At 31.2% G+C, this 57,671-nt stretch carries 49 protein-coding genes (1 of these 49 running past the window's edge); 16 read left to right on the forward strand and 33 right to left on the reverse strand.

Going from position 1 to position 57,671, the window contains the following annotated elements:
• Window positions 1–167 precede the first annotated feature (167 nt).
• From Q0842_RS07010 to Q0842_RS07020, 3 genes are all read left to right on the forward strand, one after another.
• Entirely contained in the window at window positions 168–818 is a 651-nt protein-coding gene (locus tag Q0842_RS07010; RefSeq protein ID WP_298496025.1) for a DUF2306 domain-containing protein, read from the forward strand.
• 147 nt (window positions 819–965) lie between these two features.
• Complete coding sequence (locus Q0842_RS07015) at window positions 966–1,427, forward strand: hypothetical protein (RefSeq protein ID WP_298496028.1); 462 nt, start codon at window positions 966–968, stop codon at window positions 1,425–1,427.
• 14 nt (window positions 1,428–1,441) lie between these two features.
• Window positions 1,442–2,011: a hypothetical protein gene (locus Q0842_RS07020; protein ID WP_298496029.1), complete on the forward strand. Its 570-nt coding sequence runs from the start codon at window positions 1,442–1,444 to the stop codon at window positions 2,009–2,011.
• Between the two features lie 441 nt (window positions 2,012–2,452).
• On the opposite strand, the gene Q0842_RS07025 is transcribed toward Q0842_RS07020, so the two are convergent.
• Both Q0842_RS07025 and pdxH read right to left on the reverse strand, forming a co-directional pair.
• A complete protein-coding gene (locus tag Q0842_RS07025; RefSeq protein WP_298496032.1) occupies window positions 2,453–2,950 on the reverse strand; it encodes a CAP domain-containing protein in 498 nt (165 codons plus the stop codon).
• 166 nt (window positions 2,951–3,116) lie between these two features.
• A complete protein-coding gene (gene pdxH, locus Q0842_RS07030) occupies window positions 3,117–3,764 on the reverse strand; it encodes a pyridoxamine 5'-phosphate oxidase (RefSeq protein ID WP_298496035.1) in 648 nt (215 codons plus the stop codon).
• Between the two features lie 75 nt (window positions 3,765–3,839).
• On the opposite strand from pdxH, the gene Q0842_RS07035 reads away from it, so the two are divergent.
• Entirely contained in the window at window positions 3,840–4,250 is a 411-nt protein-coding gene (locus Q0842_RS07035) for a hypothetical protein (RefSeq protein ID WP_298496039.1), read from the forward strand.
• On the opposite strand, the gene Q0842_RS07040 is transcribed toward Q0842_RS07035, so the two are convergent.
• The 6 genes from Q0842_RS07040 to rpsA all read right to left on the reverse strand — a co-directional run bounded on the left by Q0842_RS07040 (window position 4,247) and on the right by rpsA (window position 9,430).
• Window positions 4,247–5,152 (reverse strand): ribonuclease Z, encoded by a 906-nt coding sequence (locus Q0842_RS07040; protein ID WP_298496041.1) that lies wholly within the window; start codon window positions 5,150–5,152, stop codon window positions 4,247–4,249. The genes Q0842_RS07035 and Q0842_RS07040 overlap by 4 nt on opposite strands.
• A 4-nt stretch (window positions 5,153–5,156) precedes the next feature.
• Window positions 5,157–5,624 (reverse strand): DUF3291 domain-containing protein, encoded by a 468-nt coding sequence (locus Q0842_RS07045; protein ID WP_298496043.1) that lies wholly within the window; start codon window positions 5,622–5,624, stop codon window positions 5,157–5,159.
• A 1-nt stretch (window position 5,625) separates the two neighbouring features.
• A complete protein-coding gene (locus tag Q0842_RS07050) occupies window positions 5,626–5,958 on the reverse strand; it encodes a ribonuclease Z (RefSeq protein WP_298496045.1) in 333 nt (110 codons plus the stop codon).
• A gap of 3 nt (window positions 5,959–5,961) precedes the next feature.
• Window positions 5,962–6,891 (reverse strand): aspartate carbamoyltransferase catalytic subunit, encoded by a 930-nt coding sequence (locus Q0842_RS07055; protein WP_298496048.1) that lies wholly within the window; start codon window positions 6,889–6,891, stop codon window positions 5,962–5,964.
• 8 nt (window positions 6,892–6,899) lie between these two features.
• Window positions 6,900–7,439, reverse strand: a complete 540-nt coding sequence (gene pyrR, locus Q0842_RS07060) for a bifunctional pyr operon transcriptional regulator/uracil phosphoribosyltransferase PyrR (protein ID WP_298496050.1) — start codon at window positions 7,437–7,439, stop codon at window positions 6,900–6,902.
• Between the two features lie 158 nt (window positions 7,440–7,597).
• A complete protein-coding gene (gene rpsA, locus Q0842_RS07065; RefSeq protein ID WP_298496053.1) occupies window positions 7,598–9,430 on the reverse strand; it encodes a 30S ribosomal protein S1 in 1,833 nt (610 codons plus the stop codon).
• 331 nt (window positions 9,431–9,761) lie between these two features.
• Here rpsA and Q0842_RS07070 point away from each other — a divergent pair, with 331 nt between their 5' ends.
• Window positions 9,762–10,139, forward strand: coding sequence for a LysM peptidoglycan-binding domain-containing protein (locus tag Q0842_RS07070; protein ID WP_298496055.1), 378 nt, complete (start codon window positions 9,762–9,764; stop codon window positions 10,137–10,139).
• A gap of 89 nt (window positions 10,140–10,228) precedes the next feature.
• Here the strand turns inward: Q0842_RS07070 and cmk are convergent, their stop codons facing one another.
• The 5 genes from cmk to Q0842_RS07095 form a co-directional block, all read right to left on the reverse strand.
• On the reverse strand, window positions 10,229–10,924 hold the full coding sequence (gene cmk / locus Q0842_RS07075) for a (d)CMP kinase (RefSeq protein ID WP_298496057.1): 696 nt from the start codon (window positions 10,922–10,924) through the stop codon (window positions 10,229–10,231).
• Between the two features lie 101 nt (window positions 10,925–11,025).
• Entirely contained in the window at window positions 11,026–12,045 is a 1,020-nt protein-coding gene (porQ, locus tag Q0842_RS07080; RefSeq protein ID WP_298496061.1) for a type IX secretion system protein PorQ, read from the reverse strand.
• A 74-nt stretch (window positions 12,046–12,119) separates the two neighbouring features.
• The gene (locus tag Q0842_RS07085) at window positions 12,120–12,644 is read right to left on the reverse strand and encodes a LysM peptidoglycan-binding domain-containing protein (protein ID WP_298496063.1); all 525 of its coding nucleotides are present in this window, start codon (window positions 12,642–12,644) and stop codon (window positions 12,120–12,122) included.
• Complete coding sequence (gene lon / locus Q0842_RS07090; protein ID WP_298496065.1) at window positions 12,628–15,078, reverse strand: endopeptidase La; 2,451 nt, start codon at window positions 15,076–15,078, stop codon at window positions 12,628–12,630. Before lon ends, Q0842_RS07085 begins: the two co-directional genes overlap by 17 nt.
• Window positions 15,079–15,237: 159 nt before the next feature.
• Window positions 15,238–15,888, reverse strand: coding sequence for a rhomboid family intramembrane serine protease (locus tag Q0842_RS07095; RefSeq protein WP_298496067.1), 651 nt, complete (start codon window positions 15,886–15,888; stop codon window positions 15,238–15,240).
• 106 nt (window positions 15,889–15,994) lie between these two features.
• Here Q0842_RS07095 and Q0842_RS07100 point away from each other — a divergent pair, with 106 nt between their 5' ends.
• Window positions 15,995–16,879 carry a lysophospholipid acyltransferase family protein gene (locus Q0842_RS07100; protein ID WP_298496069.1) on the forward strand — a complete coding sequence of 295 codons (885 nt, stop codon included), beginning with the start codon at window positions 15,995–15,997 and terminating at the stop codon, window positions 16,877–16,879.
• A gap of 206 nt (window positions 16,880–17,085) precedes the next feature.
• Here the strand turns inward: Q0842_RS07100 and aroC are convergent, their stop codons facing one another.
• Window positions 17,086–18,147 carry a chorismate synthase gene (aroC, locus tag Q0842_RS07105; protein WP_298496071.1) on the reverse strand — a complete coding sequence of 354 codons (1,062 nt, stop codon included), beginning with the start codon at window positions 18,145–18,147 and terminating at the stop codon, window positions 17,086–17,088.
• Between the two features lie 188 nt (window positions 18,148–18,335).
• Here aroC and Q0842_RS07110 point away from each other — a divergent pair, with 188 nt between their 5' ends.
• Window positions 18,336–19,196, forward strand: a complete 861-nt coding sequence (locus tag Q0842_RS07110) for a UDP-2,3-diacylglucosamine diphosphatase (protein WP_298496073.1) — start codon at window positions 18,336–18,338, stop codon at window positions 19,194–19,196.
• 47 nt (window positions 19,197–19,243) lie between these two features.
• Here the strand turns inward: Q0842_RS07110 and Q0842_RS07115 are convergent, their stop codons facing one another.
• Window positions 19,244–22,153, reverse strand: coding sequence for an FAD-binding and (Fe-S)-binding domain-containing protein (locus Q0842_RS07115; protein WP_298496075.1), 2,910 nt, complete (start codon window positions 22,151–22,153; stop codon window positions 19,244–19,246).
• A 134-nt stretch (window positions 22,154–22,287) separates the two neighbouring features.
• Between Q0842_RS07115 and Q0842_RS07120 the strand changes: the two genes are divergently transcribed.
• Entirely contained in the window at window positions 22,288–22,779 is a 492-nt protein-coding gene (locus Q0842_RS07120) for a hypothetical protein (RefSeq protein ID WP_298496077.1), read from the forward strand.
• A 234-nt stretch (window positions 22,780–23,013) separates the two neighbouring features.
• Window positions 23,014–24,729 carry an FAD/NAD(P)-binding protein gene (locus Q0842_RS07125; protein ID WP_298496079.1) on the forward strand — a complete coding sequence of 572 codons (1,716 nt, stop codon included), beginning with the start codon at window positions 23,014–23,016 and terminating at the stop codon, window positions 24,727–24,729.
• Window positions 24,730–24,731: 2 nt separating this feature from the next.
• Here the strand turns inward: Q0842_RS07125 and Q0842_RS07130 are convergent, their stop codons facing one another.
• Both Q0842_RS07130 and Q0842_RS07135 read right to left on the reverse strand, forming a co-directional pair.
• Window positions 24,732–25,505 carry a TIGR03915 family putative DNA repair protein gene (locus Q0842_RS07130; RefSeq protein ID WP_298496081.1) on the reverse strand — a complete coding sequence of 258 codons (774 nt, stop codon included), beginning with the start codon at window positions 25,503–25,505 and terminating at the stop codon, window positions 24,732–24,734.
• Between the two features lies 1 nt (window position 25,506).
• Window positions 25,507–26,769, reverse strand: a complete 1,263-nt coding sequence (locus Q0842_RS07135; protein ID WP_298496083.1) for a putative DNA modification/repair radical SAM protein — start codon at window positions 26,767–26,769, stop codon at window positions 25,507–25,509.
• A 236-nt stretch (window positions 26,770–27,005) separates the two neighbouring features.
• Between Q0842_RS07135 and Q0842_RS07140 the strand changes: the two genes are divergently transcribed.
• Complete coding sequence (locus Q0842_RS07140; RefSeq protein ID WP_298496322.1) at window positions 27,006–27,569, forward strand: hypothetical protein; 564 nt, start codon at window positions 27,006–27,008, stop codon at window positions 27,567–27,569.
• Here the strand turns inward: Q0842_RS07140 and Q0842_RS07145 are convergent.
• The 9 genes from Q0842_RS07145 to Q0842_RS07185 form a co-directional block, all read right to left on the reverse strand.
• Entirely contained in the window at window positions 27,566–29,092 is a 1,527-nt protein-coding gene (locus tag Q0842_RS07145; protein WP_298496086.1) for a GH3 auxin-responsive promoter family protein, read from the reverse strand. The genes Q0842_RS07140 and Q0842_RS07145 overlap by 4 nt on opposite strands.
• Before the next feature lie 80 nt (window positions 29,093–29,172).
• A complete protein-coding gene (bshA, locus tag Q0842_RS07150) occupies window positions 29,173–30,309 on the reverse strand; it encodes an N-acetyl-alpha-D-glucosaminyl L-malate synthase BshA (RefSeq protein ID WP_298496089.1) in 1,137 nt (378 codons plus the stop codon).
• Between the two features lie 88 nt (window positions 30,310–30,397).
• Window positions 30,398–33,316, reverse strand: coding sequence for a glycoside hydrolase family 3 N-terminal domain-containing protein (locus Q0842_RS07155; protein WP_298496091.1), 2,919 nt, complete (start codon window positions 33,314–33,316; stop codon window positions 30,398–30,400).
• A 125-nt stretch (window positions 33,317–33,441) separates the two neighbouring features.
• Window positions 33,442–33,927 (reverse strand): ABC transporter ATPase, encoded by a 486-nt coding sequence (locus tag Q0842_RS07160; RefSeq protein WP_298496093.1) that lies wholly within the window; start codon window positions 33,925–33,927, stop codon window positions 33,442–33,444.
• A gap of 45 nt (window positions 33,928–33,972) precedes the next feature.
• Entirely contained in the window at window positions 33,973–34,764 is a 792-nt protein-coding gene (locus Q0842_RS07165; RefSeq protein ID WP_298496096.1) for a (Fe-S)-binding protein, read from the reverse strand.
• A gap of 169 nt (window positions 34,765–34,933) precedes the next feature.
• A complete protein-coding gene (locus Q0842_RS07170) occupies window positions 34,934–35,587 on the reverse strand; it encodes a hypothetical protein (protein WP_298496098.1) in 654 nt (217 codons plus the stop codon).
• Window positions 35,588–35,590: 3 nt separating this feature from the next.
• Window positions 35,591–36,904 carry a (Fe-S)-binding protein gene (locus tag Q0842_RS07175; RefSeq protein WP_298496101.1) on the reverse strand — a complete coding sequence of 438 codons (1,314 nt, stop codon included), beginning with the start codon at window positions 36,902–36,904 and terminating at the stop codon, window positions 35,591–35,593.
• Between the two features lie 14 nt (window positions 36,905–36,918).
• On the reverse strand, window positions 36,919–37,875 hold the full coding sequence (locus tag Q0842_RS07180; protein WP_298496104.1) for an MlaD family protein: 957 nt from the start codon (window positions 37,873–37,875) through the stop codon (window positions 36,919–36,921).
• 53 nt (window positions 37,876–37,928) lie between these two features.
• On the reverse strand, window positions 37,929–39,020 hold the full coding sequence (locus tag Q0842_RS07185) for an N-acetylmuramoyl-L-alanine amidase (RefSeq protein WP_298496107.1): 1,092 nt from the start codon (window positions 39,018–39,020) through the stop codon (window positions 37,929–37,931).
• Between the two features lie 176 nt (window positions 39,021–39,196).
• Here Q0842_RS07185 and Q0842_RS07190 point away from each other — a divergent pair, with 176 nt between their 5' ends.
• The gene (locus Q0842_RS07190; protein WP_298496109.1) at window positions 39,197–41,947 is read left to right on the forward strand and encodes a putative LPS assembly protein LptD; all 2,751 of its coding nucleotides are present in this window, start codon (window positions 39,197–39,199) and stop codon (window positions 41,945–41,947) included.
• Window positions 41,948–41,951: 4 nt separating this feature from the next.
• Window positions 41,952–42,332, forward strand: a complete 381-nt coding sequence (locus Q0842_RS07195; RefSeq protein ID WP_298496112.1) for a RidA family protein — start codon at window positions 41,952–41,954, stop codon at window positions 42,330–42,332.
• Between the two features lie 6 nt (window positions 42,333–42,338).
• Here the strand turns inward: Q0842_RS07195 and Q0842_RS07200 are convergent, their stop codons facing one another.
• On the reverse strand, window positions 42,339–43,727 hold the full coding sequence (locus Q0842_RS07200) for a response regulator (RefSeq protein WP_298496114.1): 1,389 nt from the start codon (window positions 43,725–43,727) through the stop codon (window positions 42,339–42,341).
• Between the two features lie 168 nt (window positions 43,728–43,895).
• Here Q0842_RS07200 and Q0842_RS07205 point away from each other — a divergent pair, with 168 nt between their 5' ends.
• From Q0842_RS07205 to Q0842_RS07220, 4 genes are all read left to right on the forward strand, one after another.
• Window positions 43,896–44,936, forward strand: coding sequence for a GMP reductase (locus Q0842_RS07205; protein WP_298496117.1), 1,041 nt, complete (start codon window positions 43,896–43,898; stop codon window positions 44,934–44,936).
• Window positions 44,937–45,134: 198 nt separating this feature from the next.
• Window positions 45,135–48,461, forward strand: a complete 3,327-nt coding sequence (locus tag Q0842_RS07210; protein ID WP_298496120.1) for a DUF2126 domain-containing protein — start codon at window positions 45,135–45,137, stop codon at window positions 48,459–48,461.
• Window positions 48,462–48,719: 258 nt separating this feature from the next.
• On the forward strand, window positions 48,720–51,281 hold the full coding sequence (locus tag Q0842_RS07215; RefSeq protein ID WP_298496123.1) for a circularly permuted type 2 ATP-grasp protein: 2,562 nt from the start codon (window positions 48,720–48,722) through the stop codon (window positions 51,279–51,281).
• Window position 51,282: 1 nt separating this feature from the next.
• Window positions 51,283–52,173: a transglutaminase family protein gene (locus Q0842_RS07220; RefSeq protein ID WP_298496126.1), complete on the forward strand. Its 891-nt coding sequence runs from the start codon at window positions 51,283–51,285 to the stop codon at window positions 52,171–52,173.
• Between the two features lie 27 nt (window positions 52,174–52,200).
• Here Q0842_RS07220 and Q0842_RS07225 read toward each other — a convergent pair whose 3' ends face one another.
• From Q0842_RS07225 to Q0842_RS07250, 6 genes are all read right to left on the reverse strand, one after another.
• The gene (locus Q0842_RS07225) at window positions 52,201–52,722 is read right to left on the reverse strand and encodes a hypothetical protein (protein WP_298496130.1); all 522 of its coding nucleotides are present in this window, start codon (window positions 52,720–52,722) and stop codon (window positions 52,201–52,203) included.
• Window positions 52,723–52,850: 128 nt separating this feature from the next.
• Complete coding sequence (locus tag Q0842_RS07230; protein WP_298496133.1) at window positions 52,851–53,663, reverse strand: alpha/beta hydrolase-fold protein; 813 nt, start codon at window positions 53,661–53,663, stop codon at window positions 52,851–52,853.
• Between the two features lie 13 nt (window positions 53,664–53,676).
• A complete protein-coding gene (locus Q0842_RS07235) occupies window positions 53,677–54,498 on the reverse strand; it encodes a VOC family protein (RefSeq protein ID WP_298496136.1) in 822 nt (273 codons plus the stop codon).
• Window positions 54,499–54,935: 437 nt separating this feature from the next.
• Entirely contained in the window at window positions 54,936–56,321 is a 1,386-nt protein-coding gene (locus Q0842_RS07240) for a T9SS type A sorting domain-containing protein (RefSeq protein WP_298496139.1), read from the reverse strand.
• A gap of 299 nt (window positions 56,322–56,620) precedes the next feature.
• Window positions 56,621–57,277 carry a response regulator gene (locus Q0842_RS07245; protein WP_298496141.1) on the reverse strand — a complete coding sequence of 219 codons (657 nt, stop codon included), beginning with the start codon at window positions 57,275–57,277 and terminating at the stop codon, window positions 56,621–56,623.
• Window positions 57,261–57,671, reverse strand: partial view of a sensor histidine kinase gene (locus Q0842_RS07250; protein ID WP_298496144.1) — the 3' portion only. The gene runs 282 nt beyond the window's last position; only the last 411 of its 693 coding nucleotides appear in the window; its start codon lies beyond the right edge, outside the window; its stop codon occupies window positions 57,261–57,263. Before Q0842_RS07250 ends, Q0842_RS07245 begins: the two co-directional genes overlap by 17 nt.

Raw genomic sequence — 57,671 nt, forward strand, 5'->3', positions numbered from 1 at the left:
ACACCGAATATGGTATATTTAAAAACAGCATAAATCAATTATTAACCCGTAGCCATATTTCAGGACTAGACATTTGCAACTCATCGCTGAAAAACAACAATTCAGTAAATAAAAATAAACTGAATGAATTTATTGTCTGAATTTTGAGTCGTTAAATACAACTGAAAATGGAAAAAACGATACAAATATTAATATATATTCACGCAGCATTTGGCGGTTTTGCTTTGCTTGCAGGTTTGGTTTCAATAATTGCCAAAAAAGGAAAAAATATTCACAGAAAATCTGGACTGATTTTTTTCTACTCTATGATATTATCTGGAATAATAGCTATGATAGTTGCAGTTTTGCCGAATCACGAAAGTCCATTTTTATTCGCAGTCGGAATTTTTAGTCTATATTTTGTTTTAACAGGAAATAGAGCTTTGAATTTTAAAAGAAAAAATCCTGATTTAAAAATTGACAAATTAATATCTATTATTATGATTATAACCGGAATTTTAATGATTTCATTGCCAATAATACTAACAAAAAGTATAAATATAATTCTTGTTGTTTTTGCTATAGTTGGAATAATATTTTCTGTAAGAGATTTAATATTATTTAAAAATCCTGAACGATTGAGAAAAGGTTGGTTAAAATTACATTTAGGAAAAATGATAGGAGGTTACATTTCAGCAACAACTGCATTTGTAGTAGTGAATGATTTTTTTCCAAGCTTTTATGGTTGGTTTATTCCTGGAATTGTTGGAGGATTTATAATAACATATTGGATGAGAAAAATGAATAAAAAAACAAAAACAGTTGCCAACACAGTATAATATTAATTGCTGGTTTTAGCCAATTTACGAAAGTCCTCTCGGACTTTCTATCTGTGATTTATTTGCTAACTTTAGTGCTTAAAACACACAACTAATCTTATTATACAAACACGTTGGCAAACATTTGACAAAAAGCGAAATACGAATTTGAAAGTAAAAATATTTAGCATTTTAATTTTGGCTCTGATTTTGACTTTCTCATGCGGAAAGAAAAAGTTGGAAACCAATAAATGGGCTGAAACTGACCTGAATTGCGGAAAAGCTGAAATAACAAAAATTATTGGAAACAATGAATATTTTGGTGGTGGAAAAGATCTTACAGTTAAATGCAAAGTGAAATTTGAGAACTTGGAATTTGAATCGGAATTAGTAATTGACGTTTCTCTGATTGGAGAAGCCTATAGTCCTTTCAAAGTCGGAGATATTGTGGTTGCTAAATTTTTAAAAACTGACCAACAAAAAACAGTTGAAATGTATTTACTCGAATCCATTGACAACCGAACTGGTTACAAATGGGAATCGATTTACACTCTGGAAGAGGCTTGCAATGGAAATTGGCCAAAAGGCTCTGAACAACAAAAAGTATTTTCAGCGAAAGGAAAAATATAACTGAATAAAAAAAAATGAATCGATTTATAAAAATTCTAGAGGAAAACATTTCAGGGAAAAAAGTATTGAGCCTTTTTATACTTACAAATGTTGTTTACCTATTTATGTTATTTGTTACTATTCCGAAAACAATGGGATTCTCAAACGGAATGAAATTGTTGGATATGTTGCCTACCGGATATAATCAAGAGTATGTAAATAAATTATTTAGGGCTCTTGGAGAGAATGGTCGTAAAATTTATTTAACTAATCAAATTCCCGTAGATATGATCTACCCACTACTTTTTGGGCTTACCTATTCATTGTTATTAGCGTTTTTTCTCAAAAAATTAAAAAAACTTAAATCCCCTTTTATCTATCTATGCCTTTTACCACTAATTGCTGGAATAGCGGATTATCTAGAAAATATTGGGATTATTGCCATGTTGAATAGTTATCCAGACTTAACAGAGACTATAGTTATTGTAACCAATACTTTCTCGGTTATAAAAAGTACTTCTACCAGTATCTTTTTTATTGCCCTGATTGTAATCTTAATAATACTTGGAATTAGACCGAGAAAAATTAATAAAGGAATTAACTAAATCAACAGAATTTACTTACCCTTGGTTAATGGATACTGAAAAGTAAGTACTTTGTACAACACCGTATAAAATTAATTGCTTGTTCTCACCTACTAACAAAAATCCTCATGGATTTTCTTTATAGTTGTAGATAACTCAGGTTTATTTTCGGCTGGAAATAAAATTGAATCTTAGAAAAGCTTATGATACAAAATAAATTGTTTTGTTATTGAAGAGCAGATAAGAAGATTAACGAACCTTATTTATTTTTTGTTGAAGGGTGAACATTTAAAAGCATTCAGAATTAGAAATAGGTACACGTAAACGCATAAAAAAGTTTCTGGGTATTTTTCCTAACCAAAATATACAAATAAGTATTTTACAATCGTTATTAAATACAGCTTTAAATTTATATAGAAATGGTATTATAGCAACAAGTTTGTAATAAAACTGTAATTGCTATTATTTTTTAATAAAGATATTGGTATAATACCATCTACCTTCTGTATTTTTTTCTGCAGATATATCGAAGTTTGAATAATCACCTTCTAAATTTTCTTTATGCGCTTCACTTCTAATCCAAGCCTTTACAACTGCACTTGCCGAGCTGTAACCATAAGCTACATTTTCGGTAACTTTTTTAGCGCCTGCTTTAGATTTTAAATACTCACTTCGTGTAAAAAAGTTATGATGTGAAACTTCATCGTTATCAACCATATAATCTGTGTGACTGTGCGCAACAGATTTTACTATTGGCATTTCTGCTAAAGGGTTTAAGCCTAATGATAGTCTATGATTATTTATTAGCTCTAGAATTTCTACTTCAATGGTTTTTGCTTCTGGAGTAGTAAGACTTAATTCTATAGATTCTGCTTTGTCATCTATGTTATCTGTAGTACAGGAAGATAACGTACAAATAACAAACAATGCCATTAAAGGCAGTTTGGTTAATAACTTCATAGGTTAAGTTAATTTAGATTTGGAAGTGTAAATTTAACCGGTAACCTTAAAGTATTTGTTAATGAATTGTTAAAATCGTTAAAGAACATGTATTTCATCGATTTTATATGTTTTTAATCGGTGAAATGCAATAATTTTATTTTAAATAGTGTTTTTCAACGGTTTTTTAGGGAGATAATCGATTTATCTGCCAGTTGTAATCTTCTTGAAGTTTATAACGAATACGATCATGTAATCTATTTGGGCGTCCTTGCCAAAATTCCATTTCTACAGGTTTTACTATATAGCCACCCCAATACAAAGGCCTTGGAATTTCTTTACCTTGATATTCTTGTTCTAAATTAAAAAGTTTAGTTTCTAAGAATTCTCTGTTTTCAACAATATCACTTTGGTTAGAAGCTATAGCGCCTAATTGGCTACCACGTGGTCTAGATTCAAAATAACCATCGCTTAAATTCTCTGCTATTTTTTCAGCTTTACCTTTAATTATAATTTGCCTTTCTGCACCATGCCAAAAAAAAGATAAACACACATTTGGATTTGCTTCAATAGCTTTACCTTTTTCACTATTATAATTAGTATAAAAAATAAAACCCTCGTAAGTATATTTTTTTAGCAGTACTACCCTATTTTTTGGGTAACCATCTAATCCTATTGTAGAAATTGTCATAGCATTAGTTTCATCTTCCACAAAATGATTATCAACCTCATAAAACCATTTTTGAAATAATTCAAGAGGGTTTTCGGGTACTTTTTCTAAAAGTAACTCCCCTTTCTCATAAGACTTTCTATAGTTGCTTAAATCCTTTTCCATTACAACAAAATAACAAAAATTATTTTTCTTAGATCGATATATACTTCTTAAATTCGCATCCCCTAAAAAACTAATATGAAATTTGAAAATACTACTTATTTTAAAACACATAGCACTAAAATAGAAAAGCCATATGGTAATTTTTATTTGTTAGACTCATTTTTTATTTCTGAAATACATGAAGGTGTTCATTTTAGCTGGCAAATGATAAAAGAGACTATGGATGAAATTGTTTCTTATTATGAAAAAGATGTGAAGCTGGGTTACATTTCTAACAGAATTAATTCGTATTCAATGAATCCTGAAAGTTGGAATAAAGTTGATGAAACTTATGGTGTTATTGTAGCTGGTGCAGTTGTAACTTATAACAAAATGACTTATATGAATGCAACACTAGAAAAACGCTTCTATAAGAAAAGTATAAAAAGATGTACTACTTTAAATGAAGCTATAAATTGGATTTTGAATTTAAAAGAATTAAATTAAAATTCAAAAGTTTTACCATCTTCAGCTAATTCAACATTTTTAAAGATTTCTTTAGCTTCGGTTTTAAAGCCATCTAAGCTGCCATATCGTGTAGAGTAATGACCAAGTATCAAGGTGTTTACATTTGCTTGTTTTGCTATGCTTGCAGCCTCTTGTGCAGTAGAATGTTTGGTTTTTACGGCTAAATGTGCATGTTGTTCTAAAAAGGTTGATTCGTGGTATAAAACATCTGTATTTTTAATTAATGGAACAATGTCTTCTTTGTACATGGTATCACTACAAAAAGCATAACTTTTTGGTTTGGCTCCAGGTTTAGTGACACTTTCATTTTTAATTATAATACCATCTTCATTTTCAACATCAAAACCCTGTGCCAGTTTTCTGTAATAAGCAACATTAATATGGGCATCCTCAACAGCATGTATTTTTAATTTTCGTAGACCTTCTTTTTCTTTAAATAAATAACCGTTAGTATATATTCTATGATTTAAAGGGATAGTATGTACTTCAACTTTTTCGTCTTCATAAATTAATTCTGATTTTTTTGAAGTTAATTCATGAAAATATAAATTGTAATTAGTCCAAGAGTCTGCTAACTTCATTTGGAGTATAACAATTTCTTTAATTCCTTTTGGCCCATAAATATGTAAATCTGTTTCTCTTGTTAGCAATCTAAATGTAGATATTAAACCCACTAAACCAAAAAAATGATCGCCATGTAAATGTGAAATAAAAATGTGTTTAATACGATTAAACTTAATTTTATGTTTACGTAATTGTACTTGTGTTCCCTCTCCACAATCAATTAAAAACATATGATTGTTTATTTCTAATACCTGAGATGTGGTATTGTTTAAAGTTCTTGGTGTTGCACTATAACAGCCTAAAATAGAAAGTTTCATATTATTAAAGCTGTTTGTAATTTAAAGCATCTTTAAATGTAAATTTACTTTTAAATGAAAATGCATATGGTGTATCACCATGTTTATTTAAATAATCTAAACGATCTTTAGCATCTTGAAATGTTGGTTCATAGCCTACTGGTACATACCAAAAAGCCATGTGAATCATTTTCATTTTACTAAACCATTCTTTTTTTCGTTTAAAAACGTCTATATGTCCAGATTTATAAGTGTAATTAAAAAGGGTTTCTAAAGTTTCCCAAACAGACATATTAATTATAAAAGTATCATCTTGAAATACAATTGCAGCTTCATCTTTATCCTCATCTTTTAATCGCCAAATAAAACCTTCAGCTTTATCTGCAATAGCGTTAATTTTATCAAGATTATCAATAAAATCTTTCATAATTGGATCGTCCATTGGCGCCAATCTTTTAGCAATATTTACTTGTGCAAGATGATAATTTGTCATTTTAAAGCCCTAAATCACGTTCCATTACTTCCATTTCAATAATATCGTGGGCCTCTTGAATTGATGGAACTACAACAAGTTGGTCTGGAACAATATCTAAATCAATTTTACTTGAAACTATAACAAAAGAATGTTTTGATGCTTTATGTGTATTTGAAATTTGTAAAAACTCTACAATTTCAGTTTGTGTTATAGCACTTAAGCCAGTTAAAGCTACTATTATATTATTGTTTTTATATTTTGGGTATAAAGCCTGTAATTTTTTTACAAGTTCTATAACAGATACCTTTTCTTGAGTAATTATAGTTGTATTTTCGTTTTGATCAATAATCATAATCTATTGCTTTATTTTTGATGCTAGTAAATATATAACTGCCATTCTTACTGCAACTCCATTTTGTACTTGGTCTAATATAATAGATTGTTTTGAATCTGCAACATCACTAGTAATTTCTACACCTCTATTTATTGGTCCGGGATGCATAATAGTAATTTCTTTATCTAAAGAATCTAGTAAATTTTTGTTAACTCCAAACTGTTGTGTGTATTCTCTTGTTGATGGGAAATAACTAATATCCATACGTTCGTTTTGCACACGAAGCATGTTTGCTACATCACACCAATTCAATGCTTTGCGTAAATTTGTTTCAACTTTTACTCCAAGTTCATTAATGTATTTTGGAATTAATGTTTTTGGCCCACAAACCATAACTTCTGCGCCTTGTAATTGCAAAGCGAATATATTGGATAAGGCTACTCTACTGTGTAAAATATCGCCAACAATTACCACTTTTTTTCCTTTTACATCTCCTAACTTTTCTCTAATAGAATATGAATCTAATAGTGCTTGTGTAGGATGCTCATGCGCGCCATCGCCAGCATTAATAATACTTGCGTTAACATGTTTAGATAAAAACACACCTGCTCCTGGGTTAGGGTGACGCATTACAACCATATCTACTTTCATAGATAAAATGTTATTTACTGTATCTATTAATGTTTCTCCTTTTTTTACAGAAGATTGCGCAGATGAAAAATTTATAACATCGGCAGATAAACGTTTTTCTGCAAGCTCAAAAGATAGTTTTGTTCTGGTAGAATTTTCAAAAAATAAATTGGCAATAGTAATATCTCTAAGCGATGGTACCTTTTTAATAGGTCTATTAATCACTTCTTTAAAATGATCGGCAGTTTCAAAAATAAGTTGTATATCTTTTTCTTGAAGATATTTAATTCCTAATAAGTGATTTACACTTAATTCGCTCATTGCTTTATTTATTTTTCTATTAAATAAACCGAATCTTCATTATCGCGCTCTTTCCAGTTTACTTTTACTTTTTCATTATTTATAACATCTACTTGTCTGCCTCTATAATTAGGTTGAATTGGTAAATGTCTGCTAAAACGTCTGTCAATTAAAGTTAAAAGCTCTATTTCATTAGGTCTTCCAAAAGATTGTATAGCTGTTAAAGCAGCTCTAATACTACGACCTGTATATAAAACATCATCAATAAAAACAATGTCTTTATCTTCAACTAAAAAATTGATCTTAGTTTTGTTAGCTTCTAAAGGTTTGTCACTTCTACGAAAATCATCTCTAAAGAATGTAATATCTAAATGGCCAACTTTAATGTCTTTAACCTTATAGTCATCAGTTAATATTTTTGCTAATCTATCTGCTAGAAACACACCGCGTGGTTGCAAACCAATAAGAACTGTATTTGAGAAATCGTTATGTTTTTCAATAAGTTGACAAGCCAATCGGTGAAGAATGATGTTTACCTCTTTTTCGTTAAGTAAAACTTTTTGACTCATATACTATCCAAACGTATTTGGAGAACAAAGGTAATGGAAAATTTTAGAAGTAAAAGAATTAAAATAAGTCCATGATGAAATAATTTTTAAATTAAATATCTTAATATAAAAAAAGCCCCCAATATATTGGAGGCTTATTTTATTTAGAAAAGAAAAAATTATTTTTTTCCGTCCATTTTATCTTTAAGAGCTTGTAAAGCATCATTAGCATCACCTAAAGTTGGTTTTGCTTCGGCAGCTTGAGAAGCTTGCTTTTTAACAGCAGCTTTTACGTTAGCCATTTCTTCAGCTTTAAAAATTGCAGTATGCGAAGCTACTACTCTTTTAAACTCTTTGTTAAATTCAATAATTTTGAATTCTGTTTCTTCACCTTTCTTAAGTTTAGAACCATCTTCTTTTTCAAGATGACGAGACGGTACAAAAGCAACGATATCTTCGTTAAACTCTATTGTAGCACCTTTATCAACTATTTCAGAGATAGCAGCTTTATGAACTGTACCTAAAGCGAATTCAGTTTCATATTTATCCCAAGGGTTATCAGTTGTTTGTTTATGACCTAAACTTAATTTACGTCCTTCAACGTCTAATTCAAGTACAACAACATCTAACTTATCACCTACAGCACAGAACTCAGATGGATGCTTAATTTTCTTAGTCCAAGATAAATCAGAGATATAAATTAATCCGTCAATTCCTTCTTCTAATTCAACAAAAACACCAAAGTTTGTAAAGTTACGTACTATACCTGTGTGCTTAGAACCTAATGGGTATTTAGTAGTAATATCAGTCCATGGATCTGGAGTTAATTGCTTAATACCAAGAGACATTTTACGATCTTCTCTATCTAAAGTTAAGATTACTGCATCAACTTCATCACCAACAGTAACGAAATCTTGAGCAGAACGTAAATGTGTAGACCAAGACATTTCAGAAACGTGAATTAATCCTTCAACACCATCAGCAACTTCAATAAATGCACCGTAATCTGCGATTACAACAACTTTACCTTTTACTTTATCACCAACTTTCACCTCTTCTGCAAGAGCTTCCCATGGGTGTTTAGATAATTGTTTAAGACCTAATTGGATTCTAGATTTGTTTTCGTCAAAATCAAGAATTACAACATTTAATTTTTGATCTAACTCAACAATCTCATTTGGATGGTTAATTCTAGACCAAGATAAATCTGTAATGTGAACTAATCCGTCAACACCACCAAGATCAATAAATACACCGTAAGAAGTAATATTCTTAACAATACCTTCTAATACTTGACCTTTTTCTAATTGACCAATAATTTCTTTCTTTTGTTCTTCAATATCAGCCTCAATAAGTGCTTTGTGAGAAACTACTACGTTTTTGAATTCGTGGTTGATTTTCACAACTTTAAATTCCATAGTTTTATTTACGTACTGGTCGTAATCTCTAATTGGTTTAACATCAATTTGAGAACCTGGTAAGAATGCTTCTATTCCAAAAACATCTACAATCATACCACCTTTAGTTCTGCATTTAACAAAACCATTAACGATTTCACCAGTTTCGTGTGCTTTATTTACACGATCCCATGCTTTAATTACACGAGCTTTTCTGTGAGATAATACTAATTGTCCTGTTGCATCTTCACGCACATCAATTAATACTTCTACTTTGTCTCCTACTTTTAAATCTGGGTTGTAACGAAATTCGTTTAAAGAAATTACACCTTCAGATTTTGCATTGATATCAATAATAGCATCTCTATCAGAAATGTGTACTACGGTACCTTCAACAACTTCATCATCTAATGTGTCAACGAAATTTTCAGCTACTAATTTTTCAAATTCCTTTAATTGTAAATCATCAACTTCATCAATACCTTCTTGGTAATTGTGCCAGTTGAATTCTTTTAAGAATTTTTCAGGGTTTGCTTTTGCTTCAGATACTACTGGAGCTTCTACTGCTGGAGCATCTGTTGCTTCAACTTCAGCTTGTTTTGCTTTTTCAGCCATTTAAGATAATTATGTAATGTCTTGACTATTTAGTGTTGACATTACGATTTGTATTCTGCTATGCTTCAGGGAATTTAAGCGATTAACACGCAGAAGTGTTATTTTAATTTTAGTTTTTATCCTTTTATTTTCCCATTGTTTCGCTAAAAGGAGTGCAAAAATACATAATATTGACATAAATACCTAGAAATGAGAAAATAAAATGATTGTGACTTTTGTATGGGATTGTGTCTTATATTTAAGAACGATATCTTAATTAATATTTAATAAAAAAATTAGATTAATTTAGTATATTGTTATCAACAACTAATTACTATAAAACATAAAAATCATGGTTAAAGCAAAGTATCAAGAAGTATTAAATTTAGGAGAAACATTGAACATTAAAGATGGAAATGTAACAGAAGAAAATGGCGTTCTAAAGGTTAAAGGAACTGCTAATACGCAATATGAAAAGAACTTACTTTGGGATAAAATTAAAGAAATAGGTGGAGATAATCCATCTGATATTATGGCAAACATAACTGTTGCTGATGAAAGCGTTTTTGCTAGACATACTGTAAAAAGTGGTGAAACTTTAGGTAAAATTGCTAAGCAATATTATGGTAACGCTTCTAAATATCAGGCTATTTTTAAGGCTAATTCTGATATTTTAAAGAATCCTGATGTAATTCATCCAGATCAAGAATTGATTATTCCTAATTTATAAGAACTCACAATTATTTAATTAAAAAACGAACCTTTAAAAATTAAAGGTTCGTTTTTTTTATTATAACATTTAAGTTTTATAAGATGAAGTTATTCTAAATCTTCTATTGTCATTTTAGCTAATTGAAATATTTTATTGAATTGCTCATCTAATGTCATATTAGAATTATCTATTTCAATAGCATCTTTAGCCTTTAATAATGGAGAATCTTCTCGATTTGTGTCTATATAATCACGCTCTTGAACATTCTTTAACACATCTTCATACGCTACTTTATCACCTCGTTCAATTAATTCCTGATAGCGACGTTCGGCTCTAGTTTCAGCTGATGCTGTCATGAATAATTTAAGTTCAGCATCTGGAAAAACAACAGTACCAATATCTCTTCCATCCATAACAACCCCTTTATCCTGTCCCATTTTTTGTTGTTGTTCAACTAATTTTTGGCGAACTTCTGATATTTCTGCCACCTTACTTACAAAACTAGAAACTTCTAAAGTTCTTATTTTTTTTTCAATATTAATGTCATTTAAATAAACCTCTGCAAAGCCCAAAACTTCGTTAAACTTAAAACTGATGTTTATATTTGGTAACTGGTAAATTAATGCTTCAGAATTAAAATCTTTTTTACTAATTAATCCGTTTTGCATGGTGTAATATGTAACGGCTCTGTACATGGCACCAGTATCAACATAAACATAGCCTAATGCTTTTGCTAGTTGTTTAGCAACAGTACTTTTTCCTGTTGATGAAAACCCATCTATAGCTATGGTAATTTTATTCATATTTTAATTTGAAGTTACGAAAATACTTAAAGTGTGCTAAAGTGGAAAACTAATCTGTTTAATATAAAATTAAAATGTTTCTTTGAAGTTAATTAATTGATTTATTGCAAATCAATTTGTAGCCCAAAAAAGTTAGAATTTGCTGCACTAGTATATTTTGCATGCGTATAACTAAATCGCATTTTATTCATTTTTACAGATATACCAGCAGACAATCCTGAGAAATTTCGTTGGTCAATAATTCTTAATTCTTCTCCTCTTCTAAAATTATAACCCAAACGAATATTGAAGCCGCCTTCTGGAAAAATTTCTGCACCAACAATAGTATGTCTAATCACTTGACCTATAAATCCAATTTTTTCTGAAGACTGATTTCCTGATAAATCACTAATTGATCTTGCAGGATTTGGTCTTGAAATGGGCCATTCTTGAAGATTCTCTAAAGTAATATGCCAGCGAATTGGTACATTTTCTAGACGTTGAGACATACCAAATGCTACTTCAAAAGGTAAACGTTCTTTTAAATCGGCATAGGTTGTAATTTGAGTACCTAAATTCCTAACTACTAATGCAGCATTAAAATTTAAATAATCATTTATATAAACAAAGCCTAAATCTATAGCAGCACCAACAGAATTATATTGCTCTAGTTTTGACGTAATTAATTTAGCATTAGCACCAAAATAAAAATCTGAATATCCTATTTGGGTGGCATACCCAAAAGACAATGCAGCTTCATTACCTGTAAAAGTTCCTGTTGAGTTACCTGCTTCATCATAACCATCAAAAGAACCATAATTAATATACGTAATGCCTGTATGAAATGTTTGTGTTCGCCTATCAACGGTGTATGCATATGAGGCTGTTCCATAGCCAATACCTCCTAAATAACTTGTATAATTTACCGCTAATTGATTATCCATTTCTACATTTATTGTAGCCGGGTTGAAAATTGCTTGTGTAACATCGTAATCTACATTGGTTAAAACTTTACCTCCTAAAGCTGCCTGACGAGGTGATGATACTAAATTAAGAAATTGATATGTAGTTTCCCCACCAACTTGAGCTATTGAGAGAGATGTTATTGAGAAACAAAAAAATGTAATAATTTTTCTTAGCATATTTACGTTACAAAGTAAATGAATCTATACTAAAACGGTAGTATGCATCTTTTATTTTTTTGAAATAATTAATTCTATTTAAGATATAGTTTTTGCCCAATTGATAAGTTATTAGACTTTAATCCATTTAGTCGCTTTATATCCGTAACATTTACACCTGTTTTTTTAGAGATGTAATAAAGTGTATGGCCTTTAGCTACTACCCAAATGTCTTCTGATTTGTTTATTTTTTCATCTTCAAAGTTTCTAACTCGAAGCTTCTGCCCTACACTTACTAATGTTGTTTTTAAATTATTAGCGTCTTTGATTTTTTTTAAAGTAAGGCCATATTGTTCAGCTATGTTTAATAAGTTCTCACCTGATTGCACAGTATGATAATTTAATCGCTCTAAAGAAAAATCTTCGTTTGTTCTTCTTGCATTTACAATAGAGTCTTTACCATCAGATCCTTTAAAAATAAACTCACCTGTTGCAACATTAAGTCTTGCTTGTTTTCCATTTAAAAGAACATCCTTATAAATAGTTCTAGATTGTGCTTCCAAATTAAAAACACAAGCTAGAACTACTAAAAAAAATAAATTTTTATAATTTTTTCGCATTTTGTACTTTTTGTTTCGTGATTGCTATATCAATAACATCGCTCATATCTGTTACGTAATGAAAGGTTAAACCTTTTAAATACTCAGGTTTAATTTCTTCAATATCTCGTCTATTATCCTCACACAATAATATTTCTTTGATACGAGCACGTTTTGCTGCTAATATTTTTTCTTTAATGCCACCTACAGGTAAAACTTTACCACGAAGAGTGATTTCACCTGTCATAGCTAAACTTTTTTTAACTTTTCTTTGAGTAAACAAAGATACTAAAGAAGTTAACATGGTAACACCTGCACTTGGGCCATCTTTTGGTGTTGCACCTTCTGGTACGTGAATATGCACATTGTATTTATCGAAAATACTAGTATCAATACCAAAACTATCAGCGTTTGATTTAATAAACTCCATAGCTATAGTGGCAGATTCTTTCATTACTTTACCTAAGTTTCCGGTAATAGTCATAGTACCTTTTCCTTTAGATAATATGGATTCTATAAACAAAATATCACCACCAACACGTGTCCAAGCTAAACCAGTAACTACTCCAGCAACATTATTATTCTCGTATTTATCACGTTCTAATTTTGGACCGCCCAACACTTCAATAATATCTTCGTTTGATACTTTTATATTGTAATCTTCCTCCATAGCAATATTCTTTGCTGCATATCGCACCATTTTTGCTACCTGTTTTTCTAAACCACGAACACCAGATTCACGTGTATAACCTTCAACTATTTTTTCTAATTGGGGTTTACCTATTTTTAAATGTTTATCTGTTAAACCGTGTTCTTTTAATTGTTTTGGTAATAAATGACGCTTTGCTATTTCAACCTTCTCTTCAATAGTATACCCCGTAACATTAATAATTTCCATTCTATCAAGTAGCGCTGGTTGAATTGTTGATAAGCTATTTGAAGTTGCAATGAACATAACCTTTGAAAGGTCGTAACCCATTTCTAAAAAGTTATCATAAAACTCACTATTTTGTTCTGGATCTAAAACTTCTAACATGGCTGATGATGGATCACCTTGATGTGAATTTGAAAGCTTATCTATTTCATCTAAAACAAAAACAGGGTTAGAAGTTCCTGCTTTTTTTAAACTTTGTATAATACGTCCTGGCATAGCACCTATATAGGTTTTTCTATGTCCACGTATTTCAGCTTCATCTCTTAATCCGCCAAGAGAAATTCTCACATATTCTCTTCCTAAAGCTTCAGCAATCGATTTACCCAAAGATGTTTTACCAACACCTGGAGGGCCATAAAGACATAAAATTGGAGATTTCATATCATTACGGAGTTTTAAAACTGCTAAATATTCTATAATTCTTCGTTTTACATCTTCTAAACCAAAATGATCTCGATCTAAAATTTTCATAGCACGTTTAAGATCGAATTTATCTTCGCTAAATTCATTCCATGGTAAATCTAAAAACAGCTCTAAATAATTTCTTTGTATAGAATACTCCGCAACTTGAGGATTCATTCGTTGCATTTTAGCAATTTCTTTCTCAAAGTGTTTGGCTACTTTTTCATCCCAAAGCTTTTCACTAGCTTTAGCTTTCATTTCATCAATTTCTTGATCATGATTCACACCACCCAATTCTTCTTGAATAGTTTTCATTTGTTGATGCAAGAAATACTCACGTTGCTGCTGGCTCATATCCATTTGAACTTTAGATTGGATATCATTCTTAAGTTCTAATTTTTGAAACTCAACATTCATATACTTTAGGGTTGCTAAAGCACGCTTTTTAAGATCATCAATTTCTAATAATTGTTGTTTTTCATCTACAGTAAGATTCATGTTAGAAGACACAAAATTTACTAAAAATGAATTACTTTCAATATTTTTTATAGCAAAAGAAGCTTCACTCGGAATATTTGGACTTTCCTTTATAATTTCTAAAGCTAAATCTTTTATAGAATCTATAATTGCTGTAAACTCTTTATTTTTTTGAGCAGGTTTAGCTTCTGGGATGTCTCTTATTGTAGCATTCATGTAAGGTTCTTCAGTAAGTACCTCTGCAACTTTAAAACGTTTTTTACCTTGAATAATAACTGTTACGTTTCCATCTGGCATTTTTAAAACACGTAAAATTCTAGCTACAGTACCTGTTTCATGAATATCTTTTGCACCTGGTTTTTCAACAGATTCGTCTTTTTGAGCAACAACACCAATTACTTTACCGCCTTTATTAGCATCATTTATTAACTTAATTGATGCATCTCGTCCAGCTGTTATTGGTATAACAACACCTGGAAACAATACCGTATTTCTTAATGATAAAATTGGTAGTGTTTCTGGTAATTCTTCGTTATTTATAGCTTCTTCGTCCTCTGGTGTCATTAATGGAATTAACTCTGAATTTTCATCAAATTCCTGTAATGACAAACTGTCTAGGGTTGTAAATTTAGATTTTTTCATATATATTTTTAAGTCAATCTGTCATTAAAACAAAATTGAATCTTTTTAATGTTTTATATTGTAAACTATAAAATGCTGTATATAAGATACTTAATTAAAATTCATTACATACAACATGGTTATAAATTCAATAGCTATGCCATTTATTAAATTTAAAGTTTAAATCTTACCGAGTTTCTTTAAAGCAAATAAAAGAATGATAGGTATAGCTAATAAAACAATCATTAATACATTAGTTTCAAACAACCAAGGAGATAAAATTAAAGTAATTAAATAACCTCCTACTGCCCCACCAAAGTGTGCATCGTGCCCAATGTTTCCCACTCTATTTTTCATTCCATAAATTGAATATAACAAATAACCAATACCAAAAATATAAGCTGGAATTGGGATAGGTATAAAAAACAAATACAAATTCATGCCAGGTTGTAAAAGTATGGCCGAATAAATTATACCACTAACAGCACCGCTTGCTCCTACTGCACTATAATGATATTCTGTTTTATGAAAATAGAGAGATAATAAACTACCAACTAAAAGGCTTCCAAAATACACTAGTAAAAATTGTAATGGACTTAATAATGTAATTACAACATCTGCAAAAAAGTATAGGGATAACATATTAAATAATAAATGTTGAGTATCTGCATGCAAAAAACCACAGCTAAACATTCGTATTTTTTCACCACGTTGAACTCCACCTACTTGAAACTTATATTTTTCAAAAAAACTATAATCACTAAACCCTTTATATGAAATGATGACATTTGCTGCTATAATGATAATTGTTACAAGATCTAATTTACCCATATGATATAAACATTTATAATCTAATTAATATGTATTTCTTCTATTAAAGCTAAATTTTGATTAAAAAAATCATGTACTTTTGCCGTTACAAATCTAAAACTAATTCATGCAATTTCTAATATATATTCTGGTTTATCCTCTTTTATGGATAATTTCCATGTTACCCTTTAAATTGCTTTATCTTTTTTCTGATGGTTTATACCTTTTGCTATTTCATATTATTGGCTACAGAAAAAAAGTAGTTACTGCTAATTTAAAACTTGTTTTTCCAGAAAAAACCAATAATGAAATTAACCAAATTAGAAAAAAATTCTATAAGCATTTATGTGATATGTTTTTAGAGATGATTAAAACAATGTCTATTTCTAAGGAATCACTAGGAAAAAGATTTAAACTTACAAACCCTGAAGAAATATTACGTTTAGAGTCTTTAAACAAAAGTGTTTTATTAATGTATGGGCACTATGCTAGCTGGGAATGGTCTTTAGAAATTCAAAACCATGTTAATTTTAAAGGGTTTGGTGTTTATAAAAAATTAGCAAATAAATATTTTGATAAATTAGTAAGAGATATACGTTCTAAATTTAAAACAACTTTAATTAGTACAAAAGAAACTATTAGTATTATAAACCAAAACGAAGCCAACGGTGTAAAGAGTATTATTGCTTTTTTAAGCGACCAGTCTCCTAGAAAAACTAAAGATGTGTATTGGGGGCATTTTATGGGTAAAGAAGTACCTTGTTTTACGGGTGCCGAAAGATTAGCAAAAAGATTAGATTTAACTACTGCATATTTAAAAGTTACTAAAGTTAAGCGTGGGTTTTATGAAGCCGAATTTATAACCTTAGCCGAAGATGCCTCGTTACACAAAGATTATGAATTAACAGATATGTTTTTGCGCGAGGTTGAAAAACAAATTTATAATGCACCTGAGTATTATTTCTGGACACATAAACGTTGGAAACATATGGATAAGAAACCCAAAGAATAAATTCCAAAAACACATTTAAAGACCGAGTTAAGCACCTACTCTAACAGAAGGTTTAGCCCCGATTGAAACGGCATCCTTTTTTGTGCTTTAAAATAAATCTGAAATTAACTTAAAAATTAGATTTTCACACTATACTTGATGAGATACTGAATCTAGTTAAGCACAATAAAGATATAGTGTAAAGCGGGAAATAGCTTCTAAAACAATTAACTATACAGTTTGTTTATTAAATGGAAATCGGCTAAAACTAGTGCTGCCATAGCTTCTACAATAGGCACCGCTCTTGGCACTACACAAGGATCGTGACGCCCTTTACCTTGCATCTCGACAGTGTTACCAGCTTTATCGATGGTTTCGTACTTCTGAATTAGCGTTGCAACAGGTTTAAAAGCGACATTAAAATAGATATCCATGCCGTTGCTTATACCGCCTTGAACACCTCCTGAATAGTTGGTTTTTGTTGAGCCATCGTTATTGAAAGCATCGTTATGGTCGCTACCATACATGGTGCTGCCATGAAAACCACTACCATACTCAAAACCTTTTACGGCGTTTATAGACAACATGGCTTTACCTAATTGGGCGTGTAATTTATCGAACACTGGTTCGCCTAATCCTACTGGTACATTTTTAATTATACAGCTTACAATACCACCAACGGTATCGCCTTTGGCTCGAACTTCTTTAATATAGGTTTCCATTTTTGCCGCCATATCTTGGTCTGGGCAACGTACAATATTAGATTCTATTTGTGTAAGATCTATGTCGTTATATGGTGTATCTAATTTCATGGTACCAACGCCAGAAACGTAAGCTTTAATTTCGATACCTTTTAGCATTTGCTTTGCAATGGCTCCGGCTACAACACGACATGCAGTTTCGCGCGCAGAACTACGTCCGCCACCACGATAGTCGCGTACGCCGTACTTTTTATCGTAAGTATAATCGGCATGACTTGGTCTGTAACTATCCTTAATATGCGAGTAATCGTGAGATTTTTGATTGGTGTTTTCTATAACAAAACCAATAGAAGTTCCTGTGGTTACGCCCTCAAAAATCCCCGAATGAAATTTTACAGTATCTGGTTCTTTACGTTGCGTAACGATAGCAGATTGCCCTGGTTTTCTTCGATTTAATTCGTTTTGAATTTCATCTAAATCTAACTCAATTCCGGATGGACATCCATCAATAACACCACCTAAAGCAGGTCCGTGAGATTCTCCATAAGTTGTTAAATTAAATAGTTTTCCGAAGGAATTACCAGCCATAATTTCAATTTTTGGCTAAGTTAAATCTATTCTTATAAATACGAAAATGAAATCGTATTTAGCTTCACCATTTTTTGTAGGCAAATGCGTAACAATTAATTAACAATCAACTGACATATAATTAATTATAGCGTAATGATTACATAATACAAAAAGTTGTTATTTGTATTGTACCAAAAACACCCGACTTGAAAATTAAAAGAAAAGTAGAAATTGCCGTAATATCCGATGTGCATTTAGGCACCTACGGCTGTCATGCCAAGCATTTATTAACCTATTTAAACAGTATTGAGCCTAAAAAACTGGTGCTTAATGGCGATATTATAGACATTTGGCAATTTAGTAAGCGTTATTTTCCTAAATCGCACATGAAAGTTATTAAGAAACTAATGACTATGGCTTCCAATGGCGTAGAGGTTATTTACATAACTGGAAACCACGACGAAATGCTAAGAAAATTTAGCGGCACCACTATTGGAAACATCTCTATTGTAGATAAGGTGGTTTTAGAACTCGATGGACAAAAAGCTTGGTTTTTTCATGGCGATGTGTTCGATATTTCTGTGCAAAATGCCAAATGGTTGGCTAAACTAGGTGGTTATGGTTATGATTTGCTTACGCTTTTAAACCGAGGTGTAAATTGGTATTTAGACAAACGCGGTAAAGAACGTTATTCGCTATCTAAACGGGTTAAAAATGGTGTTAAAGGCGCGGTAAAATATATAAATGATTACGAAAAAGTCATTTCTGAACTGGCCATTGAAAACGAATACGATTATGTTATTTGCGGGCATATACACCAACCAAAAATGCAATATTTTGAGAATAAACATGGTAAAACCATGTATTTAAACTCTGGCGATTGGGTAGAAAATTTTACAGCTCTAGAATACCAATTTAAACGTTGGAAAATCTATAATTTTAATAAAGATAAACTAGCACCTTTTGTTGTTTTAGATGAAGATGATGACTTGCAAATGAAAGACTTAATTGCTGCCATAACCATTGTAGATCAGGCCGAAAAAAAGAAAAAAGTTAAAAAGCAATAAAAAATTTGAGTTAAACTGAATACTGCAACTGAGACTGATTACTGCAACTAAACAAGCGCTTCTCTTAAAATCGTTATTGGATGCTTAGCCTCACGATTGGTTCCATCCTTAATTTGATGCCTACAACTGGTTCCGTTTGCCGAAATTAAAACAGAATCTTCAGCCTTTCTAACTGCCGGAAACAAGGTTTGCTCACCTACTTGCATACTTACCTCATAATGTTCTTTTTCGTAACCAAAACTGCCTGCCATACCACAACAGCCACTTGGTATAATGGTCACTTTATAATTTGTTGGTAAATTTAATACCGCAAAACTCGATAACTGGTTACTCATAGCCTTTTGGTGACAATGCCCGTGGAACTTAATGGTTTTAGCCGCTAAGGTAAATTGCTCTGGCCTTATGTTGCCTAATTCGATTTCTTTTTGAATAAATTCTTCTATTAAAAATGTGTATTGCGATAGCGCTTTCGCGGAAGTAGTATCGTCTGCTAATTTTAAATACTCGTCTTTAAAGGTGTATATTGCTGAAGGTTCAATACCTATAAGTGGCGTTTCTTCTGAAACTTTATCTTTAAAAAGAGCAACGTTTTTATTAGCATGTTCTTTAGCTTCTTCTAGCAAGCCTTTTGATAAAAAGGAACGACCAGATTCGGCATTATCAATAATTTCAACATTATAATTTAAGGCCTTTAAAAGCTCTAATGCATCCTGTCCAATGGTAGCGTCAAGCCTATTAGTAAACTCATCATTAAACAAATACACCGTTTTTATATAACTATTAGGTTCACTTGTTTTTTTGAAGCTATCGTAGTAAGTACTTAAATTAGGTTTTGATAGTAAAGGCAAACTTCTTTCTTTAGCAATGCCAAAAGCACTCTTTAATAATAACGAGGTGAAATTATTAGAAAACATAAAATTTGAAAGCCCCGTAGTTTTACTTCCTAATTGGTTTAGTCTATTATTAAAAGCAAACAATTTAGTGCGCAAAGACACGCCATTTTCTTTTTGGTATTGGTATTGAAATTCCGCTTTTAAAGCTGCTACATTAACACTACTTGGGCATTCGCTAGAACAGGCTTTACAGCTAAGGCATAAATCGAAAACCTCCTTTAATTCCTCATGATTAAACTTATTAGATTTCTCCGAGTTGGTTAAAAACTCGCGTAACGCATTGGCTCTTGCTCGGGTAGTATCTTTTTCGTTTCTAGTGGCTCTGTAACTTGGGCACATGGTACCGCCAAACTCTGGTAATTTTCTGCAATCGCCAGAACCATTACATTTTTCTGCCTCCCTTAAAATACCTAAAGAACTAGAAAAATCTAGAAAGGTATCTAATCCGGGTTCTTCCCTATTTGGTTTATATCTTAAAGATTCATCCATTGGTAAAGCATCAATAATTTTACCAGGATTAAATATATTATAGGCATCGAAAGCCGTTTTTACGCGTTTTAAAATGTTATAATTTGCTTCACCTATCATTAATGGAATAAACTCCGAACGCACAATACCGTCACCATGCTCGCCACTCATAGAACCGTTAAACGATTTTACTAAATAGGCGACGTCGGTGGTTATTTTTCTAAACAAATCAACATCGTCAGCCTTCTTTAAATTTAAAATAGGACGCAAATGTAACTCGCCAGCTCCTGCATGCGCATAATAAATAGCATCTTGCTTATAGCCTTTCATGAGCTTTGAAAACTCCGCAATATATTTCGATAAATCTGGTAAAGCTACGGCAGTATCTTCAATACATGCCGCCGATTTTTTATCGCCAATAATATTACCCAATAAACCTAAACCTGCACTACGTAAATTATTTGCTTTACTAATGTCCTGCCCAATAAGTTTTGGATTAGCATAACTTAAACCCGTATCGATAATTGTTTTTTCAAGCTTATTAGCTAATAGCTTAACGGCTTCTGGAGTTTCCGCACGAACCTCGCACATTAAAATAGCTTTAGGATCTCCTACTATAAACTGTCTGTTTTCTTGCTGTGTTTTATTGTGTTTTGTGCAATCTAAAATGGTTTTATCCATCATTTCGCAGGTGTACAAATCATGTTGCATAACAGGTTGTACAGCATCCAAACAACTCTCAATGCTATCAAAGTGTGCCGCCACAATAATAGCCTCAGTTGGTGGTAATTTATCTAGTTTTAAGGTTATTTGTGTGGTAAATGCCAATGTGCCTTCACTTCCAGAAAGCAGTTTACACATATTAAAATTTTGTGGAGCGTCCGTAAACACTGCAGATTTTATTAGTTCATCAATGGCATAACCGGTATTTCTTCGGTGTATTTCTGGTTTTGGAAAATGTTTATAAATACCAGCTCTAACCTCTTCCGATTTTAATTCGTTATAAATTGTTTTATAAATTTCGCCTTCTAAGGTTTCTAACTTAGTTTTATCATGAAACGCTTCTTGAGATAATTCATTAAAAACAACTTCGCTACCATCGCTTAAAATGGTATGCATTTCTATAACCTTATCTCGTGTAACGCCATATTGTATAGAGGTTGTGCCAGAGGAGTTATTACCAACCATACCTCCTATCATACATCTATTAGAGGTTGATGTATTAGGACCAAAAAACAAACCATAAGGTTTTAAGTAATTGTTTAAAGCATCTCTAACCACGCCTGGTTGCACGGTTACCGTTTGCGCTTCTTCATTAAGCTTAATAATTTTTGTGAAGTATTTTGAGACATCGACCACAATGCCATCTCCTACGCATTGTCCTGCTAACGATGTTCCCGCAGTTCTAGGAATTAATGATGTTTTGTTAGCCTTGGCAAATTTTATTAAGGTCTTTAAATCGTCTTCATTTTTAGGGTAAGCTACGGCTAATGGCAGTTTTCTATAAACTGAAGCATCAGTAGCATATATGGATTTTATTAAATTATCATGGTAAAGTTCTCCACTTAGTACTGATTTTAGGGTATTTAAATGCATTGAGCTAAAAAATATATGATATGCGTAAATATAAACACAAAAATGGCGTTATTTTTGTTATGTAATAAATTTTTAAATATGGTCTTATAATAAGCTAGACCATAAAAATAATATCAATCTTAAAACTTTAATTTATGAAAAAATTATTTTTATTATTAGTTACAGTAATTGGTTTTGCATTTTCATCTAATGCACAAGACATTTCAGAAAATGCTATTGGTCTTCGATTAGGAGATAGTGATGGCTTAGGAGCAGAAGTAACTTATCAACGTGCTTTAGGAGACAATAACCGTTTAGAAATTGACTTAGGTTGGAGAGATGGTAAAAACTACAATGGATTTAAGCTGGCAGGTTTATATCAATGGGTTTGGAGTTTAGAAGGTGATTTTAACTGGTACGCCGGTGTTGGTGGTGGTGTTGGATCTTTTGGTTTTGACAATCCAGGAGGAAAAGACATTACCGATACGTTTATTTTTGCTGCTGGAGATATTGGTATTGAATATAATTTTGATATACCTTTATTATTATCTTTAGATTTTAGACCAGAAATTGGTTTTGGTGATGACCTTTATAATAATAATGATTTAGATTTTGATATCGCACTTAGTATTCGTTATCAATTTTAATTTAATTTAATCTTATATGAAAAAAGCATCCATCTTTGGGTGCTTTTTTTGTTTATCTACTTATCGTTTTTAAAAAATTCTATTCCTGTATGATGGCTTTTCTAACTGGCAGCAGTATTACAATACTTTTAAATCTTTAAGGGTTTGTATTAACTTGTATTAGCTGCAGAAATTTAACATTAATAAATAACATCATAAATGCCACTTTTTATTTATCTTAACTAAAAAAAAGGAATGAAAAACTTTGCTATTATTGGAATTGGTCCTAGAGGATTATATGCTTTAGAAATGCTCTTAATTAATTTAAATAAGGCAAACAAAAAACTAAACATCACGATTTTTGAACCTACGGAGCACGAAGGTGCTGGCCCTGTTTGGGATATAAATCAAGCTGAAAGTAATTGGGTAAACATTCATGAACGCGCTTTAGATGGTTTAAAAGCAAGACCTTCCTTAATTTTCGATTCAAAACAAATTAGCAGTTTCCCCGCTTATCATGACTGGTCAGAGTTTAATCAAACCCAAAAAGATCCCGATACTTTTCCGTCTAGAAAAAAAATAGGACAGTATTTGCATGAGCGCTACCTTGCTTTGGAAACCGTTTTAAAAACATCGAAGTTTTTCAAAAAAGTAAATAAAGAAGTTACTGCTCTAGATTATCAGGACAATTTAATAAAGCTATCCGTCAACGAAAACCAAACCTACGTTTTTGATGCCATTTTAATTACTATAGGCCATCAACCCACCGAGCTTTCTGATGAGATGAAACAATGGAAACACTTTGCTGAAACTGAAAAAGACAACATTCAGTTTTATGAAAATCCGTATTCCGTTTGCAAATTTGAAGACCTAAAAAATCAGAAAACAAACACCATAAACATAAGAGGTTTTGGATTGGCGATGATTGATGTTATGCGCGCTTTAACAATTAATGAATTTGGATATTTTAAGGTAATTGATACGCATACTTTAAAAACCGAATACGTTCAGCTAAAACCACAAAACTTAAACCTTGTTCCTTTCTCTTTGGATGGAAAACCAATGGCTCCAAAACCATTAAACCAAGCTATTGACGATTGGTATAAACCAAATAACGAAGCACTAAGCGCTTTTAAAAACGAAATTGAATTAGCCTCGAAAAAGGAAATTACTAATGATACTCAATTTCTAATAGATGCTATATCCAAAATAGCTTCGCACATCTACTTATCTCTACAAAATAGAGCGCTACCACATAATTTAAATGATAAAGCGCTTAAACTTATAATTTCAAATTGGTTACAGGATAACAATTATAAGCACAAGCTTATCCAAAAGACAAATATGTCTACTTACAAACTTATAGAGCGCTATATACAAATGGGTTTAGGAAAAATCCCCGTGAGTTTAGATTATTGTGTGGGTCAAGTTTGGCGCCATTGCCAACCTACTTTATATGCCTCACTTTCACATTCCCGGTTAGATAATGAGGTTATTGAAGATATTATAAAACTCGATGACCGCAGTAAGCGTTACTCCTACGGACCTCCAATTGAAAGTATGCAGCAAATGCTTGCCTTAGCCGATGCTAACATTTTAGTATTTGATTTTGTAGACAACCCTGACATTGAAACGACTAACAAGGGATGGAAATTAACAAATAAAGAGGGTGACACCGTATCAACCAATATTATGATTAATAGTGTTTTAGATGCGCCTCAGCTATTAAAAGTAAATGCACCATTAGTGACTAGTTTACTTAAGAATGATTTAATACAACCTATACACACGAAATTGGGTATAGACACCTTAGAAAACGGCCAAGTAATTAGCACGATTAAAGACCAAAATTTGCCCATTTTTATTTTAGGACGCTTATGTAAAGGCAGCGTTATTGGTGTAGATGCCATATTAGAATGTTTTGGTAAACGTATTGAGGATTGGGCAGATGCCTTTACAAAACAGATTTAATTTTAATTAGGCTGCTTTTCGCTTAAATATTTCCAATAGCGTTTGGGAACATGTCTAATATGAAGATTCATGTTTTTTCTAGATTCTATATTTGTACTTTTGAAATAATGCTGCCATAGCTTTTGAAACTCAAATTCTTCATCCGAAAAATATTCTGCAGAAGTTTTCGTTGGATCGAAATCATCTGAAAAATTTAAATTAATAATTTCAACTTTTTGCAAATCATAATACAAGCCATAGTGCCTTTTTAAATCGTAAATAATCCATTTTTGATCGGCATATCTACTTTTAAAATGTTTAGAAATTAGTGGTAACACGTTAAAATCAGGTTCTATATTTGCAAAATAAATTTGATCTTTTGTCAATTTAAACCTTACAAATGCTTCCATTCTGTGTTTTTCTCTTCCTACCATTTTTGATATTTGAGATACTTTTAACACCGTAGGATTCGCATAATCTTTGTCTATAGGCACAGCGCTTTTAAAAGCATACTTTATAAAATCGAGTAATAATACTTCAATATCTTCTTTTTCACTTAAAAACGCGTAGTACACTTTAAAACTAGAAGCTTTGGATAGTTTAGTCTTTAGGCCTATCCAAACCCTATCGGCTTTATTAGTATCGGTAATAATTGTTTCAGAATCTGAAAAAAGTAGATTTTGTACCGCCGTTTCTTTTTGAATAGCAACATCCTCTAATTTATATTCATAAACGTTAAATACGCAGGTTAAAAACCCGTCGAAAGTACCATCGTAAATTAAATTAGAAGCCCTCATGTTAACCAAATAAATTTAGTTGGTTACTCAATGTTTTGGTGTATTTACTTGTAGAATTTTGTAAAATAAAGTTCTTAATTTGCGACGCTGTTAAATCTCTTCTTTCAAAATCGTTTGAATCGCAAATCATAAAATATCTAGCTCTGTTTAAAGCCACTCCTATCTTCTTGAGATGTTCCCAATTAAGCTTTCTATAACGTCTTGCATAAATAATTTTAGAAACCGATTTCATTCCTAAACCAGGAATTCTAGCAAGCATACGTTTATCAGCTTTATTCACATCTACCGGAAAACAATGTAAATTTCTTAAGGCCCAACTTAACTTTGGGTCTATATCTAAATCTAAATGTTGATGGTTTGCATTTAATATCTCATTAACATCAAAACCATAAAATCGCATTAACCAATCTGTTTGATATAGTCTATTTTCTCGAAGCATAGGCACTTCGGTTCCTATTTGTGGTAATCGGCTATCGTAACTAATAGGAACATAACCTGAGTAATAGACACGTTTTAAATTATAGTTTTTATAAAAATGATTTGAAGTTTGCATAATTTGAAAATCATTCTCGCCACTAGCACCAATTATCATTTGTGTGCTTTGTCCTGCTGGAGCGTATTTTGGGGTGCTTCTAATAATTTTCTTTTCGGCCTTATACTGTATAATTTCATTTTTAACCTTTACCATAGGTTTAATAAAATCGTCGTGATTTTTATCGGGTGCTAAAAGTTTTAATCCCGATTTGGTTGGGATTTCAATATTTACACTTAATCGATCTGCATATAAACCAGCTTCTCTCATTAACTCATCTGAAGCTCCGGGAATAGATTTTAAATGAATGTAACCATTAAAATTTTCTTCTAGTCTAAGTTTTTTGGCAACACCTACTAAACGCTCCATAGTGTAATCGGCGCTTTTAAAAATACCTGAACTTAAAAACAAACCTTCAATGTAGTTTCTACGGTAAAAATTCATGGTTAAGTCTACAACTTCTTGAACTTTAAAAGCAGCTCGTTTTATATCGTTACTTTTTCGTGTAACACAGTATGCGCAATCGAAAATACAATGATTCGTAAGCAGGATTTTTAATAATGATACACAACGCCCATCCTCGGTATAAGAGTGACAAATACCCATTCCTGTTGCATCGCCCAAACCTTTATTGGTGTTCTTTCTGTTACTTCCGCTAGACGAACACGACACATCATATTTGGCGGCGTCTGCTAATATTTTAAGTTTTTCTTGGGTACGTTCAAAGGACATAAATAGATAAATATTGAGGGTAAAAGTAGATTTAGGATTGTTAATAAAGATACGATAATAAATTAAATTTAAAGATCAAAAACGGTCTCTTTGGAATTAATTATAACGCATTTAAATCAATAATTAACGCAATCAATTAATCTTGTTTAATAAACCAGAATAATTAGCTATTTTACTTAAATCACGATATAAAAATGTTTAAAACAATCATTACATTAATACTTTTTTCACAATTTATGAGCGCACAACACGACATACCAAATATTATTAATGCTGAAATTAAAAAGTCGCTATCCTATTACCCTGAATTAGTAAATACCAAAATTAGTTTTAAGTTTAAAAAAAACATAAAAAAATCTACCATGCAAGCTAGACCTAGCTTTGGTAGCTTTTTTAAAAGTAAAAAAAACAGAAGCTATTTGATTTTAATTAGCGAAACCTTTAAAATTTCTGATAAAAGATTTCTAACCAAACACATTCCTTCTGATATATTAATTGGTTGGATAGGACATGAATTGGGGCATATTATGGATTATCAAAACCGAAGCAAATTAAACTTAATAAACTTTGGTATTAGATATTTGTTTTCTGAAAATCATATTGTAGAAGCAGAGCGTGCGGCAGATACTTTTGCTGTAAACCATGGTATGGAAAGCTATATTTTAAAAACAAAAAACTTCATTTTAAACCATGCCGATATTAATGAAAATTATAAAAACAGAATAAAGCGCTTTTACCTGTCGCCCGAAGAAATTATGGAATTGGTTAATACCAGAAATGAAAAACTACAAACAAATTAATTTTGCTTAACAAAAGTCTGCCATTCCTTAAATTTATCTTCTCCCATAACACGTTCCATTTTTACTTGCCCACCTTTTTTCTTGTTGGCACCACTCCACTCATGAAAAACTGATGGGTTTATCAGCTTTACTTTAACACCTTTTAAAGCTTTACTTCTAGCTACTTTATAATTTTTATTAGCTGCTTTTAAAAACCCATCTAAAGCTTCGGCAACCTCAGAATCATCAAGGTTTTTGGCTTCACTACCTATATACCAAAAATGATAAAACTCATCGTCTTCACCTCGTTTTGCACAAATAGTATATTCTGGAATTTTAGTAGAGAATTTTTCTTCTAATTTTTGCATAGCATCATCCATTTTATTAACAGAAAGCTGAGAGCCTACGGTGTTTAAAAAGAATTTGGTACGTCCTGTAATTTTAATTTCGGCGCGCTCAATATCAGTAAACTCAATAGTATCGCCAATTAAATAACGCCAAGCGCCACTAACGGTGCTCATGATTAACACATAATCTTGATCGCGTTCTACTTGCTCCAAAGTTAAGGCAGGAGCATCTTGAGATAGCGACCCATCTTTATTTATATATTCTGGTTTAAACGGCACAAACTCAAAATAAATACCACTATCGGTATTTAATTGCATAGCATCTGTTTCGGGGCGTACTTGTGTGGCCACATAACCCTCGGAAGCTAAATATGTGTCTATAACCGTAACGGGTTTGCCCATTAAAGCATTAAAACTTTTTTCATACGGGCTAAATGCTACACCACCTGAAGTGTAAACTTGTAAGTTTGGCCAAATGTCGTGTATGTTCTCTAAATTATGGTGATCTATAACTTTTTGAAGCATTAATTCAATCCATGATGGAATACCACTTAAAGCTCCTATATCCCAATCTTGAGCACGTTCTGCAATACGTTGCACACGAGCATCCCAATCGTCAATTTGAGCTATTTCTTCACCTGGTTTATAATAACTTCTGAACCAAAACGGGATATTACTAGCACTTATTCCACTAATTTCGCCTTCAAGGTGATCATTGTTTTCTTCTAAATCTGTTGAGCTTCCTAGCATCATGATTTCTTTTTCGAAAAATTCAGCTGGTAAATCAAAATTATGAAGAGCGAATACTTGCTTTATTCCCGATTCTCTTATGGCAGAAATCATATCGTCCGTTACCGGAATACGCTTACTTGTTTTACCGGTTGTACCAGAACTTAATGCAAAATAAGACGGAGCTCCAGGCCAAGTAACATCGGTTTCACCTTCATGTAATTTACTCCACCAAGAGTTATTAATTTTATTATAGTTGAAATAAGGAACTGTATTGGCAAAAGTAGTTCTTAGATTATCAGAATTTAATATGTCTGAAAAATGGTGATATATACCAAATTGGGTGTCTTTTGCTTTTTCTAATAAATTTTTTAATACCGCTTTTTGAGCCTCAATATGATTTATCTCTGAAGATAGTGTCTCTTTTAAATCAATAACTCCTTTAATAATATTTCCTAGTATTGCCATGATATTCTGTTTTTATCAAAGTTGAAAAAAAAGAAGAATAACACTTAGTGCAATCCATATAAATAGTAACTCAAAAAAAATTATAGTACTAAACACTTAGCCAAAGTATCTTCATAAATAGCTTCATATTGTGGTACAATAGCATGTAAATCGAATTTTAGAGCTTCTTTACGTGCATTGTCTTTAAAGGTTTTTAGGTTTGCATCATCCTTTAAAATAAATAAAGCGTTTTTAGTCATATCATCAATATCACCAACATTACTTAAAAAACCAGAAACACCATGAATATTAACTTCAGGTAACCCGCCTGTATTGGTAGATATAACAGGGACTCCTGATGCCATAGCTTCTAGAGCTGCTAAACCAAAACTCTCAGTTAAAGATGGCAATAAAAACAAATCACTAAAACATAATATTTTATCTATTTCATTACTTCTACCAAAGAAAACAACCTTATCTAATATACCTAATTCCTGACAACGCATTTCTACTTTTTCTTTTTCGGGACCTTCTCCAATAAACATTAATTTAGAAGGTATTTCTTTTTGAATATTATAAAATACACTAATAACATCTTGAACCCTTTTTACAGGTCGTAAATTACTAATATGAGTAATAATTTTTTCATCGTCGTTAGCCATCATACCACGTTGGCAATCTGTAAATCCATGATTATATTTCTCTAAATCTATAAAGTTAGGTACAACTGTTATATCATTTTTAATGTCAAATAAACGTAAAGTATCGTCTTTTAAACTCTGGGATACTGTAGTAACTGCATCAGATTTATTAATACTAAATGTAACTGCCGGTTTATAAAAAGGATGACTACCAACAAGCGTAATATCTGTTCCATGCAAAGTTGTTACAATAGGTACATATATATTTTCTTCTTGCAACATTTTTTTAGCCATATAAGCTGCATATGCATGCGGAATAGCGTAATGCACATGTAATATTTCAATACCATGTAGTTTTACCATATCAACTAATTTACTTGATAATGCTAGCTCGTAAGGTTGATAATGAAATAAAGGATATTCTGGTACAGTAACTTCATGATAATGTACATTATTACTTATTAACTCAAGTCTTACTGGTTGATTATAAGTAATGAAATGTATTTCATGACCACGTTTTGATAATTCTAAACCTAATTCTGTAGCTACTACACCACTACCTCCAAAAGTTGGATAACAAACTATACCTATTTTCATATTTAAGTTACATGTTTCTAAATTTCAACTATTTAAATTATTGTTTAAAATAAATTACAAATAGTTACAACTTTAAATGTTTTGTCTTTTAATTTTCTATCGCTTCGTAAATTAAGCGTTGTATTTCTGTTCTAATATTTTCTCTTAGCAATAAGTTTTTACCAGCATGTGGATAGGTTCTATTTGCTAGAAAAACATAAACAATCTCTTCTTCTGGGTCTGCCCAAGCATATGTACCAGTAAAACCAGAATGCCCAAAACTTGTCATTGATATACAACCACAAGTAGGGCCTGTTTCTCCTAATTGAGGCTTATCAAAACCTATACCTCGTCTATTATTATCTCCACAATAATAACAAGTGTTAAATTTATCTATAGTTTCAGGTTTTAAATAACGTTTACCACCATAATACCCTTTTTGTAAATACATTTGCATAATTTTTGCAACATCGTTAGCATTACTAAATATTCCTGCATGACCTCCTACACCATTTTGCATGGCAGCACCCATATCATGAACATAGCCATGTACTTTACCGTATCTGTAATAATCATCAATCTCTGTAGGTACTATTTTTTTACTTGTAATTTTATAATATGGGTTATATAAAGTGTTATTAGCTCCTAAAGATTCATAAAAATGTGATTGTGCTAACTCATCTAATGTTCTGTCGTAATGTTGTTCAATAAATTTCTTTAAAATATAATATGGAAAATCGCTGTAACGATATCTTTGACGATCTAACAACTCAGAATTTTTAATAATTTCTGGTAAAGAATCCTGATAATCAGTTCTTAAAAACAAATTTTTAGTAACTTCAACATTAAATTTATCACTACGTACTTTTCTATAATATTTTTTACTAGGGCGTTTTGTAACACTATCTAAAGTATGATAATAGAAAGGCTCCCATGGTCTTAATCGCGCATAATGAGACAACATACTTTTTAAAGTTATATGTGCTTTATTTGAGTTTTTATATTCTGGTAAAATAGCTGGAAGTTTAGTATCTAAAGTAACTATGCCTTGCTCTTCAAGTTCCATTAACAATGGTAATGTTGAAAGTATTTTTGTTAGTGATGCAACATCATAAATATCATCTGAAGCTACTTTTTCTTTTCCGTCGTAAGTATGCTTTCCAAAATTCTTATTATATATAACTTTACCTTTTCTAGCTACTAACAATTGAATACCTGGTGTCATTTTTCCATTAACAGCATATTGAGCTATGGAATCAATTTTTTTTAATTTTATAGAATTCATTCCTACGCGTTCAGGAATGGTATAACCTAAACGCTTTATTTCATTATTTTGAATACCTTCCCCTAGTTTAAAATAATTACCAATAGAGACAGGTAAAACTCCTTTTGATGCTATAGCACCAAATATAAGCTGAGCAGATTTTCGTTGTGCAATTTCACTATTTTGATAGCTAACAACAATACTTTCAATGTTTTCTAAAGTTTTTAATTTTGAGAGTGCGTAAGGTTTTACAAAAGCATCTAAAATAACCGTATGTGTTTGTGCTATTTCATGAAGCCAAACCAACTCTTTATTGCTAAATTTATAACTTTTCCATGGGCTTTCATTAGAACGATGAAAACCAACAATAACAGTATTATAGGGTTTAAGATTACCAATTAGGGAATATAAATTGTCTGAGCTTACTGTATGTACTTTTGCAAACTTTTTTAATTCATCTAGAAAAGCAGAACCAGAATCATCACCAAATTTTACATAAGCAATACTTTTTGTTTCTAATCTTCTAAGTGGTAATAAATCATTTTCATTTTTTACTACTGTAATAGCATTTTCAAGCAGTTCTTCATATAGAATATCATCCTTTAATCTATTTAAATCTTTTGATAAATTATATAGACCTACAGGTTCATAATTATTTAGACCTACTTTATATTTAGCTTGAAGTATTTTTTTAACCGAATGTTCTAAACGTGCTTCAGTAATATCGCCGTTATTATAAGCTTCAATAATTTTTGAAACACCAACACCAACATCTTCAGACATAAGCATTACATCGTTTCCTGCTTTAAAAGCAGCTAAATCAATTGCACCAGTTTCACTAAAATCTGCTGCACCTTTCATGGTTAAAGCATCAGTAAAAATTAATCCTTTAAAACCTAATCGCTCTTTTAAAATATCGGTTACTATATGTTTTGATAATGATGAAGGGTATCCATCTCGTGCCTCTAAACTAGGTACGTTTAAATGTGCTACCATGACGCTAGATAGTCCTTCGGTAATTAATTTTTTATAAGGATATAGTTCAATAGAATCAATACGTTTTTCGTTAAAACTTATAGTTGGCAAAGTAAGATGGGAATCTTGATCGGTATCTCCATGACCTGGAAAATGTTTTGCATTAGCCAATACACCTGCCTCTTGCATCCCTTTCATAAATGCTAAAGCTTTTTCAGTAACATTATCTCTATCTTCACCAAAAGACCTATTACCAATAATTGGGTTTTTAGGATTTGTATTAATATCTACAACAGGCGCAAAATTAAAATGTACTCCTAATCGTTTACAATGTTCGCCAATTTGTTTACCTGTTTTCTCTACTAGTTTATTGTCTTTAATAGCTCCAAGAGTCATATTCCAAGGAAATGCATAAGTAGAATCTAATCGCATGCTTAATCCCCACTCTGCATCCATACCAATAAGCATTGGGATTTTAGATAATGATTGTAACTCATTATTTAATCTTGCTTGCCTATTTGGTCCTCCATTTGAATAAATAATACCACCAATATGATGATTTTTTATGGTATTAATTAACTTGTTTTTTGTAGCCTGATCTTGATTAGACATAACTTGTACCATATACAACTGCCCTACTTTTTCTGCTAAAGTCATGGAAGCATACAAACTATCAACCCATTTTTTTTGAGCTTCTGTGTCTGAAGTTAAAAGTGGATTTTTGTTTGTTTGTGCTCCTGTTTGTAATACTAATAAAAAAGTAACTACTGTAATAAAGATTTGACGCATAAAGGAATTATTAAGGGGAATTATTAATGATACTATTAAACATTAATAATCATGCCAAATTAATACTTTTAAAAGAAGATGAAAAGACTTTAAGATAGATTTATAAAGAAATTTTTAAATAAAAACTACTTTATAAAGCGCCCATGCCAGCTTTCACTTGCAGGTACTTCCCAGTTTTCTTTAAACTCAGCTACATTATTAACCAAATTATTAAAAACTATAGTTTTTTTTGAAACGGCTTTGTCTTTTGCCATTTTCCTAAAATCTGTTAACGATTTATAAGCAATATATTCACCTTGCTTGTATGATACATTCATTTTATCCATTAAATCGACATCATATTCTTTTTCCAATTGTTGAATAAAATTGACTGAAGCGTCTATTGAGCAGCCTGTTGCTTTATTTAAGTCTTGATTTAAGCCCAGTACAATAAAACGTTTGTATTTTATGGTATAACCTGCCTGAAGATCGCTACCATGTGCCGCCCAGTTTTCTATAAATGTATTGAGCTTTGCTTGTATCTCTTCGAGTTCGTTTTCTGAAAATGATCGATTAGCTTGGTATATCCAAACACGAGATTCTTCTGGTAAAGTATTAAAATCTACTAGCATATTTTTTTTGAACGGTAATTATTATTTTTTTGATATTAAGTTAGATTATAATTTCTGTGAACTTGCAATTAGCTCTGCTATATCCATAACTTTAATGTCATTTTCTTTTTCTTTTACTTTTACACCATCACTCATCATTGTCATACAATAAGGACAAGCGGTTGCTATAATGTCGGGATTGGTTTTTAGTGCGTCTTCAGTTCGGAGTTCATTTATATCCTTGTCCCCTTTTTCTGGTTCTTTAAACATTTGTGCGCCACCTGCGCCGCAACATAATGCTGTTGCTTTACTACGTTTCATTTCTACCAAATTTGCATTTAGCTTGCTTAACACGTCTCTAGGTGCATCGTATTCTGAGTTTGCTCTACCTAAATAACAAGGATCATGAAAGGTTATTTGTTTGCCTTTATAATCGCTTTCCTTAATATCTAGTTTATTGGTATTTATAAGTTCTTTAATAAACTGCGTATGATGCATTACCTCATAGTTACCACCTAATTCTGGATATTCGTTTTTTAAACAATTAAACGAGTGCGGATCACAGGTTACAATACGTTTTACTTCATAAGCGTTTAGTATTTCTATATTCATTACTGCTTGCATTTGAAACAGAAATTCGTTTCCAGCTCTTTTTGCTAAATCGCCTGTGGCACTTTCTTCGGTTCCTAACACAGCAAAATTAACTTTGGCTTTGTTAAGTATTTTAACAAAAGCTTTTGTGATTTTTTTTGCTCTATCATCGTAACTTCCTGCTGAACCAACCCAAAATAAAATATCTGGTTTCTTACCTTCGGCCATTAACTCTGCCATTGTTGGTACTTTTAATTGTTCGCTCATATTTTTAGGTTTAATACCTGAAGGATTTCTAAAAACCTTACAGAATTATAATTATATGTTGTGTTTTGCGTTAAGGATTGAGGCATTTGTTGAAGCTCTTTTTTGTTTTTCTCAAAAAAAAGCGACTGCCGAAAGCCCGACCCTTTTCGGGTAACGCCCTAATTTTTAATTATTGTTCTTTCTTTAATTTACTCTCTAGCATTAGGTCCTGATTGTAATCTTTTGCACTTTCTAATAAACTTGTTGGAACTATGTTATAGAATAATGGCGAGTCTGGATCGTAATTGACCATAACCCATTTATTGTTTGTGGTGTTATCTTTTAGAATGATAGTAATTCTATTATTCATAAAAATTTCGAGTGCATTGTTGGTTATAAATGTAACTTCCATGCCTTTGGCAGCCATCATTGTTTTCATCATTTTTTTTGATTCGTCATCAAAATCTTGCTTATGAAATGTCATTTTCATATTCATATCGTAAGAGACAAAAACATACTGTAAACTGTCTTTTTCGTTTTTAAAAACGTCTGATAATTTATATTTTGGGATGATTTTAGGAATGTCTATTGAGAACTCTTCATTACCTTCAAACATGCTTTTAAACACAGCTTTAATAGACTCTTTAGGGGCCATTTCAAATACTTTTGGGTGTGTCATGTCTAAAATAGCATCATAATCTCTATTGTTCATGTCGTTAAACATTTTTAGAGTTATGTTGTCTACATCTTTTAAAATATCGCTATTGCTTTGCGCAAAAGAAGATAGCGATATAAAAATGGTAACTAATAAAATACTTTTAATTAATGTTTTATTATAGCTCATATTCTATTCGTTTTTCCAGTTTAATCTATCTTGCTGATTATATGGCCATGGAGCTCCGTTGTTTTCAATATTAGTCATCATGTTGTTTAATTCTACTGGTGCTGCAGATTGCTCCATAACTAAATAACGACGCATTTCTATAATGATAGATAGTGGGTCGATACTTACTGGGCAAGCTTCTACACAAGCATTACAAGATGTACATGCCCAAAGCTCTTCGTTAGTAATGTAATCGCCTAATAATTGTTTACCATCGTCTTTAAACTCACCATTATTTGCATCTATATTTTTACCAACTTCCTCTAAACGGTCGCGAGTATCCATCATGATTTTTCTTGGCGATAGCTTTTTTCCTGTAAGATTAGCAGGACATTCGCTTGTACAGCGCCCACACTCTGTACATGTGTATGCGTTTAATAATTGCACCCAATTTAAATCTTGAACATCGCTTGCTCCAAATTTTGCTGGCATTTCATCTTCGGCACCTTCTGCTGGTGCTGCAAATGGGTCTGCATTTGGATCCATCATCATTCTTACCTCTTTGGTAACTGCTTCTAGATTATTTAATTGCCCTTTTGGTTTTAATTTACCAAAATAGGTATTTGGGAACGCTAATAATATGTGTAAATGCTTAGAAAAATAAAGGTAATTAAGGAAAATTAATATCCCTACAATATGAACCCACCAAGCACCACGTTCTATAATATGCAATGTGCTTTCTGATAATCCAGAAAACCAAGGTGCTATATATTGACTAATTATGTTTCCTGAATTCATGGCTTGAAAATGTATATCGGTAGCATTCATGACTAAAAACAAAGTCATTAATACCATTTCGAAATACAGAATAAAGTTACCATCGTTTTTAGGCCAACTGGTCATTTCACTTTTCCAGAAACGTGCTATTTTTAAAATGTTTCTTCGCGCCCAGAATATGATTACTGCTACAAATACTAAACAAGCCAAAATCTCAAAAGTACCTATTAAAAAACCATAAACAGATTCTGGCAGAATACTTAAGCCAATTCTATGAGTACCAAATAAACCATCAATTATAATTTCAAGAACTTCAATATTTATAATAATAAAACCTACATAAACAACTACGTGCAAGAATCCAGAAATAGGACGACGTACCATTTTACTTTGACCTAAAGCAATCATAGCCATATTTTTCCAACGTTGTGATTTATTGTCACTAACATTGGTGTCTTGACCTAGTTTTATGTTTCTAATTAGCTTTTTTACGTTTTTTGCAAAATAACCAATACCCAAAAAGAGTATGATTGCGAAAAGTATATTTGGTAGGTAATCCATAATTTAGTTTAGTCTTAGTTTTTTATTTCATTTCCTTCGGCATCATATTGTTTTGGTTTTTTTCCGAATAACGAAAAATGCACATAACGCTTAGGATTTAACTTCATGTCTTCTAACAATTGTTCTAGTTGGAGACTAGCACCTTCTAAGTTGTTATACAAACCATCATCTTCCATAAGTTTTCCAATAGATCCTTCTCCGTTTTTTATTTTATTACTAATACTATTGAAATTTTGAATAGTTGTTTCAATACTTTTTATAGTCTCATCTAAATTAGAATTTGCAAGTTGTTCTGAAGTTTTTGATAAGTTTGATGATATGATATCAACATTTGATAATGTATTACTTAACTTCTCTTCATTATTAACTAATAATGTATTAAGAGAGTTTGATGTGTTTTTAAAATTAATCATAACATCATTTAAACCTGCTATACTTGCTCTAAGGTTTGCTTTAGTTTTATCATCAAAAACATCATTTAAGTTAGCAAGCAAATCATCTGCACCAACCATCATAACTTCAATTTTTTCTTGTAAAGGAGTTAAACGTTGGTTAACAAGTTCTGATAAACCTGCTTTTATTGAACCTTTAAGGACATCGTTGTTTTTTGCTTTTTCAGCACCATCAAAAGCAGGTACAATCGCTATAGCTTTACCTCCTATTAATCCTGTTTCGTACAATTCTGCACTACTGTTTTTTGAAAACTCAAATTTACTATCAACTAAAAGTTTAATTTTAAGTTTTCCAGAACCATCGCCTTTAAAATCTATACTAGTAACTTTACCAACATTAAGTCCGTTAATGGTAACAGGTGTAGATGGAACTAAGCCTTCAACATTTTCATATTCTGTATAAAATGTAAGTGAAGAATTGAAAAGGTCTCTACCTTTAAGGTAATTAAAACCATAATACAATAAAATGATACCTAATAGAACAAGTATCCCTGTTTTGACTTCTCTTGATATTTTCAAAATGCATTTCTTTTTAGAAAAACAAATTTAATATAAATTTAAGAAGTAAGCTTCTAATTAGTTATTGATTTTAAAGCATCAACAAGTGCTATCTTTTTTCCATCTTTAAAAGCAACAACAAAACTAGAATTATAGCCTTTACTTTTTGCTTCTTGATTTAACTCTTTAATTTGGTTATAATCAGATGTGTTTCCGTAAAAATATTTATACAAGTTACCTGCTTTTATTCTGGAAATATTACTTAATCCTTTAAAGTTATAAGGCTTTGTTTCTAATGCTTTTGAACTTGCAGCAATTTGAACTTTAAAAATAATATTAGCTAAATTAGTTTCGTTATTAATAGAACTCTCAATTACAGTATAATCACTTACATTAACATCTAAACTTGATTTGTATTGTAAAATAGCATCTTTTATAGCGTTAGCCATTTGTTGTTGTCCTTTTTTAGAATTTAAATAGGCACCCTCTTTTTTATTTGTTAAAAAACCTAACTCTACTAAAACGCTTGGCATAACTGTTTGGTGCAATACGATAAATCCTGCTTGTTTAACCTTTCGGTTTTTTCTATTTAAATTACTAGTAAAGTGCTTTTGAATTAAACTTGCTAATTGTATACTTTGGTCTAAATATTCTTCTTGACTTAATAAAATACTCATTACAGATTCTGGTGAATTAGGATCGAAACCAGCGTAGTTTTTTTCATAGTCTTCCTCCATAAAAATCACAGAGTTTTCTTTTTTTGCTACCTCAAAATTGGTTTGGTTCCTGTGTGTACCTAATACAAATGTACCAGCACCATAAGCTTGCGAAGTATGAGAATCACAATGAATAGAAACAAATAAGTCGGCTTTTTCTTTGTTAGCAATTTTTCCTCTAACAAATAAATCAATAAAAACATCTGTTTTACGAGTGTAAACAACTTTAATATTTGGATTTTTCTCTAATTCTTTACCAACAGCCAAAACTGTTTTTAATGCTATATCTTTTTCTCTATAACCATTTCCTAAATTACCAGGATCTTTTCCACCATGACCAGCATCTAAAACCACAACAAACTTTTTAGATGTGCTTTGAGCATTAACAAATAACGGAAATGTTAATACTATTATAAAAGATACGAAAATTAATATGTTGTTCGTTTTCATTTGGTGAATACTATTTTTTTTGAATCGGTTACTTAATATATACCATACAGGGCACCATTTTTGATGTAACTTTTATCATTTTCTATATATCAAATTAACGCCCCAAAAAAGGAGTTTATTTTAATTTTAAATTTTTAATTGATTATTAAATCAATCACAAAAAAATATATGTAATTTTGACTTTTCAAAAACCGAGCCATACTTTTACAAAAATACATTTAAAAGCGTTGCATACAAACAACTTTAAAATACTTTTTGCATTAAGTTTTACTGTGTTTATCAACACGTTAAGCTTTTCTCAAGATATCCCAAAAAAGGGTAAGACTATTAACCGAACTATAAAAGATAGTTTAGCAACACCTATTGATAGCCTTGTTGTTTTAAAGCCTTCTGAAAAAATTCAAGATACTATATCAAAGGATTCTATAAAACAAAAAAAAGATCTCTTAGAAAATATAGTAAAATATCATGCTAAAGACTACACTAGATTTAGTAACAAAAAGCAAAAACTATATTTATATAACGAAGCCAGAATTGATTATGGCGACATGAATATAACTTCTGGAAGCATCACTATAGATTATAATAAAAATACTGTTTATGCTAAAGGTATAACAGACTCTATTGATGGTTATACACAAAAACCTGTATTTACTCAAGGTAGTAATGTAGTTGAACCAGATTCAATTGTTTTTAATACAGAAACACAAAAAGCGCTTATTTATAATTCTAAAACAGAACAAGGAGAAGGTACTGTTATATCTGAGACTACCAAAAAAGAAAACGATTCTGTTTATTTTGTTAAAGATGCAAAATACACAACTGCAGAAAATCTTGAGGATCCGGAATATTATTTAAAACTTCGTAAAGCTAAAATTGTTCCCGGAAAAAAAATAGTTACGGGTTTAGCAAATTTATTTATTTACGATGTCCCTACCCCTTTAGGGTTACCCTTTGGTTTTTTTCCACAAAGTGAAAAACAAACTTCTGGAGTTATTATACCTTCTTTTGGTGAGCAAAATAGTCGTGGTTATTTTTTACAAAACGGTGGGTATTACTTTGCTATAAACGATTATGTAGATTTAGCTGTTTTAGGTGATTACTATACAAATGGTAGTTATGGAATACGTTTAGAAAATACATATGCAAAACGCTATAGGTTTAGAGGTAACGTAGGATTTAGATATGAAAAACTAATTACTAGCGAACGTGGTTTTTCAGATTATGCTACAAGTACCATTTATAATTTGCGTTGGTCTCATAGTCAAGACTCTAAAGCAAATCCTAGCTCTCGTTTTTCTGCTTCAGTAAACTTAGGAAGTAGTACTTATTATCAACAATCTATAAATCAAGTAAATACAGGTGCTTTCTTAAACAATACATTAGCTTCATCTGTTTCATATTCAAAATCATTTCAAACAGTTCCTGAAGCAAATATTAGTCTTACAGCTACGCATTCGCAAAACACCAATACTGAAAGTATAAATATGACACTACCTACATTTCAAGGTAGTTTAGGTAGAATGTATCCTTTTGCATCAAAAACAGGTACTAAAAAAGGTATTATTCAAAATATTAACTTGCAATATAATTTACGTGCAGAAAACAGAATTCAAACCACAGATTCTTTATTCTTCAAAAAAGAAATGTTTGATGATGCTAAAGTTGGATTCCAGCATACTATACCCTTAACCACTAACTTTAAATTGTTTAAATATTTTAGTGCTAGTGCGAGCACCAATTTTAATGAAATTTGGACATTTAAAACTGTAAATAAATCTTACGACTCAATTGAAGATGAAGTTGTAGAAGAAGAAGTCAATGGCTTTGACGCATATAGAACCTATAACTTTAGCACGAGTATTGGTACTACTATTTATGGAATGTTTAACTTTGAAAAAGAAGGCCAAGACAAAAAAATTAAAGCCATTAGGCATGTTGTAAGACCCTCTATTAGTTATAATATAAACCCTTCATTTGATAAATATTACGATACTTATGAAGTTATTAGTGCTGATGGGCTAACTACCAGCGATGTGGAATATAGTAGATTTGAAGATGGATTATATGGTGCTCCTAACCAAAATTTTTCAAGTTCCATGGGAATTTCAGTTTCTAATAATCTTGAAGCGAAAGTAAGAGATCGAGACAGCACTGCTACTGAAGCTAAAAAAATCATTTTATTAAATAATTTAAACTTTTCTACATCTTATAATTTTGCAGGAGACTCTTTAAAATGGAGTCCTGTTAGAATGAGTGGTGGCACACAATTATTTAAAAATAAAATGAGCATTAATTTTGGTGCTACTTTAGACCCATATGCTTTAGATAATAACAACACAAGAATTGACACTTACAATATTGATAATGGTGGAAGTCTTTTTAGATTAACTAGCGCTAACATGAATGCCAGTTGGTCATTTTCAAGTTCTGACGGTGAAAGAAATAAAAAGAATAATTCTGGTATAGAAGAAAATAAACGTAGTGGTGGTCGAGCAGATGATTTGTTTGGCGTATCTGAAGATTTTGCAAATCAACAAGTTCGTGGAGATCAAGATAAAAAAGAGGAAAAACCTAGTGATTTGTATAATAATAAAATACCCTGGAATTTTCGAGTCGCTTATGCAGTAAACTACTCTAATAGTAGACGACAAAATGAAATTTCGTCACATTCATTAATGTTTTCTGGAGATATTGAATTATCTCCAAAATGGTCTGTTGGTGGATCCTCAGGTTACGACTTGAAAAATGCTGGTTTTACTTATACGCAATTACGATTTGAACGAGATTTATTAAGTTGGCGAATGAATTTTAGTTGGGTGCCTTTTAGTAATAGGAGTTCATGGAATTTCTTTATTGGTATAAAATCAAGTATATTAAGCGATCTTAAATACGAAAAAAGAAGACAACCAGATATTCAATTATAACCTCATGAAAACTATAATTACAACTAACAACGCTCCTGCTCCTATTGGTCCATATAACCAAGCAGTATTAACGGGAAACACTTTATATACATCGGGTCAAATTGCTATAAACCCAAAAACAAATGAATTAGTTTTAGATGATATAACTAAAGAAACTAATCAAGTTATGCAAAATTTAAAGGCAGTTTTGGAGGCAGCGAATATGACTTTTGAAAACGTTATAAAATCTTCTATTTTTATTAGTAATATGGATGACTTTACTTTAATAAATAACGTATACGGTAGTTTTTTTGATGATGATAACGCACCGGCAAGAGAAACCGTTCAAGTAGCAAGATTACCTAAAAATGTTAATGTTGAAATTAGCTTAATTGCTGTAAAATAGTTTTAACTAATTCTTAGTTGGTGTTTTTAATTTAGAGAACTTAACCAATAAATTTTTTAGTTTTTCTACATCTATTGGTTTCGATAAAAAATCATCAATACCTGCTAATTTTGCTTTTTCAATATCATTATTAAATGCACTTGCAGAAACTCCAATTATAGGTGTTTTAGTTTTTAAATACTTATCTGTTTCTTTTATAAATTTTGTGGCTTCATAACCATCCATATCTGGCATGTATATATCCATAAAAATCATATCGAAATCTAAAATCTTATAAAGGTTAACAGCTTCAAGTCCGTTTTTAGCAAATGTACAATCTGCACCTTGGCGCTCTAAAAGAAATTTAATAACCTTTTGATTCATCCTATTATCCTCAGCTACTAAAACACTAAACTTATCAGATAATATAGGTTTTTGTATGTCTTTGTCGGCTTTTATATTAAAAGTCTTTTTTAATTGTAAACTAAAGTAAAAAGTAGAACCTTCGTTTTCTTTGCTTTCAAGTTTTAATTCACCGCCCATAATCTCAACAAGTTTATGAGAAATTAAAAGCCCCATACCTGCCCCTCTATAATCTTTAGTAATAGAATTCATAAAGGCAATGTCATTGTTTTTAAAAATACGCTTAGCATTTTCAGGCTTCATACCTATTCCCGTATCTTTAATATAAAATGTTATAATTTGATCATCATCAATCCCAATTGATTGATCTACAATTATGGATATTTTGCCAGAATTTGTAAACTTAATGGCATTATTAATTAAATTAATTAGCACTTGTTGTATTCTAGTAGAATCACATAAAACCAGAAACCTACCCTTTTCTTCTGATATAAATTTGAAATTAAATTCTAAACCTTTCTCCCATGATTGATATTCAAAAACTTTAAATAGTTTAGATAAATCAGCTTTTAAATCTACCGTTTTTAATTCTAAATTTAAATGACCTTCATCAACTTCAGCATTATCAGTTACCATATTTACTAATTGCAGTAAATGTTTTGAAGAATACTCGGCTATTTCTACTTGCGCTGTTTGGTCACTATCTAAATCTGTTTGTTTTAGCATATTTAACATACCCAAAACGGTGTTTAATGGGGTGCGAACTTCATAACTCATATTCGCTAAATAAATAGATTTGTGGTTTGCTAAATCTTCAGCAGCTTCTAATTTTTCTTTTAAATCATCAACCCTTAGTTTTAAATTAGACTTTATAACATCGTTTTTAAGGTGATTTTTTAAAAAATATTGTAAAGCAAAAACTTGAATAATAGATAGCAAAAACAAAAATATGGCAGCACTTTCAGCATATATTTTTTTTTCTAAAAAAACATAACCTAATATTAAAATGGCAGCAATTGATGCAAAAATGAAAAAAGATAATTTCTTTTTCATTTTTAAATTTTTAATAGATTTAGGGAAAATCTTCATTAAATAATGCTTTTAACAAACTTATCTATAATTATATGAATTTGCAAAACTATATTTAATATTAAGTTTTATCTTGTAATGAATTTGGTTAAATTTAAATTCTTAAAACTTTTAAAAAAATAAAATTTATAAATGCGCATAGAATATGATATTAAATTAGGGTTTAAAGATGTAATGATTCGCCCTAAGCGATCTACTTTAAAAAGTAGAAAACAAGTAAGTTTAGAAAGAGAAATTAAATTTTTACACAGTTCAATTACATGGTCGGGTATTCCTATAATGGCTGCAAATATGGATACTGTTGGTACATTTGAAATGGCTATAGCTTTATCAAAAAACAAACTATTTTCAGCAATACACAAACATTATACATTAACAGAATGGCGCAATTTTCTTAATACTGCTCCAAAAGGTATTGAAAACTATATTGCCGTAAGTACTGGTATTGGTGAGAGTGATGCCCAAAAACTTTCAGAGATATTAACGAATCATCCAGAACTTAAATTTATTTGTATTGATGTAGCCAATGGCTATTCTGAGCATTTTGCAGATTTTGTAAAACAAACTAGAGAACAGTATCCAAATAAAATTATAATAGCTGGTAATGTGGTTACTGGCGAAATGGTTGAAGAGTTACTGCTTTCTGGAGCAGATATTGTTAAAGTTGGAATTGGTCCTGGTTCTGTATGTACCACACGAGTTAAAACAGGTGTTGGTTACCCGCAACTTTCTGCAATTATTGAATGTGCCGATGCTGCTCATGGTTTAGGCGGACAAATAATTAGTGATGGTGGTTGTACAACTCCTGGTGATATAGCCAAAGCATTTGGTGCTGGTGCAGACTTTGTTATGTTAGGTGGTATGCTTGCTGGACACGATGAAAGTGGCGGCGAAATAATTATAAAAAATGGTGAGTCTTTTAAACGTTTTTATGGTATGAGTTCTGAAACAGCTATGGATAAGCATGTTGGTGGTGTTGCAGATTACAGAGCTAGTGAAGGCAAAACAGTTGATGTGCCGTTTCGAGGACCTGTTGATAATACACTTCAAGATATTTTAGGAGGTATAAGAAGTACTTGTACTTATGTTGGTGCTGCACGTTTAAAAGAATTAACTAAACGTACCACATTTATAAGAGTTGCAGAACAAGAAAACCGAGTGTACACTAATTAATAACAGCCATTATTTTGCTGTTTTGTATCTAATTAAATATCCAATATTATCGAAATCATTAGTGTTTTTATGTTTTCACAATTTCATCATGTTAAAAATATGAAAATCGTAAATTTCATATATTAATTCTGAGAGTATTTATACAACTTCTCAATATAAAACTCTTAAATTGTATATTCTAATAATTAAAGAACTACTATGGCGTTAAAAATTGTTATTTCACACAAAACAAAATACAAATATGATAGACCTGTATCATTATCACCCCATATTTTTAGGTTAAGACCTGCACCACATAGTAGAACACCTATTGAAGCTTATTCTATTAAAATAACACCCGAAAATCAATTTTTCAATTGGCAACAAGATCCATTTGGAAATTATATGGCGCGTTTAATTTTTCCTGATAAAACAACAGAACTAACTATTGATGTTGAAATTATTGCTGATTTAAAAACCATAAATCCATTTGATTTTTTTATCGAAGAGTATGCTGAAGAGTATCCCTTCGTTTATAAAGAAGAAACCAAAAAAGAGTTATTACCTTATTTAGAAATTACTGATAAAGGTAAACTGTTAGAGGGGTTTTTAAAAACCTTAGATTATACGCCAAGAAAAACCATCTATTTTTTAATTCATATTAATCAAAAAATATATGAGTATTTAAATTATAACATCCGTATGGATCCAGGTGTACAAACCTGTGAAGAAACACTTGATAAAAAAAGTGGTTCATGTAGAGATTATGCATGGCTATTTGTACAAACCTTACGCCATTTAGGATTTGGAGCACGTTTTGTTTCGGGTTATTTGGTTCAATTAAAATCTGACGAAAAATCATTAGACGGGCCTTCTGGTCCTGAAGAAGATTTTACAGATTTGCATGCTTGGGCAGAAGTATATTTACCTGGTGCTGGTTGGATAGGTTTTGATGCTACTTCAGGATTATTGGCTGGCGAAGGTCATATACCACTAGCTTGTACTCCAACTTTTGAAAGTGCTGCACCTGTATCTGGTATGTCTGATGTTTGCGAAACAGAATTCTTTTTTGAAAATTCTGTAAAACGCATTTTTGAATCGCCAAGAGTTACCAAACCTTATACTGAAGCACAATGGAACGCTATCTATAAATTAGGTTTTAAAGTAGAAAAACAATTAGAAAAAGGTGATGTTAGATTAACCATGGGTGGTGAACCTACATTTGTATCTATTGACGATATGGAATCTCCTGAGTGGAATACCGATGCCGATGGCCCACATAAAAGAGAACTTGCTAAAAACCTTTCTGCTCGTGTATATGATGAATTTGCAAAAGGAGGTGTTTTACATCAAGCGCAAGGAAAATGGTATCCTGGTGAGCCTTTACCACGTTGGTCTATTGAACTTTGTTGGAGAAAAGATGGCAGAAACATATGGCATAACAAAAATTTACTAGCTTTATTTTCAGATAATCCCATTGTACAAGAAGGTGCCGATATACTGTTTTTAGAAACGCTTTCTAAACATTTAGGAGTTACAAATAAAACCATAATCCCTACTTACGAAGATGCCTTTTATTTTATGTGGGAAGAAGGAAAACTACCGGTAGATGTAGACCCGACAAAAGATGATGGTGCCTTACTTGTTAAAAATAAATTAAAAGAAATCCTTAAAGATGGTAAATCAAAAGCTGTTGGATATGTGTTGCCTTTAAATAATTCTATGGGCACCTGGTATACCAGCGACTGGACATTTAGAAGAAATCATTTGTTTTTAATTCCAGGAAACTCCCCTATCGGATTACGATTACCATTAGATTCTCTAATTAGAAAACCCGAACATGGTGAATTTCCAAAATTTGACCCTGATAATTTTTCTATAAAAGGTAGGCTACCTAGCTTTAAAAAAACCGCTGCTTTACGTTTTGAACAAACTGAAAATAATGGTGCTGATAATGCAAATAAATATTTTATAAGAACAGCTATTTGTGCTGAAATTAGAGAAGGTAAATTACATTTATTTTTACCGCCTTTAGATTCTGCCGAAATATTTTTAGATTTAATAGCCTCTATTGAAGCTACTGCAAAAAAACTAGATATTCCTGTTGTTTTAGAGGGCTACGACCCACCAAAAGACCACAGGTTTGAATCTATGAAAGTAACTCCAGATCCAGGAGTTATTGAGGTTAATGTACATCCAGCAAAAAACTGGCAAGAGCTCACACATAATACACTTACACTTTACGAACTCGCAAAACAATCTCGTTTAGGGACTGAAAAATTTATGTTAGATGGTAAACATACCGGAACAGGTGGCGGAAACCATGTTACATTAGGTGGATTAACACCTGCCGATAGTCCCTTATTACGTAAGCCAAGTTTATTACGAAGTTTACTAACATTCTGGCAACATCACCCTGGGCTTTCATACTTGTTTTCTGGCGCCTTTATTGGTTCTACAAGTCAAGCACCAAGAGTTGATGAAGCCCGTATGGAAAACCTATACGAGCTTGAAATTGCTTTTAGTCAAATACCAAAGAATGGCGATGTTCCATTTTGGTTAACAGATAGATTATTTCGTCATTTATTAACCGATTTAACAGGAAATACACACCGTGCAGAATTCTGTATCGATAAATTATATTCTCCAGACTCCTCTTCTGGTCGATTAGGTATTCTTGAACTTCGTGCGTTTGATATGCCTCCTCACCCACAAATGAGTTTAATGCAAAACCTGTTAGTGCGAACTTTGGTTGCATGGTTCTGGAATAAGCCTTACGAACACGATTTAGTTCGTTGGGGTACAGAATTACACGATAAATTTTTAATCGAGCATTATGTTCGAGAAGACATAAAAGATATTGTCGCACAACTTAACCGAGCTGGATATAAATTCCAAGAAGATTGGTTCGACCCATTCTTCGAATTTAGGTTCCCATTACACGGTATGGTACAAATTAATAACGTGCATTTAGAACTTCGTGCAGCTATAGAACCTTGGAATGTTTTAGGAGAAGAAATGACTGGTGGTGGTACCGCTAGATATGTAGATTCATCTGTAGAACGTATTCAAGTTAAAGTTAACCACTTTATAGAAGAGCGTTTTGTACTTACTTGTAACGGTGTAAAAGTAAAATTAAATAGCACCGGTATAAAAGGCGAATATGTAGCGGGTGTTAGATATAAAGCATGGAATCCTTACTCCTCTTTACACCCAACTATTGGCGTAGATACACCTTTGGTTTTTGATATTGTTGATACTTGGAACAAACGTTCCATTGGTGGTTGCACGTATTACGTAGCGCATCCTGGAGGTCGTTCATATGATAGTTACCCTGTTAACAGTTACGAAGCAGAATCAAGGCGTATTAATCGTTTCTGGGAATTTGGCCATACTCAAGGAGAAATTATTGAGCCTGATGCTATTATGCAAGGTGGCGAAAGTACTGGAAAAGTTAAAAAACAAGACAGCTCTAAAAAGTTTAGTTATAAAGAACTACCGGTTAATTTTGAGTTTCCTTATACTTTAGATTTACGAAAAAAGTAAAATAAACATATCTTTAATGGTTAAATAATCCCAAGTGTTTTCTCGGTAACTAATTCTATTGTAATGTTTTTTCAAGTTTATTAAAAGCTTGTAACAAGAATTAATGGCATGTTTTATTGATGCTTTAGACACTATAAAGCAACTAAAAATTATGTAAATGGTAGAATTTTAATAAATAAACAAAGCATTTACTAAAGCTAACTTTAGTACATATATCAACATTATTTATATTAATTTTGCATTTTTTAAAAACACATAATGCCCAATAAAGAAGATACATTATTTCAGAATTACTTTTCCAGTTATAAAGCGTACGACGAGTTTTTAAAAACCGATATGTCTATAAATACTAATTGGAAAAAGTTATTAAATAAATTTTCTGAAATTGGATATAGTAATCTCCAAGCCAAACAAAACGAAGTTAATTGGTTAATGGAAGAAAACGGTGTAACTTATAACGTTTACAACGACCCTAATGGCATGCACCGGTCATGGAATTTAAATGTTGTTCCCTTTTTAATTCATGAAAACGAATGGGAATCTACCATTGAAAAAGGTCTTATTCAGCGTGCAGAATTATTAAACTTAGTTTTAAAAGATATTTATGGTAAACGCGAACTTATAAAAAATGGTATTCTACCTCAAGAAGTCGTTTTTGCTCATCGTGGTTTTTTAAGACAATGTGATCAAATTCAATATAAAGCAACCAAAACATTACAAATATATTCAGCCGATTTAGCTCGTGGACCAGATGGTCGTATGTGGGTAGTTAGTGACCGTACTCAAGCACCTTCTGGTATGGGTTACGCTCTAGAAAATAGATATGCACTTAATAATGTTGTTCCAGATATATTCGAAAACATTAACGTTAAACAGCCATTAGGTTTTTTTAACGATTTAAAACAGATGCTCATTGATTCGGCTCCTCAAAATAAAGACAATCCTAATATTGTCGTGCTTACGCCTGGTCCGCATAACGAAACTTATTTTGAACACACTTATCTAGCATCATTTTTAGGATATCCATTAGTAATGGGAAGCGATTTAGTTGTAAGAAACGGAAAACTATGGCTAAAAACACTTAAAAAATTAAAGCAAGTAGATGTTATTTTAAGGCGCGTTGACGATGCTTTTATGGATCCTTTAGAGTTACGAGAAGATTCGTATTTAGGTGTAGCCGGCCTTTTGGAAGTTGTTAGAGAACAGCAAGTTGCCATTGTAAATCCTATTGGTAGTGGTATTCTTGAAAACTCGGGCTTAGTTCCTTTTATGAATGCCATTTGTAAATATTATTTCAAAGAAGATTTAATTTTACCACAAATAGCCTCTTGGTGGTGCGGACAAAAAAAAGAATGCGATTATGTATTAAGTCATTTAAAAGATTTGGTAGTAAAACGCATTGATCGATCTAATAGAGAAAAAATATTTTTCTGTGAATTTTTAGACGAGGCTGCTTTAAAAAAATTGAAACACGAAATTTTATTAGCACCATACCAGTTTGTGGCTCAAGAAAAAATATCCTTTTCAACAGCTCCAAATTTTGTTGATGAAAGCTTAGAACCTAGAAAAGTATCTTGCAGAACGTTTGCTATCGCTAAAAAAGATAGTTATAGTATCATGTCTGGTGGTTTAGTTCGTGTAGCAGCAGATCGTGAAAAGTTATTTGTTTCTAACCAACGTGGTGGTATTAGTAAAGATTTTTGGGTAGTTTCAGAACAAACACAAGATCCTTTACAAAATTATGCTTGGGATGCCTCCACAAATAATGGTGTTGCCGATATTAATGATTTATCAAGTAATACCGCAGAAAACTTGTATTGGTCTGGGCGTTATTTAGGCCGTTCGTTAGTTACTGCTCGTTATTTACGTGTGGTACTAAATAGGATGAATCAAGAACAATTCAATTCAAACAAAACCAATAAAGAAAGTTTACACATATTATATCAATCTATTACTAACATAACCTCTACTTTCCCTGGTTTTATTGGCAAAGGTTCAGAAGAGCTCTTTAAAAATCCACTTCAAGAGATAATCTCATTAATTTTAGATACAGACCGTGTAGGCAGTCTTGCTCAAACCATGAATAGCTTTAATAATTCTTATTATTCGCTTAGAAGTTTGTGGTCTAAAGATATGTGGCGCGTTTTTGATGGAATTAAAAAACAATGGAAAACCTTTAAAAAAGCAGAAGATTTTTCAATTGCTAAACTTACAAAGTTTCTTGACCGCATAATTACGCGACTTATTGCTTTTATGGCACTTATTGAAGAAAGTATATTAGTAAATCAAGGATTGCTACTATATTTTATTGGTTTACAAACCGAACAAGCCACGATGCAAGTTGAGAAATGTCGCGCTTTACTGGTAGTTAATTATGAGAAACAAGTTCAGTACGAAATCTTAGAAGCGTTTTTAAACAGTAGCGAAAGTCTTAATATTTACAGATACAGTTACCGCTCGTATTTAAGTGTAGAAAACGTTATTAAATTGGTACTTTTAGATAAAGAATATGCCAAATCACTTACTTATCAAATTAAGCGTATAGAAAAAGATGTTAATAGACTACCCTACTCTGTTGGAGAAGATACGGTAGCTACTTGCAAAGAAAAAATTCATAAAGCTTATGAGATGATAAATAGTTTGCATGTTGAAGCGCTTAGTGGTTTAAATGAAAATGAAACATTAAGGCAAAATTTAGATGATGCTTTAGCAGAAATAAGTGATTTATTACATCAAACGGCTATGGAAGTGTCTAATACATATTTCAACCATTCTTATACACAAAAACAATTGACGAATCAAAATTTCCCAACGTTGTAATATGTTATATCAAGTTTCACATACCACAAGCTACAAATACCAATATGGTGTTACCTTTTGTCATAACATAGCCACTATAAAACCTAAAAATATGTTAGGGCAAACGGTGGTAGATTATAAATTAGAAATTAGCCCTACACCTACCGAATTTTCTGAGAAATTAGATTTTTTTGGAAACACGGTTACTCGCTTCTCAATACAAGAGCATCATAAAACATTAAAAGTAACAGCATTAAGTAAAATACTTAGAGATAGTAGCTTGGCTCCCAATATTTATGAATCTGAAATGGGACAACAAATTAATTTAATAGATGCGTTAGCCGTATTAAAAACTGAAAAGCTACATATTATAGATGTAAGACAATTTATGTTAGAATCTATTTTAATAGCTAATATTTCGTCTGAAATTAGAGCCTATGCCGAAGAATCGTTTAAACCTAATCGATCAATTTTTGAGGCCACCTACGAGTTAATGGAACGTATTTTTAACGACTTTGAGTTTAATCCAAACGTTACCAATGTTGCTACACCCATACACGAGGTTATAACTAATAAAAAAGGGGTTTGTCAAGATTTTGCACAAATTGCTATTGCTTGCATTCGTTCCGTTGGGTTACCTGCTCGTTATGTAAGTGGTTATATTGAAACATTACCACCTCCAGGAAAAGAAAAATTAGTTGGTACCGATGCCTCACATGCTTGGTTTTCCATTTACATACCCACTTTTGGATGGGTAGATTTCGATCCTACAAACAACCAAATACCCAAAGACCAACACATAATCGTAGCATACGGGCGCGATTATTATGACGTGCCACCTTTAAAAGGTGTTATTTATAGTTCTGGGGAAAATAAAATGAAAGTAGCTGTTGATATTAGGCCAGCAGTTTAAATAGTACTTTTTACGTTTAAAATGACTCTAATTGATTAAATAATAACCAACATTTACTAATTCTATCGAATCTATTAAACCTAAATCTAAAGAGTTTTCTTGATTAAAAGTTAAAACACAATGCGAATTTGCCGCAATTTCTAAACAAGGTACAGAGGCATTATTTGAAAAACTACTTGTTGTTTCCAAACCATCGGTATTTAATGTGAGTATTGGCACACCCGAAACCGCATAATCATTCGGGTTATTAAGTTTAATTTCAAATTCTAATCGTGTTGTGTTGTTACCCGTATCTGGGGTAAATTCAAATTTTATAATCTCATAAGAGAAATTCTCTAATGTAGGTGCCTCAATTAATTCAGCAACTGTAGGTTCTGGAAAATCACAAGGTACTTCTTGCGTAATATCATAACTATAAGATTGATTGTTTACAAAATAGTATTGCGGTATTGTTATGGTTTTCATACAATCGCTATCATCACTAGAGGCGCATCCAACTAATACAATTAACGTCAATAATAGCAGACTATTTTTTAGGGCTTTTTTCATTTTTATATTTTTAAATAACAAGTTTTTCACTAAAAGTTAAGTGTTATAATAAGTCTATTTTCTGTAAGAAAATAAACGTATGCAAAAGTACAACGTCCAATTGAAAAAACTAAAATTAGCAGAGTTTTTTATTCATGTAATGACCAAATAAAAGCTTTTTCTTTGGTTGCTCTAAAAATGGTATGATGTTTTTCTTTTGGCTCGTCTGAGTATTTCCAAGTTAACTTTTGTGGTGCATTATTTTTTAATGTGTCATTCAAGCTTTTAGTAAATTTGGAAATATCTTCTGTATCAGAGCCTGCAAACCAAAGTTTTAATGTTTTGTCTGGGAATTTAGACAATAACGAATCGGCGTTTTGGGTTAAATAATTGTTGTTCCACCAAAGGGAAGGATCCATGGCTATATAAAAATCAAAAGTTTCTGGTTTTGTTAAAAACGTTTCCATTACAAAAAGTCCTGCTAAAGATTCTCCTAGTATTCCTTTTCTGTTTTTCGTTCTGTACTTCTTGTTTATTTCTGGTATTAATTCTTCTACTATAAATGCTCTAAAGTTTTTGGCACCATCTGTTAATGGACAATATTGTTTATCATCTTCAACTTCAGAAAAACCAGTTAAATCTCTACCCCTTTCTGTGTTTTCAATTCCAACTAAAATGTATGGTGGTATTTTTTTATCGGCTAACAATGTATTTAAAGTATTGGCTATATGCGGAAAATCTTCTTTAATTCCACCATCTGGCATATAAAGCACATTAAAACGGTCTGTTGATGCTTTGTAATTTGGTGGTGTCCATATATTAATAACGCGGTTTTCGTTTACAATTTTCGAGCTTATAGTAAAACTATCATGTTCTGGAATGGGGTCTTCATTAACTATGCCTTTGTTTTTACAGCTAATTGTAATAGCTAAAAAGAATAGAAAGTATATTGTTTTATTCATGTAATTATGTTTGTTACAAATGTATAATTAATGGTAATTCTGGTCTTAAATCAAAAGATTTTCCTTGTATGTTATTATCAAAATAAAGTTCCATTAAGTGTTCTGTTCCATTTTTAACAGTCAAGTTTTTAATACCGTTTGCAGCTTTTATTGTTTTTGTTTTTAAATTTAAATTGGTTGATGTAATAATAATGTTTGTAATTTTTTTTGCTCCATTTGGGTGTTTGTAAAAATCTCTCACAAAGGCATATTGGTCTGGTATATTTTTTAAATCGGTTAACGTTTCAAATGTATCCGATTCAATTTCAGGATAAACCACAAAAATTGACGGTTCTTTTAGGTGTATTTTCGAGTTTTTTGCAGAATAGATAGAGGCATTTTTTAGCATCCAATCTTGATGGTATTTAATTTTTTCAAATGGAATTTTATCTACGTTATAATCTTTTACTTTAAGAGCTATGCTAAAAGGAGAAGCGCCATTGTTTTCTAAATTTGCTCTCGCAGTAAAATCTAAATCTTTATTTATCTTGTTATTATCCTCCAATTCCTTTTGGTTATAAACAAAAATCAATTCAAGGTAATTATTTAAAAAATGAAAATATCTTCCAGCGGTTCCTTGTCCTTTGTGTATTTGGGAAAGTGAATCTGGAACAGCTGTAAATCCAATGTCGGTTAAACGCTTTTTTGCCTTTTCAGGATTTTTAATCCAAATATTAAAATGGTCAACAAGTAAATCAGATGAAACTTTTTTAGTTATATCTGTTGTTGTTTTATTATAATTACAAGAAGAAACAGTTACAATCATTAAAATAAAAATAATAGTTATTCTTTTCATATTTACCTCATTTTTAATACTTCTTTGTTGTTTACTTTAAATTAATTATTCACGGCTTAAGTTAGTAATTCATTAAATTAGAAACATAAAGCACAAAAGAGAGCTTAAATAACTATATGTAATATACTATTAAAACAAGCTTTTGTATTACAAAATCAGGACTAATATATGATGATTCTTCTAAAAGTACTTTAGCTAAAAATTAGAATGTTTTTACTTTTTTTTTACCATAGTACTATGTTGGCTACAGTTTTTATATTTAATATTCGTTTATTTAGTGATTTAAAGAACTAAAGTTTAAGTGATAATACAATTATAATCAAATTTCAAGATTTTAAACATAAAAAACTCCCACAGAAATGTGAGAGTTTAATTTTTACGGTTTAGAGTTGCATTTAACGCTATATTTTATAATAACGCCATGTATTTATAAGCGACTACTCTAAAATAAGTTTTTTAGTTACTTTTCCTTTACTTGTAATAACTTCAACAAAATAAGAACCCGAAGTTAATTTTGATGTATTAATATTAGTTTCTTTAGTAGTTAAAACAGCTTGACCTAACATATTGTATATGTTTACTTTTACTAATGTCGATGTATTATTTAATTGAATAGTAAATTGGTTTTTTGCTGGATTTGGATATAAAGCAACATTAACTAGATTAAAATCAGGATTACTTAAAGTTGTAACTATTTCTAGTATAACATTTGTAGGTGTATAATTAATATTCCAGTTATAACCAGAAGGTAAATTTGCGGTATCAAATGTACCTGTAATACTACTTGCAGTTATAATTGTAAAACTATCGCCTGCAGCAGGTGTAAAACCATTTAAAAGGCTAACATCTAATGTGCCACCTAAAGTTATTGCTTCATAACTAAATACTGTGTCGTAATTTGAAGTACTTTCTAATTCTGTGATTAATGTAGCAGAACTTTCATGCGTGTAATCATTTATAAAAACATAAGGTCCAGGAGTAGGAGAATTTCCTGGACTTAAAATACCTGCATTACTAAAATTACCTGTATGATGTGTATTAACACCTGTTAGTGTACCATTGTTATTAAAGGTACCTGTATTAAAAAGTTCGCTAGTATTTTTATAAGTTGTGGTATTATTGACTGTAATGGTTCCATTATTTGTACAATGTACACTCTCAAAAGTACCAACTAAAACAGTAAGTGTTCCATCATTTGTAAAACTATAGCTATAATTTTGTGAGAGCCCTCTTGTATTACATGTACCAGAGGATGTATTAATAAATGTTTGATTAGCATCAATGTTAGTATTAATTAATTCTATAACTCCAATATTTGTAAAAGTTCCAGAGCCATTAAGAGTTAAACCACCTGTACTAACTGTTCCGTAATTATTAATTGTTCCATCATTTGTAATTCCATAACGCAAAGTGGAAATTCCAGTAACAGAAATGGTTCCTACAGATAAATTTATGAATGAAGGGACAGTAATATCACCATTATTTACATTACAAGTGCCATGATTTGAAATTGTCCCAGAACTATTTAAATAGCCATTCACATTTAAAGTATCATAATTTGAAATTGTTCCAGAGCCAAATATAATTCCATTCACATTTAAAGTGCCATAATTAATTATGTTGTCAGAATTATTTAATTCTACATCGCCATCGACATTAACGATGTCCCCAGAATTTATGGTTGTACCAGGATATGATGGCGACCAATTGGCAGTTTCTGTCCAATCTCCAAATTCAGAATAAGAATAGGTGTATGTGGTTTGTGCTTGTGTTGTTACTGTAAAAAGTAATAACAGTAAAAGGTTTAAAGTAGTTTTTTTCATAAGATAGTAAGTATTTGTTAATTGTGTTTTTAATGTTACTCGTGATTTTTTAGGGTTGTTTTCTATATAAGTGTGCTGCCACCAGAGTAAATAATTACTATGGTGTTACTTTTATTTAGAAAAATTGGAAATTTTAAGAAAAGAAGTATACTAGTATAGCAGGTAGGTTTCATAAAATTAAACGGTTTCTAAATTTTGGGGTTACTAATTTTAAACAATAATAGATGCTTAAATTTTGTAATAAAAAAAAATGTTAGGAAACGGATTTTTTTGTTGTGAAACACGTTCTGGGCTTATAATTACCAGTACTTTTTAGAAATTTTAAACCCTTTTTTATCTAAAAACACCATTTTTGAATCGCTTTTGGTAATATATTTAGGGTTAATGGCTTCGCTTTTATTGATGCGCTTAAAATTACTTTCTGGTACTTGTGTTTGTAATTTTGCAAAAGTTGTTCTCAATAATAAAGAGTTTAATTTGGTAAAATGCATTGTAATATATACCCCTTCTGATTCGGCAAATAAAAATTGATCCATATTAATATGATATTCCTTTTTACCAATAGTTAGCACGATGTTATTTACTGTGGTATTAACTAATGCTAATTTTATAGCAGTAATAACATTAGTTTCTTGTACTGGTTTAGAAATATATGCAGTTGGTGAAGTTTGTATAACCTTTGTTAAGGTAGCCTCGTCTGTAGACGCTGTTAAGTAAATAAACGGGATATTATATTTTTTATTGATTTGTTGGGCAATGTCTATTCCACTTTTACTGTTGTTTAATGTAATGTCTATAAGAGCTAGGTCTATAACATGATTTTCTAATACTTGTATAGCCTGATCGTAATTTTTAACAACCTGTGAAACATTAAAATGCTTTTGAACCATTTTTTGAATGGAATATGCAATAAGCATTTCGTCTTCTACAATAAGGATATTAGCTTGTTTTTGCATAAGGTATCGTAATAAAAAAAGTACTTTGTTTTCTGTTATAGGTTCCTGAAATTTGGTTGAGCATGCCTTTTATTATGTAAATACCCATGGCTTCTGGTTTGTCATTTTCTGGAAAAAAATTACCGTTATCTTTATAAATAACTTCTATTGTCTTGTCTTTTGCAACTAAATTTAATTGGAGTTCAAGATCTTTATTTTTACTGGGCTTAGCGTGTTTTATAGAATTTGTAATAAGCTCGTTTAACACCAAACCAAAAGGCAACGCAATATCTACTATTAGTTCAATGTTTGAAGCTTCAATTTTATAATTATATTTTTTAGTAGTAATAGAACGCTTCGTTTCAAAAATATTTTTGGCGTATTCTTCTACGTTGACAAAAGATTTTTTAGTAGT

This window comes from uncultured Algibacter sp. (assembly GCF_947495675.1).
GTDB lineage: Bacteria > Bacteroidota > Bacteroidia > Flavobacteriales > Flavobacteriaceae > Algibacter_B.

Bases quoted from the DNA above. Each gene is read 5' to 3' on its own strand.
- Q0842_RS07205 (WP_298496117.1), top strand. From the start codon at position 43,896: ATGCGCATAGAATATGATATTAAATTAGGGTTTAAAGATGTAATGATT.
- Q0842_RS07115 (WP_298496075.1), bottom strand. From the start codon at position 22,153: ATGCATTTAAATACCCTAAAATCAGTACTAAGTGGAGAACTTTACCAT.
- cmk (WP_298496057.1), bottom strand. From the start codon at position 10,924: ATGAATAAAATTACCATAGCTATAGATGGGTTTTCATCAACAGGAAAA.
- Q0842_RS07045 (WP_298496043.1), bottom strand. From the start codon at position 5,624: ATGACAAATTATCATCTTGCACAAGTAAATATTGCTAAAAGATTGGCG.
- Q0842_RS07070 (WP_298496055.1), top strand. From the start codon at position 9,762: ATGGTTAAAGCAAAGTATCAAGAAGTATTAAATTTAGGAGAAACATTG.
- bshA (WP_298496089.1), bottom strand. From the start codon at position 30,309: ATGAAAATAGGTATAGTTTGTTATCCAACTTTTGGAGGTAGTGGTGTA.
- Q0842_RS07050 (WP_298496045.1), bottom strand. From the start codon at position 5,958: ATGATTATTGATCAAAACGAAAATACAACTATAATTACTCAAGAAAAG.
- Q0842_RS07210 (WP_298496120.1), top strand. From the start codon at position 45,135: ATGGCGTTAAAAATTGTTATTTCACACAAAACAAAATACAAATATGAT.
- Q0842_RS07100 (WP_298496069.1), top strand. From the start codon at position 15,995: ATGCAATTTCTAATATATATTCTGGTTTATCCTCTTTTATGGATAATT.
- Q0842_RS07195 (WP_298496112.1), top strand. From the start codon at position 41,952: ATGAAAACTATAATTACAACTAACAACGCTCCTGCTCCTATTGGTCCA.
- Q0842_RS07225 (WP_298496130.1), bottom strand. From the start codon at position 52,722: ATGAAAAAAGCCCTAAAAAATAGTCTGCTATTATTGACGTTAATTGTA.
- Q0842_RS07165 (WP_298496096.1), bottom strand. From the start codon at position 34,764: ATGAGCGAACAATTAAAAGTACCAACAATGGCAGAGTTAATGGCCGAA.
- Q0842_RS07160 (WP_298496093.1), bottom strand. From the start codon at position 33,927: ATGCTAGTAGATTTTAATACTTTACCAGAAGAATCTCGTGTTTGGATA.
- Q0842_RS07185 (WP_298496107.1), bottom strand. From the start codon at position 39,020: ATGAAAACGAACAACATATTAATTTTCGTATCTTTTATAATAGTATTA.
- pdxH (WP_298496035.1), bottom strand. From the start codon at position 3,764: ATGGAAAAGGATTTAAGCAACTATAGAAAGTCTTATGAGAAAGGGGAG.
- Q0842_RS07085 (WP_298496063.1), bottom strand. From the start codon at position 12,644: ATGCGAAAAAATTATAAAAATTTATTTTTTTTAGTAGTTCTAGCTTGT.
- Q0842_RS07095 (WP_298496067.1), bottom strand. From the start codon at position 15,888: ATGGGTAAATTAGATCTTGTAACAATTATCATTATAGCAGCAAATGTC.
- Q0842_RS07140 (WP_298496322.1), top strand. From the start codon at position 27,006: ATGAGCGCACAACACGACATACCAAATATTATTAATGCTGAAATTAAA.
- rpsA (WP_298496053.1), bottom strand. From the start codon at position 9,430: ATGGCTGAAAAAGCAAAACAAGCTGAAGTTGAAGCAACAGATGCTCCA.
- Q0842_RS07120 (WP_298496077.1), top strand. From the start codon at position 22,288: ATGAAAAAATTATTTTTATTATTAGTTACAGTAATTGGTTTTGCATTT.
- pyrR (WP_298496050.1), bottom strand. From the start codon at position 7,439: ATGAGTCAAAAAGTTTTACTTAACGAAAAAGAGGTAAACATCATTCTT.
- Q0842_RS07035 (WP_298496039.1), top strand. From the start codon at position 3,840: ATGAAATTTGAAAATACTACTTATTTTAAAACACATAGCACTAAAATA.
- Q0842_RS07175 (WP_298496101.1), bottom strand. From the start codon at position 36,904: ATGGATTACCTACCAAATATACTTTTCGCAATCATACTCTTTTTGGGT.
- Q0842_RS07130 (WP_298496081.1), bottom strand. From the start codon at position 25,505: ATGAGGGCTTCTAATTTAATTTACGATGGTACTTTCGACGGGTTTTTA.
- Q0842_RS07040 (WP_298496041.1), bottom strand. From the start codon at position 5,152: ATGAAACTTTCTATTTTAGGCTGTTATAGTGCAACACCAAGAACTTTA.
- Q0842_RS07215 (WP_298496123.1), top strand. From the start codon at position 48,720: ATGCCCAATAAAGAAGATACATTATTTCAGAATTACTTTTCCAGTTAT.
- Q0842_RS07020 (WP_298496029.1), top strand. From the start codon at position 1,442: ATGAATCGATTTATAAAAATTCTAGAGGAAAACATTTCAGGGAAAAAA.
- Q0842_RS07145 (WP_298496086.1), bottom strand. From the start codon at position 29,092: ATGGCAATACTAGGAAATATTATTAAAGGAGTTATTGATTTAAAAGAG.
- Q0842_RS07240 (WP_298496139.1), bottom strand. From the start codon at position 56,321: ATGAAAAAAACTACTTTAAACCTTTTACTGTTATTACTTTTTACAGTA.
- Q0842_RS07010 (WP_298496025.1), top strand. From the start codon at position 168: ATGGAAAAAACGATACAAATATTAATATATATTCACGCAGCATTTGGC.
- Q0842_RS07235 (WP_298496136.1), bottom strand. From the start codon at position 54,498: ATGAAAAGAATAACTATTATTTTTATTTTAATGATTGTAACTGTTTCT.
- Q0842_RS07155 (WP_298496091.1), bottom strand. From the start codon at position 33,316: ATGCGTCAAATCTTTATTACAGTAGTTACTTTTTTATTAGTATTACAA.
- Q0842_RS07170 (WP_298496098.1), bottom strand. From the start codon at position 35,587: ATGAGCTATAATAAAACATTAATTAAAAGTATTTTATTAGTTACCATT.
- lon (WP_298496065.1), bottom strand. From the start codon at position 15,078: ATGAAAAAATCTAAATTTACAACCCTAGACAGTTTGTCATTACAGGAA.
- Q0842_RS07135 (WP_298496083.1), bottom strand. From the start codon at position 26,769: ATGTCCTTTGAACGTACCCAAGAAAAACTTAAAATATTAGCAGACGCC.
- Q0842_RS07200 (WP_298496114.1), bottom strand. From the start codon at position 43,727: ATGAAAAAGAAATTATCTTTTTTCATTTTTGCATCAATTGCTGCCATT.
- Q0842_RS07125 (WP_298496079.1), top strand. From the start codon at position 23,014: ATGAAAAACTTTGCTATTATTGGAATTGGTCCTAGAGGATTATATGCT.
- Q0842_RS07055 (WP_298496048.1), bottom strand. From the start codon at position 6,891: ATGAGCGAATTAAGTGTAAATCACTTATTAGGAATTAAATATCTTCAA.
- Q0842_RS07220 (WP_298496126.1), top strand. From the start codon at position 51,283: ATGTTATATCAAGTTTCACATACCACAAGCTACAAATACCAATATGGT.
- Q0842_RS07230 (WP_298496133.1), bottom strand. From the start codon at position 53,663: ATGAATAAAACAATATACTTTCTATTCTTTTTAGCTATTACAATTAGC.
- aroC (WP_298496071.1), bottom strand. From the start codon at position 18,147: ATGGCTGGTAATTCCTTCGGAAAACTATTTAATTTAACAACTTATGGA.
- porQ (WP_298496061.1), bottom strand. From the start codon at position 12,045: ATGCTAAGAAAAATTATTACATTTTTTTGTTTCTCAATAACATCTCTC.
- Q0842_RS07245 (WP_298496141.1), bottom strand. From the start codon at position 57,277: ATGCAAAAACAAGCTAATATCCTTATTGTAGAAGACGAAATGCTTATT.
- Q0842_RS07025 (WP_298496032.1), bottom strand. From the start codon at position 2,950: ATGAAGTTATTAACCAAACTGCCTTTAATGGCATTGTTTGTTATTTGT.